Source organism: Microlunatus sagamiharensis (genome assembly GCF_900105785.1).
GTDB classification, from domain to species: domain Bacteria; phylum Actinomycetota; class Actinomycetes; order Propionibacteriales; family Propionibacteriaceae; genus Microlunatus; species Microlunatus sagamiharensis.
Window position 1 is genome coordinate 3,940,769 of record NZ_LT629799.1, and the last position, 55,705, is coordinate 3,996,473.

A 55,705-nucleotide genomic window follows, 5' to 3' on the forward strand; every position below is an offset into this window, starting at 1 on the left:
CCAGCAATGGGTCCATGTCATGGTCGATTCTCGTTGTTTGTGACGATTCACTGCAGGCGCTCTTCGGGGTGGTTGTGGTTGTCGATATTTTTCAACGGAGAGTTTGATCCTGGCTCAGGACGAACGCTGGCGGCGTGCTTAACACATGCAAGTCGAACGGTAAGGCTCCTTCGGGAGTACACGAGTGGCGAACGGGTGAGTAACACGTGAGCAACCTGCCCTTGACTTTGGGATACCAGCTGGAAACAGCTGCTAATACCGGATACGACCCCTTGACGCATGTTCGGGGGTGGAAAGCTCCGGCGGTCAGGGATGGGCTCGCGGCCTATCAGCTTGTTGGTGAGGTAATGGCTCACCAAGGCTTCGACGGGTAGCCGGCCTGAGAGGGCGACCGGCCACACTGGGACTGAGATACGGCCCAGACTCCTACGGGAGGCAGCAGTGGGGAATATTGCACAATGGGCGCAAGCCTGATGCAGCAACGCCGCGTGCGGGATGACGGCCTTCGGGTTGTAAACCGCTTTCAGTAGGGACGAAGCTAACGTGACGGTACCTACAGAAGAAGGACCGGCTAACTACGTGCCAGCAGCCGCGGTGATACGTAGGGTCCGAGCGTTGTCCGGAATTATTGGGCGTAAAGGGCTTGTAGGCGGTCCGTCGCGTCAGGAGTGAAAACTCGGGGCTTAACCCCGAGCCTGCTTTTGATACGGGCGGACTAGAGGGATGCAGGGGAGAACGGAATTCCTGGTGGAGCGGTGGAATGCGCAGATATCAGGAGGAACACCGGTGGCGAAGGCGGTTCTCTGGGCATCACCTGACGCTGAGAAGCGAAAGCGTGGGGAGCAAACAGGCTTAGATACCCTGGTAGTCCACGCCGTAAACGGTGGGCACTAGGTGTGGGGGACATTCCACGTTCTCCGTGCCGAAGCTAACGCATTAAGTGCCCCGCCTGGGGAGTACGGCCGCAAGGCTAAAACTCAAAGGAATTGACGGGGGCCCGCACAAGCGGCGGAGCATGCGGATTAATTCGATGCAACGCGAAGAACCTTACCTGGGTTTGACATACACCGGAAAGCTGCAGAGATGTAGCCCCCGCAAGGTCGGTGTACAGGTGGTGCATGGCTGTCGTCAGCTCGTGTCGTGAGATGTTGGGTTAAGTCCCGCAACGAGCGCAACCCTCGTCCTATGTTGCCAGCGGATAATGCCGGGGACTCATAGGAGACTGCCGGGGTCAACTCGGAGGAAGGTGGGGATGACGTCAAGTCATCATGCCCCTTAAGTCCAGGGCTTCACGCATGCTACAATGGCCGGTACAAAGGGCTGCGATACCGCAAGGTGGAGCGAATCCCAAAAAGCCGGTCTCAGTTCGGATTGGGGTCTGCAACTCGACCCCATGAAGTCGGAGTCGCTAGTAATCGCAGATCAGCAACGCTGCGGTGAATACGTTCCCGGGCCTTGTACACACCGCCCGTCAAGTCATGAAAGTCGGTAACACCCGAAGCCGGTGGCCCAACCCTTGTGGAGGGAGCCGTCTAAGGTGGGACTGGCGATTAGGACTAAGTCGTAACAAGGTAGCCGTACCGGAAGGTGCGGCTGGATCACCTCCTTTCTAAGGAGCTCTATGGCGCAGACCTTTCGGGGTGTGCGTCCATCGCTGGTTGGTGAAGCATGTGTCTTCACGCTGGCGGCTCTGGAATGTGGAACATTGACCATTAAGCCGATGCGCGATCGCGTTCGTCAGTACAGCTCATGCTTCTTCGGAAGGGTGGGAGTGGAACCTCGAGCGGGTGAGTGGGTCGGCCCGGGCACGCTGTTGGGTCCTGAAATTTCGGTCGCCTAACCTCTTCGGGGGTTGTCGCCGGGTTTCAGTGCGGACCAGTGCCGGCCACATGCGTGTGGTCGGGCTGCGCTACCGCCCGTGTGTTGAGAACTTCACAGTGGACGCGAGCATCTTTGTAGTAACAACAAGCTACTAAGGGCAATCGGTGGATGCCTAGGCACCAAGAGCCGATGAAGGACGTCGTAACCTGCGATAAGCCCCGGGGAGCTGGTAAACGAGCTTCGATCCGGGGATCTCCGAATAGGGAAACCTCGAAAGAAACCGGAGTAATGTCCGGCGACCTCCGCCTGAACACATAGGGCGGTTGGAGGGAACGTGGGGAAGTGAAACATCTCAGTACCCACAGGAACAGAAAACAACAGTGATTCCGTCAGTAGTGGCGAGCGAACGCGGAAGAGGCCAAACCGTATGTGTGTGATAGCTGACAGGCGTTGCATGTGCGGTGTTGTGGGGCCATTCTGATCGGGCTGTCATCCGGTCGAGCAGTCAAAAATGACACATGAAGTCGAAGCGGTCTGGGAAGACGCGGCACAGAAGGTAACACCCCTGTAGACGTAAGTGTGTCACTGCTGAGTGTCACCCCAAGTAGCAGCCAACCCCTGAAATTGGCTGTGAATCCGGCGGGACCACCCGCTAAGCCTAAATACTCCTTGGTGACCGATAGCGGACAAGTACCGTGAGGGAAAGGTGAAAAGTACCCCGGGAGGGGAGTGAAATAGTACCTGAAACCGATTGCCTACAATCCGTCGGAGCTGAGCCGCAAGGCGAGGTGACGGCGTGCCTTTTGAAGAATGAGCCTGCGAGTTAGTGGTATGTGGCGAGGTTAACCCGTGTGGGGAAGCCGTAGCGAAAGCAAGTCCGAATAGGGCGCCGAGTCGCATGCTCTAGACCCGAAGCGGAGTGATCTATCCATGGCCAGGGTGAAGCGACGGTAAGACGTCGTGGAGGCCCGAACCCACCAGGGTTGAAAACCTGGGGGATGAGCTGTGGATAGGGGTGAAAGGCCAATCAAACTCCGTGATAGCTGGTTCTCCCCGAAATGCATATAGGTGCAGCGTCGCGTGTTTCTTGCCGGAGGTAGAGCACTGGATAGTCTAGGGGGCCCACAAGCTTACCGAAATTAGCCAAACTCCGAATGCCGGTAAGTGAGAGCGCGGCAGTGAGACTGCGGGCGATAAGGTTCGTAGTCGAGAGGGAAACAGCCCAGAACACCAGCTAAGGCCCCTAAGCGGTTGCTAAGTGGAAAAGGATGTGGAGTTGCGGAGACAACCAGGAGGTTGGCTTGGAAGCAGCCACCCTTGAAAGAGTGCGTAATAGCTCACTGGTCAAGTGATTCTGCGCCGACAATTTAGCGGGGCTCAAGCAATCCGCCGAAGCTGTGTCATTCACATATCACCCTCGATTCGTCGCAGGGGTGTGGATGGGTAGGGGAGCGTCGTGTGCGCGATGAAGCGGCAGGGTGACCTAGCCGTGGAGAGCACACGAGTGAGAATGCAGGCATGAGTAGCGAATGAGGAGTGAGAAACTCCTCCACCGAAAGACCAAGGGTTCCAGGGTCAAGCTAATCTGCCCTGGGTAAGTCGGGACCTAAGGCGAGGCCGACAGGCGTAGTCGATGGACAACGGGTTGATATTCCCGTACCGGCGCTAGCACGATCATGCCGAGGCGAGCGATGCTAAGCACGCAAGTCGCATGGATCCTTCGGGTGATGTGTCGATGAGTCTGCGAACCAGACTTGTATTAGGCAAGCTGCGGAGGGACGCAGGAAGGTAGCTCATCCCGGGCGATGGTATCCGCAAGGTGATCCCGGGCTAAGTGTGTAGGGCGAGGTGTAGGTAAATCCGCATCTCATATGGCCTGAGACATGACGGCTGGTCGGCCTACGGGCCGGCGAGTGAGTGATCCTATGCTGCCTAGAAAATCTTCGTGAGCGAGTTCTAGAGCCGCCCGTACCCTAAACCGACTCAGGTGGTCAGGTAGAGAATACCAAGGTGATCGAGATAACCGTGGTTAAGGAACTCGGCAAAATGCCCCCGTAACTTCGGGATAAGGGGGCCGGACGCGTTTGCCAGACTTGCTCTGGAGAGCGTGAAAGGCCGCAGAGACCAGGCCCAAGCGACTGTTTACTAAAAACACAGGTCCGTGCCAAGTCGTAAGACGATGTATACGGACTGACGCCTGCCCGGTGCTGGAACGTTAAGGGGAACTGTTAGCTGTGAGGCGAAGCGGTGAACTTAAGCGCCAGTAAACGGCGGTGGTAACTATAACCATCCTAAGGTAGCGAAATTCCTTGTCGGGTAAGTTCCGACCTGCACGAATGGCGTAACGACTTGGGCGCTGTCTCGACCACGGACTCGGCGAAATTGCACTACGAGTAAAGATGCTCGTTACGCGCAGCAGGACGGAAAGACCCCGGGACCTTCACTATAGTTTGGTATTGGTGTTCGGTACAGCTTGTGTAGGATAGGTGGGAGACTGTGAAGCGGCGACGCCAGTTGTCGTGGAGTCAACGTTGAAATACCACTCTGGTTGTTCTGGATATCTAACCTAGGTCCATCATCTGGATCAGGAACAGTGCCTGATGGGTAGTTTGACTGGGGCGGTCGCCTCCCAAAAGGTAACGGAGGCGCCCAAAGGTTCCCTCAGCCTGGTTGGCAATCAGGTTTCGAGTGTAAGTGCACAAGGGAGCTTGACTGTGAGAGGGACACCTCGAGCAGGGACGAAAGTCGGGACTAGTGATCTGACGGTGGCATGTGGAAGCGCCGTCACTCAACGGATAAAAGGTACCCCGGGGATAACAGGCTGATCTTGCCCGAGCGTCCATAGCGACGGCATGGTTTGGCACCTCGATGTCGGCTCGTCGCATCCTGGGGCTGGAGTCGGTCCCAAGGGTTGGGCTGTTCGCCCATTAAAGCGGCACGCGAGCTGGGTTTAGAACGTCGTGAGACAGTTCGGTCCCTATCCGCTGCGCGCGTAGGAGTCTTGAGGAGGGCTGTCCTTAGTACGAGAGGACCGGGACGGACGAACCTCTGGTGTGCCAGTTGTTCTGCCAAGAGCACGGCTGGTTGGCTACGTTCGGAAGTGATAACCGCTGAAAGCATCTAAGCGGGAAGCACGCTCCAAGATGAAGGCTCCCACAGGATAGCCTGGTAAGGCCCCCAGCAGAACACTGGGTGATAGGTCGGATGTGGAAGCACAGCAATGTGTGGAGCTGACCGATACTAATAGGCCGAGGGCTTGTTTACTACAAAGATGCTACGCGTCCACTGTGAGGTCTCTCGAGACACGGTCGAAAGACCAGTCTCGATCGAGATCTAATCTTTGATCGGTGATTGGTTTCGCACCTACATCTCCATAGAGTTTCGGTGATCACAGCGACAGGGAAACACCCGGATCCATTCCGAACCCGGAAGTTAAGCCTTTCAGCGCCGATGGTACTGCACGGTGGACCGTGTGGGAGACTAGGACGTCGCCGGACAACACACACACCTCAGGGTCAACCATTCGTGGTTGACCCTGAGGTATTTGTGCGTTCAGACGCATTCAGGTGATGTGAAAGAAGAGGTGCGGAGGACGCTCGCTGAGCCTGCCGAAGGACGCTCGAGGTCAGCATTCTTCGTCCGCCGAGGACGACCTATAGGCCCGCGCTCTTGTTATCGCGCGGTACCCCTCGTGACAGGGGCCCGGGGTAATAGCGAGCTGGTTCGATTGCTATCGATAGCGTGGAGAAAGAAAGAGCGCTGGCAGACCTTCGTGGTCTGACAGCGCTCTTCTGCGTTCTCCGTCGAATCAGCGACGCCTCGTCAGGCGGCTCGACGGGCGGTGGCGCTTCCCGACACGACCGCGGCGGTCACCTGCAGGACCTGGACGGGCATCGGCCGCGTCACCGTCCGGCGGACCGTGGGCTCCTGACGTTCGCGACGCAGGTGGCGCTTGACCGTGGAGAGGGAGCAGCCGAGGCGGTGGGCGAGCTGTTCGAGCGTCTCGTCCGGGTTGGCCCGGCGGAGCCGCAGGACCTCGTCGTGGTCGATCTGCCGGGTTCCGCCGATGACTCCCGCCAGGGTGTCCAGGTCCTCGTTCTCGACGACGATGCCGAGACGGCGGCGGATCTCGTTGCGCTGCCGCACCGTGGTCCCGGCGACGAAGCCCGCGACGTCGTGGCGGACGACGGCGTCGTAGAGGCAGGCCGTCCGCAGCGGACAGGCCTCGCAGATCGCCCGCGCCTGCCCGACGAGGCGGGTCTGCCGGTCGCGGTCCGCGCGGGTCATGGCGCCGCGGGGCGGGTCCTCGACCAGCACGTCCTGGAAGACCTCCGGGCTGGACGCGCACGCCGGCCCGCGTCGCTGCGAGTGGGCGGCGCGAGCCGCGGTGAGGCCGGTGGTGCGGGACATGATCGAGGTGGACATGCATCCTCCGAGAGGTCGTCGTGGGACAACTGCTCGGATGGGACGCAACGCGACCGGTATCGGTTCCCTGCCGCGCGAGAAATGTTCGAGGAGATGCGCCGCGCCCTCCCCCAGGGCGGACTGTGCCCGACGCGCAACCGGGGCGCCGGGTGAGGCGTCCGGGGTGATGAGGGCCAGAGCTCCACTAAGCGAGACCCCGCGGCGCGTAGGAGCCGGAGGGGGCCGGGCTCGGTTCAGCGAACCTGAGATGCCTGAATCCCGGGTGGTTGTGGATCAGCGTGAGGCAGAGTGACGAGGGGCAGGTTCGAGGAACCGAGCCCGGCCCCCTCCGGCGGACCCGACCACCTAGCCCAGGAAAGAGCTAGAGGTACATCCCCCCAGGACCTCCACCCGGCTGCCCACCAGGCTGCGGCATCTGCGGTCCGCTTTGGGGGAGGGCGCGGCGCATCTGCTCGAGCTGCGCCCGTGCGGCCATCTGCTGCGCGAACAGCGCCGTCTGGATCCCGTGGAACAACCCCTCGAGCCAGCCGACGAGCTGCGCCTGCGCGATCCGGAGCTCGGCGTCGCTCGGGGTGCTCTCCGCCGAGAAGGGCAACGAGAGCCGCTCGAGCTCGTCGACGAGGTCGGGCGAGAGGCCCTGCTTGAGCTCGCCGATCGAGGTCGTGTAGATCGAGCCCATCCGTTGGCGGCTCGCCTCGTCGAGCGGTGCGGCCTTCACCTCGTCGAGCAGCTGGCGGATCATCGTGGCGATGCGCATGACCTTGGCCGGCTCCGACACCTGGTCGGTCACCGAGCTCGCGGTCGCGGGCTGGGCGCCCTCCTCCTGCGGAGCGGGAGGGCCCTCGACGGCCATGGCCTGCGGGGTCACGACGTACACCCGCCCGTCCTCGGTCGCCCCGGCCACACCTCCCGGCTGCTGCTCCTGCTCGGTCCCGCTCGCGTCGCTCGACATGCGCCGATCCTAGGCAGCGGCCCTGACAGGGGACGGCGGCGAGCCCTGGCCGGCTAGAAGTCCAGCCGCTCCGGACGGAACCCCGACCCGACGAACCGCCCGACCAGCGGCGGCGTCAGCCGCAGGGGACCGGCGGCGGCGAGGTGGAGGAGCGGCCTCGGCGGCAGGGCGGGCAGCCCGCCGCGGCGACCGATGACGGCGTGCACCACGCGCTGCATCTGCTGCATGCCGCGGACGGGGAGGTAGCGCCGGCGCTGGACCGCGGCCAGGACGCACTCGTCGGCGTACGCCGGCCCGCCAGCGGCGAGCACCGCCCGGGCAGTGGCGACGGCGTCCTGCACCGCGTAGTTGATGCCGACGCCGAAGACCGGCGACATCGGGTGGGCGGCGTCCCCGATCAGCAGGACCCCCGGCCGGTGCCACCGCGGTGCCCACCCGATGCGGACGTCCAGCAGGGAGACGTCGTCGAAGGTGACGCGGCCGATGCCGGGTGCGAGGAAGGGCGCCACCGCGACCACCCGGTCCCGGAACCGCTCCACGCCCTCGGCACGCACCTGGTCGAAGCCGCCCTTGGGGATGAGCAGGGCCGTCTGGTGGTAGCCGATGCGCGGGATGGTGACGACGAGGTCGCGCCCGACGTTGCCGAGGGTGTCCGGCAGGCCCTCGTCGTCGCGGTCCACCCGGAACCAGAGCACGTCGACCGGCACGCCGTCCTCGGCGAGCTCGAGCCCGGCGGCGTCGCGCACCGACGAACGTCGACCGTCCGCACCGACGACGAGGTCGGCCAGGACCCGTCCGGGTCCGTCGGGTCCCTCCACCTCCACCCCGACCACCCGCTCGCCGTCGCGGACGAGCCCGGTCGCCCGGGTACCCATGTGGAGGGTGAAGGAGGGGTATGCGCGGCCCGCCTCGGCGAGCACGTCCAGCAGGTCCCACTGCGGCATCAGCCAGATCTCGTGCGACCGCCCGGACCAGCGCAGGTCGGCGGCCCGGAGGCGTACGCCGTCCACCACGACCTCGAGGGTGCGCAGGCTCGTGTGCGGCACGGCCTCGATCCGCTCGCCGAGCCCGAGGTCGCGCAGCAGGTCGAGCGTCGGCGGGTGGATCGTGTCGCCGCGGAAGTCGCGCAGGAAGTCGTCGTGGGACTCCAGCACCGTGACCTCGACGCCGGCCCGGGCGAGCAGCAGACCGAGCACCATCCCGGCGGGGCCCCCGCCGGCGACGCAGACCGAACCCTCCACGTCCCCAGGATGGCCCCGGGACCCGCACCGGGCGACGGCGGGGCGACGGCGGGGTGTCGGTACGGTGGCCGGAGGGCGACGGCGGCTAAACCACTTCGTGGAACGCTCCCACCTCACTAGCCTGGGTGACCTCATGCACGACTTCCCCCCGCTGGTCCACGCCTACAGCGACGGCGCCGCGGGTGCCCCGGAGCGTGGCGAGCTCTTCCGCCACCCCGACCTGCGGGGGCCCAAGCGCTTCCTGGTGTGGCTGCTGCGCCAGCAGTGGCAGGTCCTGGCCGTCGCCTGCCTCGTGAGCATGCTCGAGTGGCTGCCCGGCTCCGTCGGCCCGTACGTCATCGGGCGCGTCATCGACGACGGGATCCGGGCGGGGGACAGCCAGACGACGGTGCGCCTGCTCCTGGTCCTCCTCGGGCTGGTCCTGCTGGGCGTCGGTGCCGGCGTCGTTTACCACACGCTCGTCGTGCGCTCCTGGCTCATCGGCATGTACGGGCCGATGAAGCTCGTGACCCGTAAGTCGACGCAGCTCGGCTCCGTGCTCTCCCGCCGCAGCCCGACCGGAGAGGTGCTGAGCGTCTCCGCCTCCGACAGCGACGAGTTCGGCGGGCTCTCTCAGATCGTGTCCGAGGCGGTCGGCGCCTTCATCGCGACGCTGGTCATCGCCGGCCTGGTGCTCACCACGTCGGTGCCGCTCGGGCTGCTGGTCCTCGTCGCCGCGCCGATGATCGTGCTGCTCGTCGTGCCGCTCTTCCGTCCCCTGCAGCGCCGGGAGGAGACCGAGCGGACCCGGTCCTCGGAGCTGACCGGGCTGGCCACCGACATCGTCGCCGGCCTGCGGATCCTCCGCGGCATCGGCGGGGAGCGGACGTTCGGGCGCAACTACGCCGCCCAGTCCGACCGCACCCGCCAGGCCGGGGTGTCGGCCGGCGTCTGGCAGGCGGTCGTCGACTCGGCCGGCGTGCTGCTGTCCGGGCTGTTCCTGGTGCTGCTCGTCTGGCTCGGCACCCGCTCCGTGCTGACCGGCGGGCTGAGCGTGGGCGAGCTGGTGAGCTTCGCCGGCTACGCGGTGTTCATGGTCTGGCCCGTCCAGTCCTTCTTCAACTTCGCCCAGCGCTGGATCCGCGCCATCGTCTCGGCGCGCAAGGCCGTCACGCTGCTGAGCGAGGACCCGCCCTGGCAGGCCGGCGACCCGTCGCTGGTGCTGCCGGGCGACGGGGCCCTCGTCGACGAGCGGTCCGGCTTCGTCGCCGAGCCCGGACGGCTCACGGCCCTGGTGTCGGCCGTCCCCGAGGACTCGGCGGCCCTGGCGGACCGGCTCGGGCGCTACCTCCCGGCGAGCCGCGGCGCGGTCGGGCTCGACGTCGACGCCGCCCTCCACGGCCGGGCGCTGCGCCGGGCCCGCGAGGAGCAGCGCGAGCGACGCCGGGCGGTCGACCGCGAGGACCAGGCCGTCGCCAACGGCCGGCTCGGCGTGAGCCTGGGTGGCGTCGACCTCGGCGAGGTGCCCGTCCGCGCCGTCCGGGAGCGGGTGCTGGTCAGCGACGCGAGCAGCTCGACCTTCGCCGGGACGCTGCAGTCGGTGCTGGACCCGCACGGCCGGCTGTCGCGCGAGCAGGCCGAGGCCGCCGTGCACGCCGCCGTCGCCGAGGACGTCTACGAGGCGCTGCCCGGCGGCTGGCAGGGCGTCGTCGAGGAGCGCGGCCGCGGGCTGTCCGGCGGCCAGCGCCAGCGGCTCGTGCTCGCCCGCGCGCTCGCCCTCGAGCCGGACGTGCTCGTGCTGGTCGAGCCCACCTCGGCCGTCGACGCGCACACCGAGGCCGAGATCGGCGTCCGGCTGCGGCGCGCCCGCCGGGGACGGACGACCGTCGTCGTCACCGCCTCGCCGCTGCTGCTGCACCAGGCCGATGCCGTCGCGCTGCTCCACCACGGCCGGGTCGTCGAGACCGGGACGCACGAGGAGCTCCTGCACGGCTCGGCGGCCTACCGGCGCGTCGTGACCCGGTCCGCGGTCGACCAGTGGGAGGCGAGCGATGTCTGACCTGGCCCTCACCACGACGCCGGGCCGCGAGCAGCCGGGCGCGCCGGGCGTACGGCCGCTGCCCGCGTCGGCGGAGACCTGGAGCGACGCGCGGACGCCGGCCCGCGTCCCGACGGAGCTGCACGTCCCGCGCACGCGGTCGCCCCGACGCCGCCTCGCGGCCTGGCGCGCGCGGCACCGGCTGCGGCAGCAGCGCGCGCAGGCGTACTACGACGGTTCGCTGCACCCCGACCGCGCGCTGCCGGTGGCCACGCGCGGCGTCGTGGGCCGCTTCGCGCTCGCGCTCGTGCGCACGCGGCGGCGTACGGTCACCGCGCTCCTCGTCCTGCACGCGCTCGCCGCCCTGGCCGGGCTGGTCGTGCCGCGGGTGGTCGGGCGGCTCGTCGACGGCACGGCCGCCGGCGGGACGACCGCCGACCAGGTGGACGCGCTCGCGCTCGCGGTCGCGGCGGTCGTCGTCGTCCAGGCCGTCCTGACCTTCCTGGCCCTGCGGGTCTCGGTCGTCTTCGGCCAGGACCTGCTGGCCTCGGCGCGCGAGCACGTCGTCGACACGGTGCTCGGGCTGCCGCTGGGCCGCGTCGAGTCGGCGAGCTCGGGCGACCTCGTCACCCGCGTCACGCGCGACGTCTCGGAGATGAGCCGGAGCGTGCGCTACGGGCTGCCCGAGGCCGCCGTCGCGCTCGCGACGACGCTGCTGACCATCGGCGCGATGCTGCTCAACTCGGTCTTCCTCGCGCTGCCGCTGGTGCTGAGCCTGCCGGTGCTCGTGGTCGCGGTGCGGCGTTACCTGCGCCGTGCGGCGCAGGGCTACGTGACCGAGGGCGGCACCTACTCGCTGATCAACACCTCGCTCACGGAGACGGTCGAGGGCGCCCGGACGGTCGAGGCGCTGGGGCTGCAGGACCGCCGCAACACGGTGAACGACGACGACATCGCCGAGTCCTCGCAGGCCGAGCGCTACACGATGGCCCTGCGGAACCTGCTCTTCGGGGCGCTCGGGATCGCCTTCGACACCCCGCTGGTCCTCGTGCTGGCGCTCGGGGCGTACGGCTACGCCCGCGGCTGGGTCAGCCTCGGCCAGCTCACGGCGGCGACGCTCTACCTCCAGGCGCTCAAGGAGCCGCTGCAGCGGCTGATCCGCAACCTCGACCAGCTCCAGGTCGGCATCGCCTCCACCGCCCGGCTCCTCGGGGTCGCCGAGGTGCCGCAGGACCGGGAGGCCGGCGACGCCCGTCCGGAGGGGAGCCGGCTGCTCGGCACCGACCTGCGCTTCGCGTACCGGCCCGGTCGCGACGTCCTGCACGGCGTCGACCTGACGCTGCGGCCCGGCGAGCGGCTGGCGGTCGTCGGCCCGAGCGGGTCGGGCAAGTCGACGCTGGGCCGGCTACTGGCCGGGATCAACGGCCCGCGGACCGGTTCGGTGACGGTGGGCGGGGTCGAGCTGCTGAGCCTGCCGCTCCCGGTGCTGCGCACCGAGGTGGCGCTGGTGACGCAGGAGCACCACGTCTTCGCGGGCTCCGTCCGTGACAACGTCGTGCTGGCCCGCGAGGACGCCGGCGACGACGTCGTGCGCGAGGCGCTGCGGACGGTCGAGGCGTTGGAGTGGGTCGAGCGGCTGCCGCAGGGCCTGGGCACCCGACTGGGCTCCGGCCACCTCGAGCCGACGCCGGCCCAGGCGCAGCAGATCGCGCTCGCCCGGCTCGTGGTCGCCGACCCGCACACCCTCGTGCTCGACGAGGCGACCTCGCTGATCGACCCGACGACCGCGCGGCACCTCGAGGGGTCGATGGCCGCGCTGCTGCAGGACCGCACCGTGGTGGCCATCGCGCACCGCCTGCACACCGCGCACGACGCCGACCGGATCGCCGTCGTGATGGACGGGCGCATCGTCGAGCTGGGCAGCCACCACGAGCTGGTGGCGGCCGACGGCGAGTACGCCCGGCTCTGGCGGGCCTGGACCAGCTGAACCCGGCCCGCTCCGCGGCGTCCCGACCTAGCCTGGGCGGGTGGACGACGCGGTGACGACCGAGGGCCCCCGCGCCCCGCGGCGCCGGGCGGTCCTGCTGGCCGTCGTGTCCGCGCTCGCGGCCGTCGCGCTCCTCGTCGCCGCCGCCGGTGCCCTCGAGCCCCCGCGGGTCCCCGCCTCGTACGCCGGCGGCGGCACTGCGCTGCCCCCGTGGCCCGCGCCCGTGACGCCGGCCGAGGGCGTACGGGCTGCCGGGCTCGACGCCGCCCCGTCGGAGGGGATGGTGCAGCACTTCCACGTGCACCTCGACGTGCTCGTCGACGGCCGCCCGGTGCCGGTCCCGGCGAACATCGGCATCGACGTGCAGCAGCAGCTCTACTCCGAGATCCACACCCACGCCGACACCGGCGTGGTGCACGCCGAGGCGGCCGACGCCGGCACGACCTTCACCCTCGGCCAGCTCTTCGTCGAGTGGGGCGTCCGCCTCGACGCACGCCACCTCGGCGGGCTCGAGGCGGGCGACGACCGGCGGCTGTGGGCCTTCGTCGACGGTCGCCCGCTCGAGGGCGACCCGGCCGACCTGCGCCTGGTTGACCACCAGGAGATCGTGCTGGCCTTCGGGACCGAGCCGCCGTCGCCGGTGCCGTCGACGTTCGACTTCGTCGCCAACCCCACCTGAGGCCGACCCGCCCCCGGCCTAGCCCGCGGGCGTCCAGATGCGCATCGCGCCCGGCGCTCGGTTGCCCCAGACGTAGTAGGGCACCGCGGTCAGCGTGACCGCCTCGCCGTCGCCCGGCTCGGGGGAGCGCGCGTCGGCGTACGGCCACCAGCCCTCGGTCGGGCGCGGGCGTACGCGGCCCTGCGCGGCGAGGGTGACCACGTCGTCGGGCAGCGCCGCGTCGGTGGACGCGGTGGCCACCGGGCCGGCCACGTCGACGACCACGTCGTCGAGGCGGTGGCCCGGGTTGTCGACGGCCTCGAAGCAGTAGACGAGCGGACCCCGCTCGAGGGCGACGCTGGCGCGGTCGGCGTCGACGCGGCTGTCGGCCCGGGTGAGGCGCGGCTCCAGCGGCAGGTCGAGCACCAGCGTGTCGCCGGGCTCCCAGGCGCGGGTGACGCTGGCCCAGCCGTCGGCGACATCGGCGGTGACCGGCTCGCCGTTCACCGTGAGGGTCGCGCCGCCGGCCCAGTGCGGCACGCGCACGGTCAGGCCCCAGGTGCCCGGGGAGGCGTCCACGGTCACGGCGACCCGGCCGGCCCAGGGGTAGTCGGTGACGACGCTGACCGACGCCTCGGCGTCGCCGACCGGCGCGGTCCAGGAGCCGGGGACGAACTGGTGCACGCGCAGGCCGTCGGCGCCGCCGAGGACGACGTAGTGCTCCAGCGAGGCGAGGGTGCGCATGACGTTGGGCGGGCAGCACGCGCACTTGAACCACGGCTTGCGGGCGTAGTCGCGGTCGTTGCCGCCGGCCATGTGGCCCTCGCGCACCTGCAGCGGGTTGGCGTAGATGTAGCGCTGCCCGTCGAGCGACAGCCCGGCCAGGAAGCCGTTGTAGAGCGTCCGCTCGACCAGGTCGGCGTAGCGCGCCTCGCCGGTGATCATGAGCATCCGCCAGCTGAACATCACCGAGCCGATCGCCGCGCAGGTCTCGCAGTAGCTGCGCTCGTTGGTCAGCTCGTACGGGTCCCCGAACGCCTCGTCGGTGTGGTGGGTCCCGATCCCGCCGGTCACGTAGGTCTTGGTGGCGACCATCTCGTGCCACAGCCGGTCGGCCGCCTCGCGCAGCGTGTCGTCGCCGTCCTCCACGTAGAGGTCGGCGACCCCGGCGAGGAGGTAGACCTGCCGCACCGAGTGGCCCTCGACCGAGGTCGCCTCCCGCACCGGCGTGTGGTCCTGGAAGTAGTGCGCGCCGAAGCCGTGGCCGCCGAGCAGCTGGTGGCCGCGGCGGTCGACGAAGTAGCGCGCGGCGTCGAGGTAGGACTGCTCGCCGGTCTCGCGGTAGAGCTCGACGAGCGCCGTCTCGACCTCGGGGTGGCCGCAGATCCCGTCGACGCGGCCCTCCTCGCTCCCGAACGAGCGCACGACGAGGTCGGCGACCCGGCGGGCGACGTCGAGGAGGCGGGCGTCGCCGCGGGTGCGGTTCAGGGCCACCGCGGCCTGGATCAGGTGGCCGGCGCAGTAGAGCTCGTGGCCCCAGGCGAGCTGGACGAAGCGCTCGCCGGGGAAGTTCACCTGGAAGTAGGAGTCGAGGTAGCCGTCGTCGGCCTGCGCCGCCTCGAGCAGCCGGGCGGAGGTGGTGAGGAACTCCTCGAGGCGGGCCTCGCCCGCCTCGTCGAGGTCGGGGTCGGCGAACGTCCACGCCACCGCCTCCAGCCACTTGTAGAGGTCGCTGTCGAGGAACGGCAGCGAACCGACGTACGCCTGGCCGGGCTGCTGCCCGGCAGCCAGCTCGAGGTTCAGGAAGTTGCCGGCCTCGTGCAGCCGGTCCCAGCCGGTCGTGACGCTGACCTCGCGGTTGACCCGGCGGCGCTCGGCCCACAGCCCGCCGGTGATGCGGCCGCCGGTGGCGGGCACGAGGGTCGTGCGTGCGGTGTCGAGGAGGCGTACGGGACCGGTGCGGCCGGTCGAGGAGGAGGTGCCGGGGGCGGGCCGGGTGGCGGTGTCGGTCATGGGTGGTCCTTCCGCGGGCGCGGGGCGTGGTGTGGGCGAGCTCGGGTCGTGAGGTGGTGCGCTTGGTGCAGGGGTGCAGGTGGTGCGGGCCGGTCGGTCACTTGAGGGCGCCGTTGAGCATCCCGCTGACGTAGTAGCGCTGGAGGAGGACGTAGATCACGATGCACGGCAGGACGGTCAGCGCGACGCCGGCCTCGAGGGCGCCCCAGTTGACGGTGCCGAACTGGCCGGAGGTCACCAGGGTCAGGGTCACCGGGAGCGTGAACTTGTCCTGGTCGGTGAGCAGGATCAGCGCGGCGAAGAACTCGTTCCAGCTGGCGAAGAAGGTCAGCAGGGCCGTGGTGATCACCCCCGGCATGACGATCGGCAGCATGATGTGGCGCAGCGCGGTGAGGATCCCGCAGCCGTCGACGAGCGCGGCCTCCTCCAGCGTGCCGGGCACCGCCGCGAACGAGTTGCGCATGATGAACAGCCCGAACGGCAGGTTGAACGTCACGTAGACGATCGTCAGCCCGACCAGCGAGTTGTTGAGCCCGAGCGTCTTCAGCACCATGAACAGCGGCGTGATGATCGCCTGGAACGGGATCATGAACGTGGCCAGCGCGACGAAGAAGACGACGTTGCTCCCGGGGAAGCGGGCCCGCGCGAGCGCGTAGCCGGCCAGGGTCGCCACGACGACGGTCAGCACGGTCGCCGCCAGCGTGACCATCACGCTGTTCAGCAGGTTGCCGAAGACGTTGAGCCCCTGGACGCTCGACAGGCGCGTGAAGTTGCCGAGCGTCGGTGCGTGCGGGAAGAGCGTCGGGGGCACCTGGCTCTGCTCGACCGGGCCCTTGAGCGCCATCGAGAGCATCACCCACAGCGGGTAGAGGAAGGCGACGGCCAGGCAGAGGCACACCACCCACCACGCCAGCGCGGGCATCGAGCCCCGCACCTCGCGCAGGAAGCCGGTCCGCGCACGGTCCTCGCCCCGCGCGTGTGTCGAGCGGCGGTGAGCCGTACGGGCGGTGGTCGCCGTCGCGGTGTCAGCCATGGTCGGTGTTCCTCAGCAGCAGCATCTGCACGGCGCTGACCACGGCGAGCACGACCATCAAGAAGACGGACAGCGCGGCGCCGTAGCCGAGCTTGAAGGAGATGAACGAGGTGCGGTAGATCGCGTACACGGCGGTGATCGTCGAGTTCGCGGGGCCGCCCGCGGTCATGATGAAGAACTGGTCGAAGGCCAGCAGCGAGCCCGCCACGGAGAAGACCAGCACCAGGGCCAGCGTCGGCCGCAGCAGCGGCAGCGTGATGAACCGGAACCCCTGCCAGCGGCTCGCGCCGTCGATGCGGGCCGCCTCGGTGACGTCGTCGGGGATGGAGTTCAGCCCGGACAGGAGCAGCAGCATCTGCAGCCCGACGACCTTCCAGGTGACCATCCCGATCACCATCAGCAGCGCGCCCCAGGTGCCGGCGAAGATGTTGCCGTCGGCCGGCACCAGCCCGGCCCGGCGCAGCAGGTCGAAGAGCGGCCCGATCTGCGACTGGCCGAGGTAGAGCCACAGGAACGACCCCGACGCCAGGCCGATGCAGACCGGCATGAACCAGATCGACTGGAAGACCCGGGCCGCCCGGACCTTGCGGCGCACGAGCAGCGCCATGCCGAGCCCGATCAGGAACAGCACCGGCGTGATGACCACCGTGTAGAGCAGCGTGAACCGCATCGCCGAGCGGAAGCCGGGGTCGGCGACCGCACGGACGTAGTTGTCCAGCCCGATGAACCGGTGCCGCCCGAGCAGCGGCCAGTTGTGCAGCGAGATCCAGAAGGTCATCACCAGCGGCACCAGGAAGAACGCGACGATCAGGACGATCGCCGGGCTCGCCATGGCCAGCCCCACGAGGGCCCGGCGGCGGCCGACCCGCATCCCCCGGCGCGCCGCGGCGAGCGGCGCGCCAGGGGTGCCGGGGGCACCGCGGGACCCGGAGGTCTCCTCGACGGTGGCGGTCACGAGACCGGTCTAGCCCGCGTCGATCAGGGACTGGGCCGACTTCTGGCCCGTCGCCTGCGCCGTGGCCAGGTCCGGACCGAACACCGCGTCGTTGATCATCTTGGCCCAGGGGCCGTTGTTGTCGTTGAAGACGGCGTTCTCGACCGTGCTGTACGGGGTCCTGCCGCTCGCCATCAGCTCGCCGAAGACCTTGTACGGCTCGCCCTGGCTGGCGTAGATGCTCGGCACCAGGTCGGTGCGCACCGGGACGCTGCCGTTCTTGGCCAGGAAGGTCTGGGCCTCGGTGTCGGTCGCCCACTTCACGAACTCCCGCGCGCCGGCCTCGTTCTTGGTGCCGCTGATCACCGAGATGACGTCGCCGCCGGCGAAGGAGGAGGTGCCGCCGTCCTTGCCCGGGATCGGCGTCACGCCGAAGTCGACCTTGGCCTTCTCGATCGAGGGGATCGCGAAGGCGCCGAGGGTGATCATGCCGACCTTGCCGGAGGTGAACAGCGGGATCTGCTGGGTGCCCGCGTCGTTCTTCGAGGCGCTCGAGACCGAGCCGTCCTCCCACATCCCGCGGTAGAGCCCGAGCGCGTCGGTCACGGCCGGGGAGTCCAGCAGCGCCTGCTTGCCGTCCTCGCTGAGGACGTCGCCGCCGCTCGCCCACACGTGCGGCGCGAACTCGAAGACGTTGCAGCCGCCGCACGCGCCGGCGAAGGTGAAGCCGTAGTAGTCGCTGCCCAGGGCGCGGATCTTCTTCGCGTCGTCGCGCATCTCCGCGTAGGTGGTCGGCGGGTTCGCGATCCCGGCCTTCTTGAAGAGGTCCTTGTTGTAGTACACGGCCGAGGCCTCCGCGGTGAAGGGCAGCGCGTACGTGCGGTCCTCGTAGGTGCTGAGGCGCCGGTGCGAGGGGCTCAGCGAGTCCTTGTACGGCAGCGAGTCGGCCAGGTCGGTGATGTCCTCCAGGGCGCCCGCCGAGGCGAAGTACGGCGCGTAGACGAGGTCGATCGAGGAGACGTCCGGGCCCGAGCCCGCGGCGGCCGCCGTGCCGAGCTTCTGCACGAAGCTCGCGTTCGGGATGATCGTCACCTTGGCCTTGACCTGGTGGCTGGCGTTGAAGAGGTCGACCAGCTGGCTCATGAAGCCCTGCTGGGAGTCGCGGGCCCAGATCGTGATCTCGCCAGAGGCCGGGCCGCTGCTCGCGCCGCCGCCGTCGGAACCACCGCCCCCGCCGTCGTCCCCGCCGCCGCACGCGGTGGCCAGGAGCGTGACGGCGGCCAGGGTGGCCGCCAGACGGAGGGCTCGTTGCCGAGCTCGGGTGCGGATGGTCATCGGGTCTCCTGCGTCGTCGGTGTCGCGCCCGGGGCCGGGCTCGGAAACTACGGAAAGCGGTTTCCGCGGACGCTAGCCGGTCGTGGCGGGAGCGGTCAAGGGTGTGGTACTCATGGCTTCCGCGGCGTGTCGCCGACGGTGGACGGAGGACCGGTGGCGAGCACCCGCAACGACTCGGCGGTGACCGTCCGCGACGTGGCCCAGCTCGCGGGCGTGTCGCCCGGCACCGTGTCCAAGGCGCTCAACGGCCAGGGCCAGCTCCGCGAGGAGACCCGCCAGCGCGTCCAGGAGGCGGCCGAGAAACTTCGTTTCCGACCGAACCAGGTGGCCCGCAGCCTCGCCGAGGGCCGCACGTACACGGTCGGCATGCTGACCTCGGACAGCTTCGGGCGGTTCACGCTGCCCCTGATGGAGGGGATCGAGGACAGCCTCGGCGCCGGCAAGGTCTCCACGCTGCTCTGCGACGGCCGGGGCGACCCGCTGCGAGAGCGGCACTACCTCGCCGAGCTGCTGAACCGGCGCGTCGACGGCATCGTCGTGACCGGTCGGCGACCCGACGAGCGGCGCAGCGTCGGGCAGCTGCCGATCCCGGTGGTCTACGTCCTCGGGCGCTCCGACGACCCCGAGGACCTCACCGTCACCAACGACGACGAGCAGGGCGCGCGGCTCGCCGTGGAGCACCTCGTCGCCCACGGCCGTACGCGGCTGGCCTACGTCAGCGGGCCGGCGCACCACCTGTCGACGCAGCTGCGCCGCCAGGGGTTCGAGGCCGCCGCAGCCGCTGCCGGAATGACCGTCTCCGACCTGCTCACGGGCCACTGGAGCGAGGCGTGGGGGCGCACGGCCGCGGGCCTGCTGGCCCGGCGCACGAGCGGGCTCGTCGACGGCGTGGTGTGCGGCAGCGACCAGATCGCGCGCGGGCTGACCGACGGGCTGCGCGAGGCCGGCGTCCGGGTGCCGCAGGACGTCTCGGTGGTCGGCTTCGACAACTGGGACGTCATGGTCCAGGCCGCACGGCCGCCGCTGACCACGGTCGACCCCAAGCTCGTCCGGCTCGGGCGGCTGTCGGCGAGCCGGTTGCTGGCCGCGATCGACGGCGCCGAGCTCGGCCGGGGCGTCGTGGCGCAGCCCTGCGAGCTCGTCATCCGGGAGTCGTCGGTCCCCACCTGAGCCCGCCCCCCGTAGGGTCCGTCGGGTGGACCGCACCGACGACCGCCCCTCGCCCACCGTCCTCGTGGTCATGGGGGTCTCGGGCACGGGCAAGTCGACCGTCGCCGGTCTGCTGGCCGAGCGCCTGGGCTGGCCGATGGAGGAGGGCGACGACCTCCACCCGCCCGCGAACGTCGAGAAGATGGAGCGCGGAGTCCCGCTGACCGACGAGGACCGCTGGCCCTGGCTGGACCGGGTGCGGGCGTGGATCGACGGCCAGCTCGACCGGGGCGAGGACGGGATCATCACCTGCTCGGCGCTGCGCCACGCCTACCGCGACCGGCTCCGCCGCCCCGAGGTCGTCTTCGTGCACCTCGACGGGACGCACGAGGTGATCGCGGCCCGGCTGGCCACCCGCTCCGGCCACTTCATGCCGCCGAGCCTGCTGCAGTCCCAGCTCGACACCCTCGAGCCGCCCGGCGCCGACGAGCGCGTGATCACCGTCCACCTGGGCGGCAGCCCGGACGATGAGGTCAGCCAGGTGCTCGCGGCTCTCCCTCCGAGCATCGGGTAGCCGGAGCCCGGCTCGGTCTGGACGACCAAGTGAGCCAGCTGAGGAGCAGCGGCAGCGGCAGGCGGTGCTGCTGGCGAGCGCGGGAGGAAGACCGAAGCGTCAGGGCGTAGGCGGGTGCGAGGAGGAGACGCGCAAGACGATCTTGCCGACGTTGTCGCCGGACTCCAGGCGGCGGTGGGCCTCGACGACGTCGTCGAGGGCGTACGTGGTCAGCGGCGTCGGCCTGATCGTGCCGTCGCCCAGCAGCGGCCAGACCTCCTCGGCGACGTGGCGGCAGATGTCGGCCTTCTGGTCGAGCGGGCGACCCCGCAGCGAGATCGCCGCGACCGAGAGGCGCTTGGGCAGCAGCGCGCCGAGGTCGAGCGTGGCGCGCCGGCCGCCCTGGAAGCCGATGACGACGAGCCGGCCGTCGGGGGCGAGCAGGTCGACGTGGGTCTCCAGGTACTTCGCGCCCATGTTGTCCAGCACCACGTCGACGCCGCCGACGGCGTCCTTGGTCTGCGCCGCCCAGTCCTCGCGGTAGGAGAAGGCGTGGTCGGCCCCGAGGTCGCGGCAGTGCTGCAACTTGTCCTCGCTCCCGGCGGTGGCGACCACCGTCGCGCCCAGGGCACGCGCGTACTGGATCGCGAAGGACCCGATCCCTCCGGCGCCGCCGTGCACGAGGAACGTCTCGCCCGACGACAGGTGCGCGTGGGCGAGCGTCGACCAGACCGTCGCGGCCACCTCGAGGACCCCGGCGGCGTCGACCAGGTCGTAGCCGGGCGGGGGAGGCAGGACCTGACCGGCCGGGACGACGACCCGCTCGGCGTAGCCGCCACCGGCCAGCAGGGCGACGCACGGCTGCCCGACCTCGAGGCCGTCGGTGCCGTCGACGCCCTCCCCGAGCGCCGCGACGTGCCCGGAGACCTCCAGCCCGATGGTCTCGCTGGCGCCGGGCGGCGGCGGGTAGTGGCCCTGGCGCTGCATCAGGTCGGCGCGGTTGACCCCCGCGGCCACGACCTCGACGAGCACCTCGCCGGGACCGGGCTCGACCTCCGGCACCTCCTCGACCCGGAGGACCTCCGGCTCGCCCGGCTCCGTCACCACGACTGCACGCACCCGGCCAGCGTGCCACGGGGCGTACGGACGCCCTCGGCTAGGCTCGGGCCCGCTCCGACGGCGTGCACGCAGACGCCGCCGACCGGGCGGGGTCGCATAGTGGACTAGTGCAGACGCCTTGAAAGCGTCCGAGCGGGAGACCGTTCCGTGGGTTCGAATCCCACCCTCGCCGCCCGGGCGCCCGCCGCCGGGCCACCTCCGCGGACGGCGCCCGGTTGACCTCTCACCGCCCTACCGTGAGGACATGGCGAGCCCTCCGAGCCTGTCGCCGGCGGCCCAGAGCCGGCAGAAGCACGCGACGCTGACGATCGGGATCCTGCTCGTCGCGCTGTGGGTGGTCCCCGTGGTCGTCCTCCTTGCCCTCGACCCGACGGAGGGCGCCCGCGGCCTGGCCCTCAGCGGCCTGCTCTACCTCGTCCCCGGTGTGGTGATGACCTCGGTCGGGGTCCGGGCCGAGCAGCGGGCCCGACGCTTCAACCGCCTCGACTGGGCCTTCGCCGAGGGCCTCGCCGACGAGCTGCAGGCGCTGTGCGGCGCGGACCCCCTCGAGGCGTACCGCACCGCCCCGGACCTGGTCGAGGTCCCTGACGCCCGGCTCGTCGAGGTCGAGCGGCACTTCGACCAGCGGACGGTCGGCACCGTCGCCGGTCGGCTCTCGCACCAGCTGTCGATGTTCGGCGGCGCCCTCGGCACGACGTACGGGTGGCCGGCGGTCGGCGGCATGGCCGGCGTCGTCGACGGCATGAGCGGCGTCCGCCTGGACGCCGAGCAGCGGACCTGGGACAACCTCATGGGCGACGCCCTGTTCGTCGTGCTCGAGGCGCCCGGACCCGCCGGACCCGAGGACACCTACCGCGTGGTCACCGTGTCCGCCGCGGCGGCGGCCGGGTGGGTGCAGGCGCTCGTCTTCGCCACGGTCGACCACCTCGAGGGCCCGCGCACCTTCGCCGGCTCGACCGTGGCCGACTTCTCGGGCCGGGTCGTCGGCCACTTCGCCCCACAGGACGTCTCGTACGCCGCCGACCGGCTGCGGGCCCAGGCCGGCCGGGCGCCGGAGCGACGCGACCCGCTCAGCGTCCGCGGCCTGGCCGTCGGACGGAACGCCCTCCTCGGCGTCGACGTGCAGATCGCGCGGCAGGGGCCGCTGATGCTGTTCCCCGTGCAGTTCCCGGCCCTGTTCGGCCAGGCGGTCGCCCGGGCAGCCCGGCGTGCCGATGCTGTCGTGGGCAGGCCAGGGGTCCCCGAGCTCCGCTGACCCGCCCTCGGGACCTGGAGGCGGGTGCGGTCCTGCGTGACACGTCGGCCCGGCACCCGGGGTGCCGGGCCGACGTCCCGGCTCAGCGCGAGGGGTCGTCCTCGGCGGGGAGCTCCTCGACGGTCTGGACCACGCGCTCGGTGACCACGTAGCGGCGCAGCCGCGTGGTGCGCTCGCCCGGCTTCACCGCTTCCTCGGCGCCGTGCTCGTCGCGCTCGCCGGGCCCGGTCTGCTCGCCGTGCCCGGTCTGCTCGACGTGCTCGGGGCCGTTCTCCGCGGCGATGCTGCGGTCGTCGGTGCTGCGGTCGTCGGTCGCGGCGTGCCGCGGCGTCCCGGTCACGTCGTCCTCGCTCCGGTCACGGCCGACGCCGTCCCCGAGCGCCCCGCCGGCGACGCCACCCGCCCCGGCTGCTGCTGCGGCATCCCGGCTCGAGTCGTCCCCGAGCTGGTCGTCCCCCGGCCGGTCGTCCCCGAGCCGGTCGTCGCGGTCGCCGTCGTGGTCGCCGTCCGGCCGGCGGTCCGCGACGCCGGGCCGGGCGTCGCCCTGGTCGGGGTTGTGGAGGCCGTAGTGGCGGTAGAGGTCGTCCTCCTCCTCGGGGCTGAGGTGCCCGTCGGTGTCGACCCGCGGGGCGTCGTGGACGGCCTGCTTGGTGACCCCGACGCGGATGTCGTCCCCGTCGAAGGAGGAGTCCGACAGCGGGACGAACGACTCCTGCGTGCCGAACAGGCCGGTCTTCACCGTCACCCAGGCCGGGTCGCCCGTGGTGTCGGAGGTGTAGACCTGGTGGACCGAACCCAGCTTGTCCCCGTCGCTGCTGACGACGTCGGTCTGCTGGGTGATGCGCCCGAGGTCGTCGGTGCTGATGCTCACGGCCGGACCGCCGAGCGTCAGGCCGGGGGCTGCTGGTCGCCGCCGGCGAGGCGGTCGCGCACCGCGTCCTGGGCCTTGTCGACCTGGCTCGCGTGCTGGCCGCCGGTCTTCGCGTCGACGGCGTCGCCGGCCTTGTCGATCCCCTGGTCGACCTTGTCGGGGTGGTCCGCGGCCAGGTCCTTGGCCTTGTTCACGATGTCTCCGAGACCCATGGTTGATCCTCTCGTCGGGACGTCCCACGGCCCCGGCGGGGTGCCGGCGCGGGACGTCCGCCTGACGGCACCGGTCTACCACCCCGGGCCGTGGCCCCGCTGCCCAGCAGCGTCCGCCTCACCCGCGGGCCTCGGCGAGGACGACCTCGACGCCGGTGGCCCGGATGCGCTCGACCTCGTCGGGGTCCGCGGCGTCGTCGGTGATCAGGGTCGAGACCCGGTCGAGCCCGGCCATCTGCGCGAGCGCGACCCGGCCGACCTTGGAGGAGTCCGCGACGACGACCGTGCGCTGGGACGCCGAGACCATCGCACGGTTCGTGCGGGCCTCGGTCTCGTCGTGGGTGGTCACCCCGGCGGCGGCGCTGACGCCGTCGGCCCCGAGGACCGCGGTGCCGACGTTGACCGCGGTGAACGTGCTCTCCGCCAGCGCCCCGACCAGCTCCCACGACTCCGGCCGGACGAAGCCGCCCGTCATGACCACCCGTACGCGGCCCCGCTCGGTGAGCAGGGTCGCGATGGAGAGGGAGTTCGTGACCACGGTGAGGTCCTGGCGCCACTCGAGCGCGCGGGCGACCTCGGCCGTCGTCGAGCCGCCGCTCAGCGCGACGACGTGGCGTCCGGACGGCAGCCGGGCGGCCATGGCCCGCGCGATCGCCCGCTTGGCCGCGGCGTACTGGGTGCCCCGCAGCGCCACGGGCAGCTCGGTGCGGCCCTTGGCGAGGGTCGCGCCGCCGTGCGTCCGCGTGACGAGGCGCTGGTCGGCCAGCTCGGTCAGGTCGCGGCGGGCGGTGGCAGGTGAGACCCCGAGGCGTTCGGTCAGGCGGGCCAGGGAGACGGTGTGCTCCTCGGCCAGCAGGTCGAGGATCGCGGTGAGCCGGCGGGCGCGCTGCGTGGACGAGGCGCGGAGCCGGGACTCGACGCTGGAGGCGGACATCGGGCTCCTCGTCCTTCACAGCGGGTGGGTCCGCGGGTGGGCTCGGCGGACGGACGGACGGACGGGCGTGTGCGGTGCCGGTTCGCTCGCTCGGGGTGATCACTTTAACCAGGTCTCGCTCAGCTCGTTGCGCGATCCGCTCGCTCCGCCAGAGGATCGACGGCATGAAGCCCACCGTGGTGTTCCTCGGGGCGGGGAGCGTCGTCTTCACCCGCCAGCTGCTCGCCGACCTCTTCGGCTACGACGACCTGCCCGAGCTGCGGGTCGTCCTCCACGACGTCGACCGCGGCCGGCTCGACGTCGCCCGCGGCACCGCCGAGCAGGTCGCCGAGCGCTTCGGGCGCCACCCGGAGCTCGTCGCGACGCTCGACCGGCGCGAGGCGCTCGACGGGGCGGCCTTCGTGGTGAACATGGTCCAGATCGGCGGCATCGACGCCACCCGCGTCGACCTGCTGCTGCCCGCGGAGGTCGGGCTGCGCCAGACCATCGGCGACACCACCGGCGTCGGGGGCGTGTTCCGTGGCCTGCGGACCTTCCCCTTCCTCAGCGGCGTGGCCCGCGACATGGCCGAGCTGTGCCCGGACGCGCTGTTCCTGAACTACACGAACCCGATGGCCATGAACGTCTGGTGGATGTCGGTGGTCGCGCCGCAGATCCGCACGGTCGGGCTGTGCCACAGCGTCCACTGGACCGTGCACGGGCTGTGCGAGCTGGTCGGCGTGCCGATGGAGGGCACCCACTTCCGCGCCGCCGGGGTCAACCACCAGGCCTGGCTCACCGAGTGGAGCCGCGACGGGGAGGACCTCTACCCGCGGCTGCGCGAGGTGATCGCGGCCGACCCGGAGATGGAGCGGCGCGTGCGCGTCGAGATCTTCCGCCGGATCGGCTACTACCCGACCGAGACCAGCGAGCACTCCGCGGAGTACCTGGGCTGGTTCCTGCGCTCGGACGCGGCCGTGGAGCGCTACCGCCTCGAGCCCCTGGAGTACCTCGGCATCTCCGAGGCCAACGTCGCCGAGTTCGAGAGCGCCCGTGCGGCCCTCGCCGAGGGCCGGCCGCTCGAGCTGGAGGGCGGGGCGGCCGAGTACGCGCCGCAGGTCATCCACTCGGTCCTCACCGGCACCGAGCGCGAGATCCACGCGAACGTCGTCAACCCGGTCGGCGCGCCGCTGATCGACAACCTGCCCGAGGGCGCGGTCGTCGAGGTGCCGGCGCGGGTCGACGCCGACGGCGTGCACCCCGTCGCGTACGGGTCGGTGCCGGCGGCGGGCGCGGCGCTCAACCGCACCTACCTGTCCGTCGCCGGACTCACGGTCGAGGCGGCCCGCACCGGCGACCCCGAGCTGGTCCGCCGGGCGGTGCTGGTCGACGCCAACGCCAGCTCGACGCTGAGCCCGGAGCAGATCTGGGCGCTGTGCGACCGGATGACCGAGGCCCACGCCGACCTGCTGCCCCGCGCCCTCGGCGGACGTCTGGACGTCGACCTGTCGGTGTGAGCCGGCAGGCGCGGCGCTCAGGGCGCCTGGTCGAGCCCGAGGAAGCGCCGCGCGTTGTCGCGGTAGAGCGCGGGGAGCAGCGCCGGGTCGAGGTCGAGCCCGCTGACGCTCCAGCGGCCCTGGCTCGGCACGCCGCCGGCGGGGTCGTACGCGAACGCCTCGTCGGCGGTCTCGAGGAAGCGCACGTGCAGCAGGAAGGCCGCCGCGCTGGTCGGGAAGATGTCGGTGCCGAAGAGCACCTGGTCCGGGTGCTCGGCGACGAACCGCGCCGCGCGCCGGGGCTGGCGGCCGAGCTCGGCCATGCGCCCGGCGATGTCGACGGCGTAGTGCGGGGCCGCGTCGAGCAGCCGGCCGACGCGGTCCAGGTCCTCGGCCGCGCCCCCGACGTGGGCGCCGACGAAGCGCGTCTGCGGGCACGCCAGCACCAGCGCGGCGTGCGCGTCGAGCAGGGCGTCGAAGGTCGGGAACCGCTCGGGGTCGCCGAACCACCAGTCCCGGTGCTGCGCGAGCTCCTCGAGGCGCTCGTTGTGCTCGTCGACGGGGTCGAAGAAGGCGAGCGGGTCGCCGGTGTGGATGAGCACCGGCAGGCCGAGGTCGCCGGCGTGGCGCACCACCTCGACGACGCGCGGGTCGTCGGGGGAGACCAGGGCGTCGCCGTCGCGCACCCCGAGGCCGAGGTTCTTCCAGACCTTGACCCCGCGGGCGCCGCGGGCGCGGCTGTCCTCGAGCGAGCGCTTCAGCGAACCGACACCGCCGGGCTCGACCACCCGGTCCCAGTCGAGCTGGCAGAAGGTCGCGAACCGCCCCTCGTACGCGGCGTCGTAGCGCTCGACGTTGGCGGTGACCTCCTCGCCCCACATCCCGTCGAGGTTGACCACCGTGGTGATGCCGCAGGCGTCCATGGCCGCGACGAGCGCCCCGGGGTCGGTGACCATCCAGGGGCTGTCGGGCCAGTCGCCGTCGGTGAGCCAGCGCCCGAGGTGGTTGTGCACGTCGATCGCGTCCACCGCGGTCCGCGCCACGGGCGTCTCGGGCACCCGCACCCGCGCCCGCGGGTGCCAGTCGACGAGCGGCATCCGGCGCAGCGCGTCCCAGTCCGGTTCCACGGCACTCCTCCTCGGACCCGTCGCTCACCGGCGGTGAGCGATCTGAGCGGTGGCGGTGGTGACCGCTCACGACGGCTCGATGATGTCGCCATGACCGACGGACGTGGCACCGGGGTGGGGGAGCGGTCCGTCCGGCGCGTGGTAGGTCTTCGCCCGTGATCCACGCGCTCGGGCTGGCCCCGTCCCTCGACGTCGTCCACACCGTCGACGCCGTCGTCCCCGGCGCCATCCACCGCCCGACGCGGGTCGTCCGGCTGGCCGGCGGCAAGTCGCTGAACGTCGCCCGCGCCCTCGTCCGGCTCGGCCACCCGGTCCGCGCGCTCGCCCCCCTCGGCGGTCCCTTGGGCGACCTCGTGGCCGAGCTCCTCGAGCCCTCCGGCGTCGAGCTGGCCCGGCTGGCCACCACCGCCCCGACGCGGCTCTGCCTGACCGTCGCCGACGAGGGGGCGGGTTCGCTCACCGAGTTCTACGAGCTCGCGCCGGCGGCGGACGGCGGCGAGCTCGACGCGCTGGAGCAGGCGCTCGACGCGGTGGGCACGGGGGACTGGTTCGTGCTGTCGGGCAGCGTGCCGCACGGCACCGACCTCGACCGGCTCGCGGGCCTGCTGGCCGGGCTGCGCGAGCGCGGCACGCACCTCGCCGTCGACACGCACGGGGCGGTGCTCCCGCTGCTCGTCGAGCGGGCCACCCCGGACCTGGTCAAGATCAACCGGGCCGAGGCCGCCGAGCTGGTGGACCGCGACCCCGCCGACCTGGTCGAGCTCGGCGGTGCCGTGCGCGACCTCGGCGTGGCGGTGCTGGTGCTCACCGACGGGGCGGACGGAGCGGTCGGCTGGGACGCGACCGGGGCCTGGCGGGTGCGGACGGACGCCACCCCCGGCGGCTACCCGGTCGGCAGCGGCGACTCCTTCCTCGCCGGGCTCGTCGGGGACCTCAGCGTCGGGGCGGCGCTGCCCGACGCCCTCGTGACAGCTGCCGCCGTGGGGGCCGCGAACGCCGCCGTGCCCGGGGGCGCGCTGTTCGACGACGACACCCTCGCCGGGCTCCGGGCACTCACCCGCGCCAGGCCGCTCTAGGGCTGCCGGGACCCGCGTGCGGCGGGCCTGCGGTCGGGCGGCAGCGGTGTCGGTCCGGCCCACTAGGGTCGTGCCCGTGACGTGCTCCTGGGGGACCGACGTGGCGGCGACCGGCTCGTGAGCGACCCGGTGCCCGCGCGCCAGGCGCGCTTCGTCCTCTCGGCCCCGCCACCCGTGCGCGCGCTGGCCATCTCGGCCGCGCTCGTGGTCGTCGGCGTCGGGCTGCTCGTGCTCGCCAGCGCGTACGGCTGGCCGGTCGGCGTCCTCGTGCTCGCGGTGGTCCTCGCCGTCCTCGGCGTCGCGCTCGGGCTGGTCGCGCTGGTGGTGACCCGGCGCATCCGCAGCACCGTCGTCACCGACGCCGAGCAGATCGTCGTGGAGCACGCCGGGTCCCGGCAGAGCCTGCGCTGGTCCGAGATCGGGACGGCGCGCGTGCTGGGCCAGCGGCTCGTGATCAGCCGCAAGGAGGGCGAGGGTGGCGTCAGCGTGCTCAACCCGCGGCGCCGGGCCAACCCGACCTTCCTCGCGCTGATGGCCGAGGTCCAGCAGCGCCTCGACGCCGACCGCGGCTACTCGCCGTTCTCCTGACCGGCGTACGCGGGAGGGTCGCCAAGAACGCTCCTGTGCCGAACTGAGGACGCTCCCTGAGCCTGTCGAAGGGCCTCGAAGAGGTCGGCGTTCTTCACTGAGTGGCTGAGGCACGCCAACCCGTTCCGAGCCCCTCGACAGGCTCAGGGGGCGTCGGTCGCCCTCAGGGAGCGTGCCGGCTAGCCGGTGTAGGGCCTCGCGGTGGCCGCGACCTTGGGGTCGTACTTGCAGCTGCTGTCGACGTCCTCGCTCGTGGGCGCCGAGCCGGAGCCCGAGCCCGAGCTGCCCGAGGACGCCGTCTTCTTGGGCGTGCTGTCGTCCTTGGCCTCGCCGATCGCCTTCTTGACCCGCGAGCGCATCTGCGAGAAGTCCGGGTTGGCCGAGATGAAGCCGCTCACGCCGTTCTTGAACACGACGCTGCGCACGTTGCCGTCCTTGACCCGCAGGCTGAGGTCGACCATGGCCGGCAGCACCTCCTGGGGCAGGTCGGTCCGCACGAGGGTCTTGCTGGCGTTGGCGATGTCCTCGTAGCGGGTGAGGACGTTGGCCGGGTTGGCCTGCTTGATCATCGCGTTGATGACGCAGCGCTGCCGGTCCATGCGGGCGAAGTCGTCGGAGCCGTAGCGGCCGCGGGCGTACCAGAGGGCGCTGCGGCCGTCCATCTTCTGGTTGGGGCCCGGCTTGATGAACTCCTTCGGCGGGATGTGCAGGTCGGTGTTCCCGCCGATCGGGATATAGGTGTTGACGTTGAGGCGGATGCCGCCGAGAGCGTCGATCATCGTCGAGAAGCCCTGCAGGTTGATCAGGACGTAGTAGTCGACCTTGAGCCCGAGCGCCTGGCCGACGCTGAGCTTCATGACGTCGGCGCCCAGGTTGTCGGTGTCGCCGATGACGTCCTTCGGCACCGTCGCCGGCACGTCGCGGTACATCGCGTTGAGGAAGAACTCGGCGTTCTCGCCGTTGCCGTCGGTGAAGCCGTTCGGGTAGTACTTCTTGAGCGGCGAGTCCGACGGGAAGGGCATCCGCGCGGTGTTGCGCGGCAGGCTGAAGAGGGTCGTGTCGCCGGTCTTGGTGTCGATGCTGGCCAGGATCACGGTGTCGGTGCGGGTGCCCACGCGGCCCTTGCCGTCGTCGCCACCGAGCAGGAGGACGTTGACCCGCGGCTTGTCGGCCCAGGGGTCGTCCTGCTGCTCCTGGTCACCGGCGTGGGTCGGCTCGAAAGTCGGGCGGGTCGCGCTCTTCGTCTCGTCGGAGCTCTTGAACAGCGAGCCCACGAGCCCTGCGGAGACGTAGGCGGTCCGCGAGGCGACGGCGAAGGGCGCCGCGACCGCAAAGGCGAGGACGCCCACGAGGATGCCGCCGACGATGCGCTGGCGACCCGAGGGCCGGTGGCGCAGCGAGAGGTGCGTCGCGATGACGACGAGGACCCAGAGGGCGGCCACGACGGCGAGCACGACGGCCAGCCGGCGCAGCGATGTCGGGTCGAGGCCCACCTGCATCAGGGCCTCGCGGTCGACGAGCGCGGCGACGCCGATCGCGGCCAGGGTGAGGACGAAGACGCCCAGCACCACCGACCCGAGGACCTTGCGGCCGGCGGCGAGGAGGCCGACGCCGGGGACGACGGTGCCGAGCACCGTGAAGCCGACCGTGCGGCGGAAGTCCTCGTTGCGGGGCAGCGCGCGGCGTGCGCCCGAGTCGTCACCGCCGCCAGGCCTCGACCACGACCAGCTCGAGGAGCTGCCGCGGGGGTCGGCGGGAGGCTGGTCCTCCGGCATGCACACGTCCTTCGGGGCTGGGCAGGGGCGCCCGTCACGTTTCAGGTGGTGCTCAGGGTACGTGGCAACCGGCCACCATGCCATTTCACCGGTTGTTCACCGAGGCGCCGCGCCGCCGCCGCCCCGAGGTCGAACGCGCTTCGCCTCACCGATCCGGCATGGTTGGAGTGGTCCGGACGAGCGACGACGAAGGGTGGGCAGATGGAGATCTCCGACGTCCTCGGCCTCCTCGAGGCGGTCCGCCGCCTCGAGGACCCGGAGCGGGTCGCCGCGTACGCCGTCGACCACCTGCGTGAGCGGACGGGCGCCCGCTTCGCCGAGGTGGTGGTGAGCGGGCCGGGTCGCGGCCTCACCGTGCTCGCCACGGCGGACGCCGGCACGACGGAGGAGCTGATGCGCATCCGGGCCTAGGTCGAGGCCCCACCCCGCCCGGACCTGGTGACGGCGGGCTCGGTCGTCGTCGTCGACGACCTGGCGGTCGCCTCGCCCTGGGACGAGTTCGCGGCGCTCGCCGTCCGGCGGACGGCGGTGCGCTCGGCCGTCCTGCCGTACCTCGCGGCCGGGACGAGGACGGGCGTGGTCGTGCCGGTCTCCGACGACCGCCCGGGCTGGTTCACCCCGGAGCGCCAGGCGTACGTGCGCCTGGTCGGGGGCCTCACCGCCCAGGCCCTCGGGGCCCTCGCCGACGCCGAGTCGATGCTCCACCTCACCGAGGGTCTCGAGGGCCGGGCCCGGGTGGGCACGGCCGTCGGGGTGCTCGTCGGCCGACGGGGACTCGAGCCGGACGAGGCCTTCGCGCTGCTGCGCACCCGCAGCCAGCACACCGGCGTGCGGCTGCGGGACCTGGCCGAACAGGTCCTCGTGGACGGCGACCTCGAGGACCCCGCACCGGGGTCGGGCCGCGGTCCTCAGGCCTGACGGCTGCGCAGCAGCTCCTCGCGCAACCGTGCCGGCGCCCGGTCCAGCCACGCGTCGGTGATGACCTCGGTCAGCTCGTCGAGACCGATCGCCTCGAGCCGGACCAGGACGGCCGGCCAGCCGTCGAAGTGGGGGACGGTGAAGAACACGTCCGGCTCGGCGGCGAGGAGCGCCTCCTTCTCGCCCTCGTCGGCCACCCGGACGCCGAGGACCTCCCCGGTCGGCGCGGCGTCGCCGAGGGCGGCGAGGTCGGCCCTGCGCAGCGGCCGCTCCCACGCGAAGCCCCGGTCGCGGACCCGCCAGTGGAGCGAGCCCCACGAGACCTTCTCGCTCGTCGCGGGCAGCGCGAGCGCGATGCGCCGGGCGTCCTCCAGCGTGGCCACGCTCCGAGCGTCCCACGCCCGGCCATCGACTTGGACGCGGACCGACGGCATGGGTAGGGTGACCGGGCGCTTCGAGAGGCCAGGGCGGCGACGCCGTGGTCACGAGCTGCGCTTGGAGGTGTCGCCTAGTCCGGTCTATGGCGCCCGCCTGCTAAGCGGGTTTGGGGCAAAAACCCCATCGCGAGTTCAAATCTCGCCACCTCCGCCGTTCCTCCAGCGGCGACGGCCCGACCCCGAGGGGTCGGGCCTCTTCCGTGTCCGGCCCGTGCGTCAGGCCGTGTGCACGTAGGGCCGCTTGGAGCGGTCCGGCTCGGCCCGGCGCAGCACCTCACGCGTGGTCGGGGCGACCTCGCCGACGCCGAGGATGAGGAACCGGGCCAGGTTGGCCACCGGGTTGCCCTCGGTCCACTCCACGTAGAGGTGCGGGCGACGCTTGGTCTCGTCGCGCACGTGCAGCAGCAGCGCGCCCAGGGCGTTGGGCACGTTGGTGCCCTCCATGGTGAGCACCCGGTAGTGGCCGTGCATGACGTGGCCCTGCACGTCGAGACGGCTCGCGAAGCCGGACGGGTCGGTCACCGTGATCTCGACGAAGATGATGTCGTCGTCCTCGTCGAGGCCGTAGTCGCGGAGCGAGTCGCGCCGCTTCTCCTGGTACTCCGCGGCGTCGCGGGCGTTCGGCTCGTTCGCGACGAGCCGGATCGTGCGCCGGGCGGCGTCGCGCAGGAAGAGCTGCGCGGTCCGGTCGAGCACGACCTCGGTGGCCCGCAGCTCGAAGGAGCGCCGGACGCGCGAGACGACCGAGACCGCGACGATGCCGAGGATGAAGAGCCCCGAGATCACGATGCCGTCGGGCTTCTCGACGACGTTGGCCACCAGGGCGTAGAGCAGCACGACGGTGAGGACGGCGAAGCCGACGGTCGCACGACGAGCCCCGCGGCGGCGGGCGCTGATCGTCACCGCGAAGGCGCCCGAGAACATCATCACGAGGATGCCGGTCGCGTACGCCCCGGCCTGCGCGTTGACGTCGGCGCGGAAGGCGAGGGTGACGACGATCGAGAGGACCGTGTAGACGACGACCACCGGCCGCACGGCCTTGCCCCAGTCCGGCGCCATCCCGTACGCGGGCAGGTAGCGCGGCACGATGTTGATCAGCCCGGCCATGGCCGAGGCGCCGGCGAACCACAGGATGAGCACGCTGCTGAGGTCGTAGACGGTGCCGAACGCCTCGCCCATCAGCCCGTGCGCCAGGTAGGCGATCGCGCGGCCGTTGGCGGGTCCGCCGTCGACGAAGGCGGCCGGCGGGATGAGCAGCGTCGTGATCAGGCTGGTGGCGACCAGGTAGACCGACATGATGGCCGCGGCCGTGGTGAGCAGGAAGCGCGTGTTGCGCACCCGGCTGCGCATCCGCTGCTCCGGGGTCGCGCCGTCGGCCTTGATCAGCGGCATCATGCTGACGCCGGTCTCGAAGCCCGACAGGCCGAGCACGAGCAGCGGGAAGGCGATGACCGCGGTGGTGATCAGCCCGCCCGGGCCCGAGGTCTGGGCCTCGAGCGCGGCGGTCCAGCCGTTGATCACCTCGGGCTGCCGCACGATCTGGACGATGCCCGCGACCACAACGGCCGCGTTCAGGGCCAGGAAGGCCCCGACCAGCGGGATCGCGACGACCACGGCCTCGTTGAAGCCGAGCAGGAAGACGAAGCCGAGGATGAGCAGCAGCACGACCGTGATCAGCACGTTCTTGCCGTGGAACGCCTCGGGCGTGTACGGGTTCTCGATGAGGTGCACCGACGCGTCGGCCGCGGACAGCGTGATGGTGACCAGCCACGACGTCACGACGAAGCCGAGCAGCACGAGCACGAAGACCTTGCCGCGCCAGAAGGGCAGCAGCCGCTCGAGCATGGCCACCGAGCCCTGGCCGTGCGGGCTCTCCTTCGCGACCCGGCGGTACATCGGCAGCATGCCGAGCAGGGTCAGCGCGACGATCAGCAGCGTCGCCACGGGGGACAGCGCCCCGGCGGCGAGGGCGGCGATGCCGGGCAGGTAGGACAGCGTCGAGAAGTAGTCGACGCCGGTCAGGCACATGACCTTCCACCACGACTGGGTGGAGTGCTGCTGGGCCTCGGCGGATCCCGGCCCGGCGGGCTGGACCTGGTTGGCCAGCATCCAGCGCTGGAGCCCGCTGCGGACCAGCGGCCCCAGGGGAGGCTGGTCGTCGTCGACGGCTCCCGGGCCGGAGGGCGTACGCGTCTGGCTCAACGGGTGGTTCTCATCTGGGGGGCGCCTCCGCGCTCTCAACGCAACGGGGACGACGGTGGTCGGCCCCGGCGCAGCATACGAGCCCCTCGGTCACCGGCGGCGTGCGTCACGGGTGTGGGCCCGGGAGGAGCTCAGTGGAACTGGGGGACGATCAGCCAGATCCCGAAGAGCACGAGCAGCCCAGCCAGGCCGAGCAGCGAGTAGCCGCCGGCCAGCACGGCGCCCGAGCCCCCGCCGCGCTGCTGGCGCAGGCGGGCGGCCGACACCGCGCGGATGCCGGAGGCGAGCAGCACGGTGAACAGCACCGACATCACGATCGAGACGACGGCGACGGTGCCGAGGGCGGCCCAGTCGATCTTCATGGCGCTCCTCAGACCCCGCTCTTGATCTTCTTCGGCTTCTTCTTGGCCTTGCCGCCCGCGCGGCCGGACCCCTTGGCCGGGGCCAGCCGCGGGTCCTCCGGGTAGGTGCTCGGCGTCGCGCTGGCCAGCACCATCACCTCGCGGCTGTCGGTGACGTTGTGGCTGGTCACCTGGTTGCGGCGGGAGACGACCCAGATGACGACGCACACCGCGGCGAGCAGCACGAGCAGGACGACCGGTCCGACGGCGCCCCTCTCGGCGAGCAGCGCGGCGAGGCCGCCGATGATCGCCGCACCGGGCAGGGTCAGCAGCCAGGCGACGACGAGCTTGCGGGCCATGCCCCAGCGGACCTCGCCGCCGTCACGGCCGACCCCGGATCCGAGGATCGCGCCGGTGGCGACGTGGGTGGTCGAGAGGCCGAAGCCGAGGTGGGAGGACGCCAGGATCGTGGCGGTGGTGGCGGCCCCGGAGGTCGCGCCCTGCGGCGTGTCGATGTCGACGATGCCCTTGCCCAGGGTGCGCATGATGCGCCAGCCGCCGGAGTAGGTGCCGAGGCCGATGGCGACGCCCGCGGCCAGGATGACCCACCAGTGGGGCCCGGTGCCGACGGCCTGGAAGCCGCCCGCGATCAGCACGAGGGTGATGACGCCCATCGTCTTCTGGCCGTCCGAGGTGCCGTGGGCCAGGGCGACCAGGGAGGCGGTGAAGGCCTGCGCGTACTTGAAGCCGGTGTTGGTCCGCCCGCTCGGCGTACGCCGGGTGATGCGGTAGGCGATCTTGGTCGACACCGCCGCCGCGAGGCCCGCGACCAGCGGCGCCATGACCGCGGGGAGCAGCACCTTGGACACCACGACCCAGCCGTGCACCGAGCTGAGCCCGGCGCCCACGACGACCGCGCCGATCAGGCCCCCGAAGAGCGCGTGCGACGAGCTCGAGGGGATGCCGAAGAGCCAGGTGAGCAGGTTCCACACGATGGCCCCGACGAGGCCGGCGAGCACCATCGAGGGGTTCACGAGCCGCTCGTCGAAGAAGCCGCCGGAGATCGTCTTGGCCACCTCGGTGGAGAGGCAGGCCCCGACGACGTTCAGGACGGCGGCGATGATCACGGCCTTGCGCGCGGTGAGGGCGCCGGTGGCGATCGGGCCGGCCATGGCGTTGGCGCTGTCGTGGAAGCCGTTGGTGAAGTCGAAGATCAACGCCACGAGGACGACGGCGATCACGATGAACAGCAGCGACACGTCGCTCCTCGTCCGCAGGGCCATGGCGAGGTGCGGTGTGACCACCCCGTGACGACGCCCGTCACAGAGTGCGACCGTCAGGTGAACGATAGGTGAATCGGAGGGGTTGTCAAAGAGGCCCCGGACGAGGAGGACCGGGTGTCCCGGGGTCCATGATCATCTCCAGACCTGGCGGAAGGCCCGGTAGCTGACGTCCGGCAGGGTCGCGTCGAAGAGCAGCGTGCCGTCCTCCGCGAACTCCGAGATCCGCTGCGCCGTGCCCCACCCGACGAACAGGTTGCCGTTGTCCAGCCGCTGGGCGTTGCCCATCGCGAGCGCGCTGATCTTGGCCGGGTGGACGAGCCGGCGGACCAGCCGGGCCTCGCGACCGGCCTCGTCCAGGGAGAACCAGAGCACCTGGCTCTCGTCGGTCACCTCCTGCTCGCCGTCGCTGCCGTTGTCGAAGAGCCGCAGCGTCGTCGGGTCCTCGAACTGCGCGTCGTGCTGCCAGGCGAACCTGGCCGACCCGGGCAGGTCGAAGTCGCTCCGCTTGCCGCCGAGGCGCCACCGGACGGCACCGGTCGCGAGGTCGACCTTGTAGACCGCCCAGGTGTGCCGGGCGGAGATGATCACGTTCCCGTCGGGCGTCGGGGCGACCGAGTTGATGTGGAAGTAGTCGTACGGCTCGGTCGGGTCCTTCGGCACCCCGGCGTGGCTCTCGGTGACCGGCACGTGGTCGAGCGACTCCCAGTGGTGGAGCACCTCCCCGGTCGCGAGGTCCACCTCCTCGAAGACACCGTTCATGATCAGACCGTCCTTCGGACCCTTGACGGCGCGGAGGTCCGTCCGCGTCCGGACGTAGCTGACGATGTACGCGGTCCCGCGCGGGGTGATCACGAACTCGTGCTCGTCGGGGCTCACGTCGCCGTGCTTCTGCACCCGCGCGACGACGTTGTGGGCCACGTCCTCGATGACCGTCTGCCCGTCGGCGTACGCCGCGAGGCCCGTCGAGTGCGACTCCCACCAGGTGATGACCGGGCGGCCCTGGTAGGTCTGCAGCCGCATGTTGGCGTACGACCTCGCCCCGGCCGAGGTCCACAGGGCGGTGCCCCGGTTGTCGGCGATCAGGGTGGCGGCGGTCTCGCCCATGTCGGTGAGGAAGACGTCGCCGGCCGCCTGGCCCGGCTCGTCGACGAGGACGGTGAAGACCGCAGGGGCGGCCGACGTGGCCTGCGCCGCGGCGGCCACGGCCTGCACGCGGCGGCGCTCGTGGGTGCGCCCGACCGCGTAGCCCGCGACGCTGCTCCCGCCCGCGACACCCAGGGCGCCGGCCCCGGCCAGCGCGAGGACCCGGCGGCGCGAGACCCGCCGCCCGTGCTCCGGCGGCCGGCCGGTCGGCTCGTCCGTGGTGCGCTCCTGGGCGGTCTGCTCCTGCTCCGGCTGACCGGTCTGCTGCTCGTCCATCTCGTCCACCCTGGGCCGCGCCCCTGTGGCACGGCTGTGTCCTCGCCGTGCGTACCTTCTCCGTGTGACCACGTCCTACCCGCAACCGTCCGTCGGCACCGTGACCGTCCGGGCCGTGGTCTACGACGTGGTCGGCGGGCCCCTGGAGGTGCGGGACGTGGCGGCGCCGGTCTGCCCGGCCGACGGCGTGGTGGTGGACGTGGCGGCCACCGGCGTGTGCCGCTCCGACTGGCACGCCTGGCGCGGGCACGACCCCGTGCCCCTGCCGCACACGCCGGGCCACGAGTGGGCTGGCGTGGTCGCCGAGGTCGGGGCGGAGGTGACGGGCTTCGCCGTGGGGGACCGCGTCACCGCGCCCTTCGTCCTCGGGTGCGGGCGCTGCGACTGGTGCCGCGCGGGTGCGGCCAACGTGTGCCCGGACCAGCAGCAGCCGGGCTTCACCTACGCCGGGTCCTTCGCCGAGCAGGTGGTCGTCCATGCGGCGACCACCAACCTCGTACGCCTCCCCGACTCCGTCGACCTGGTCGCCGCGGCCGCGCTGGGCTGCCGCTTCGCCACCGCGTTCCGCGCGCTGACCGGTGTGGCCGACGTCCAGCCGGGGGAGTGGGTGGCGGTCTTCGGGTGCGGCGGCGTCGGGCTGTCCGCGGTGATGATCGCGAGCGCCCTGGGCGCCCGGGTGGTCGCGGTCGACGTCTCCCCCGTCGCGCGGCAGCGCGCGCTCGAGCTGGGCGCGTCCGCCGCCGTGGAGGCCGAGGGTGCGGCGGAGGCCGTGCAGGAGGTGACCGGGGGCGGCGCGCACGTCGGCGTCGACGCCCTCGGGGCGCCGGCGACGATGGCGGCCTCGGTCGCGAGCCTGCGCCGCCACGGGCGCCACGTCCAGGTCGGCCTGCTGCTCGCCGAGGCCGCCGGTGCCCCCGTGCCGTGGGACCTCGTGGTCGGGCGCGAGCTCCGCCTGCTCGGCTCGCACGGCATGGCCGCGGTCGACTACCCGCCGATGCTGGCGATGGTGGCCGACGGCCGGCTCGACGTGGCCCGGCTGGTCGGGAGCCGCATCGACCTGGACGAGGCCGGGCCGGCGCTGGCCGCCATGGACGACCCCACGATCGCGGGCGGTGGGATGACGATCGTCGAGCCGTGACCGACGTCGCGCTGTCCACGACGGAACGCGGTTCGCGTCCAGGGCCGTAGACCGCTAGACTCAACCCTCGTTGTCGGCGTGATCCGACAGGCACCCGTAGCTCAACGGATAGAGCATCTGACTACGGATCAGAAGGTTGGGAGTTCGAGTCTCTCCGGGTGCGCACCAGCTCGACGAAGCCCCTCCCGCCCTCGGCGGGCGGGGCTTCTTCCGTCTCGGGGCCCGCGTCCGGCCTCTGTGCTCGGCGACGTGACGTGGTCCTGCCCCCGCGCCCTGGCGCCTCTCGCGGTCGTGCGCACCGCTCCCTCCGCGCTACCTCAGGACCTGCTCCTGAGCCGTTCTTGAGGCGACATGGTTGAGCAGTCAATCTTTTGATGCTCTTGAGGAAACGTTGTCAGTCGGGCTGAGGGCGCGTGGAGGTCGGCTGGGCAGAGTTCTTCTCACCAGCCCAGAGGGCCGGGGAGCAAGCGGGGGCTGGCTCGAAGGACACCACGACGACACCTCGCCAGGAGCCCCCCATGAACACCACCGCCGCCCGCCGCCCGTCGCGCAAGGTCGCCACGATCGTCAGCCTCGTCGCCGTCCCGGTCGCCCTCGCCGCCTCCGGCCTCGTCGTGGCCCAGTCCTCCTACTCCGCGTACTCGGCCACCACCGCGAACCCGACGAGCAACTGGGCCACCGGCACCGTCGCCCTCAGCGACGACGACAACAACACCGCCGCCTTCACGGCCTCCAACCTCAAGCCCGGCTCCACCGGCAGCCGCTGCATCGTGGTGTCCTCCACCGGCTCGCTGCCCTCGGCGGTCAAGCTCTACGGCACCGGCGCGGCCACCACCAAGGCCCTCGCGAGCGACATCAACCTGACGATCACGCAGGGCACCGGCGGCTCGTTCGGCGACTGCACCGGCTACACCCCGCTCACGAACGGCTCGGCCGTCTACAGCGGCACCCTCGCCGCCTTCGGCTCCAGCGCCACGAGCTTCTCCAACGGCGTCGGCTCCTGGACCCCGGCCAGCGCGAGCGTGACCAAGCCGGAGACCCGCACCTTCCAGCTCACCTACACCGTGAACCCGAACACCACGAACGACACCCAGGGCGGCACCGCCGCGATCGGCTTCACCTGGGAGGCCCAGAACAGCTGAGCCCGGCCCGGTCCGAGCCAGAGACGTCCCGTCGGGGGAAGCGTCCCGCTCGGACGGCTGAGAGGAAGGGCGCGCGCTGGTCGGGGGAACGCGCGCCGAGGGGGACCGCAGGTCGTCGGGGGACGACCGTCGCGAACGAGGGCCCACGCCAGCGCCACCGCGCGGCGTGGGCCCTCGTGCGTCACCCCGGTCCTGCCGGTCCGGCCCTGGGCGCGGTGGCGCCGCTCGCGTCGGACACCATGGGGCCAGGCGACGGCGCCCCGGCCGCCGCCCAGCCGGAGGAGTGCCCGTGTCGCAGCGTGACCTGATCGACCCCGAGTCCCGTGGCGTGCTCGAGGAGCTCCTCGAGCGCGTGCCCGGCGGCTTCAACGCCATCCCCGACATCGCGGAGCGGCGCGCGGTCTCGGCGTCGATGCGCGTACAGCCCGAGGTGGCCGCCGACGCGCGGGTGACCAAGGAGGACCGGACGGTCGCCGGGCCCGCGGGTCAGCCGGACATCGGCGTCCGCGTCTACCGCCCGAGCGCGGTCGACGGGACCCTGCCCGGGATCTACGTCATCCACGGCGGCGGGATGATCATGGGCGACGTCGAGGGCGAGGACCCGACCGCGACCGTGCTCTGCGACGAGCTCCAGGCCGTGGTCGTCTCGGTCGAGTACCGGCTGGCCCCCGAGCACCCCTACCCGGCCGGTCCGGAGGACTGCTACGCCGGGCTGCTCTGGACGGCGGCCCACGCCGAGGAGCTCGGCCTCGACCTCGACCGGCTCGCGGTCTACGGCGGGAGCGCGGGCGGCGGGCTCGCGCTGGCCACCGCGCTGCTGGCGCGGGACCGGCAGGGCCCGGCGATCCGCTTCCTGATGCCGCTCTACCCGATGGTCGACGACCGCAACGAGACCCCGTCGAGCCACGCGGTCACCGAGGTCGGCGTCTGGGACCGCGCGGGCAACGTCGAGGCGTGGGCCTGGTACCTCGGCGGGCGGGAGGCCGACCAGTACGCCGCACCCGCGCGGGCCGCCGACCTCTCGGGGCTGCCCCCGACCTACATCGACGTCGGCACCGTCGACCTCTTCCTCGACGAGGACCTCGAGCTCGCTTCTCGTCTCCTCCAGGCCGGGGTGCCCACCGAGCTCCACGTCTTCCCGGGCAGCTACCACGCCTCCGAGAAGATGGCGCCCGACGCCGCCCTCAGCCGGCGGATCTGGGCGACGCGCCTCGACGCCCTCCGCCGCGCCCTGGCCTGACCGTCCCGGGTCGTCCCGCCGCCGGCAGCGGCAGGGTGACCCGCGTGCGCAGGTGCTCGTAGACGACCGAGGTGCGGACGTCGGCGACCTCGGGCCGCTCGGTCAGGCGGTCGATCACGAACGCGTACAGCGCCTGGTTGTCGGGCACGGCCAGGTGCAGCAGGAAGTCCTCCGCACCGCTGGTGACGAAGACCCCGACGACCTCGGGGAGCCCGGCGGCCCAGGTGCGGAACCCCTCGATCCGCTCGCGCGACGGCGGGCGCACGCGGACGGCGACGAGCGCCTGCACCGTTCGGCCGAGGGCGTCGAGGTCGACGTCCAGCGTCGCGCCGCGGATCACCCCGCGGTCGCGGAGCGCGCGGGTGCGGTCGAGCGCGGTCGTCGGTGCGACGCCCACCGCGGCCGCCACGTCGCGGTTGGTCCTCCGTGCGTCGACCTGCAGCTCGCGCAGGATGGCCGTGTCAAGTTCGTCGAACTGCGGCATCCGTGCACCCTAGCCGTACGAACGACGGCGCCGGTGGTGCCGAACCGCTCACTCGTTCAGACTCGGAGCATGAGCGACGTACGGACGACGGACCCGGCAGACGAGCGGGCGGAGGGGGTCGGGTTCGCCCCGGAGGAGGTCCGGATCGAGGAGCCGACGCGGTCGGCGCGCCTGAAGTGGGTCGTGCTGGTGGACGCCGGGCTGCCGGCCGGCCTGGCGGTCAACGCCGCGGTGTGCGTCGCGGGGGCCACGACGGCCGGGGTGACCGGCCTGCTCGGGCCCGACGCCGTGGACGCCGCCGGCTCCGCCCACCCGGGCCTGCCGTGGGCGGGCTGCTCGGTCCTGGCGGCCACGCCCGAGCAGCTCGTGACGGTCCGGGCCAAGGCTGCGGCGGCGGAGGGCGTGTTCGTCGCAGACATGCCCGAGGCGGCGCAGAGCACCCGGGTCTACCGCGAGTACCTCGACCAGGTGGGGGAGACCGACGACCTCCGCTACCTCGCCGTCAGCGTGGTCGGGCCGCGCAACCGCGTCGACAAGCTCGTCGGTCGGCTGCCGCTGCTCGGCTAGGACCCGGCGCACGAGGCACCCGTGATGCCGCGAGGCACCCCCCGCAGGAGGTGCCTCGTCGTGCTCGGGGTGCCCGGCCGGGCCGGACCGGGTGGGATCGTGCCTAGACCTCGTCGTCGAACGTCGCCCGGTCGACGCGGCGGTGGTAGCGCATGCCGGCGAGCCCGCCGAGGATCGCGCCGACGAGCGCGACCACGGCGACCGCGACGATGCTGATGACCGCACCCGTGGTCGCCGTGGTGCCGCTGACCGGGAGGCTCGGCAGCCCGCTGAGGCGGCTGAGCGCGTTGAACTGGTCGCCGATCACGAAGCCCAGGATGCCGAGCACGACGGCCACGATGACGGCCCACAGCCAGACGCCGACGCCCTGCTTGACCCCGCTGAAACGCGCCATGCGCCCGGCGACGTAGCCCCCGGCGAGGTAGGCGACGAGGACGACGACGAGCAGCACGATCGCGGCGGTCACGCCGAGGGTGGTCGGCGTCGCGCCGGCCTGCTGCGGCGTGAGGCCGGTGTTGAACCCGATGCCGACGCCGACGGCCGCGATCAGGCCGGTGAGGATGACGGCGGTGCCGGTCGCGGTGAGCCAGCCGAAGAAGCAGGCGCCGAACTTCATGGAGCCGAAGCGCTCGCGCTGCTGCCGCAGCAGCTCGCGGTCCGGCGAGCCGCCCGGGGCTGTGGCCGCGGGCGTCGGGGAGCCGGCGGGGCGGCCGGTCGGACGGGGGTCGTCGTAGGAGGGGCCGCGGTCGTCACGCGGCGGCACTGCACTGCTCATGGTCGCTCCGATGGTCGATGGTGCACCGCGACCGAACGTATCGCGGGAGCCGGGGACGGACCGGCCACCACGCCCGTACGGGTCGCGGTGGCCGGTCCGGCTGGCTTCTCCCCAGCAGGGGTGCTGCTCTAGGAGCGGGACTCCTGCACGGCGTCCTTGGACGACGCGGCCTGGCCCTGCACGGCGTCCTTCGACGACGCGGCCTGGTCCTTGACGTCACCGGCGGCCGACTGGCCCTCCGACCTGACGTTCTCGACACCCTCCTGCGCGGTGTCCTTGACCGAGGCGACGGCCTCCTGCGCCGGCTGCTTGAGGTTCTCCGCAGCCTCCTTGGCGACGTCGGTCAGCTGCTGCTTGGCCGGCTCGGCCTTCTCCTTGAGCGCGGACACGGCGTCCTGCTCGCGCTCGGAGGAGGGGATGAGCGCGGAGATCAGCATCCCGGCGCCGAAGGCGATGACGCCGGCGGCGAGGGGGTTGCCCCGCGTCCGGGCCTTGACGTTGCCGGGGGCGCCGGCCACGGCGTCGCGCGCCGAGCCGGTGGCCCCGGCCACCGCGTCGCGGGCGGAGCCCGCGTTGTCGTGCGCCGAGCCGCGCACGTCGTCGGCAGTTCCCATGATCTTGTCCTTCAGGCCGGAGGCGGACCCACGGACGGAGTCCTTGACGTCGTCCACCTTGCGGCGGGCGATGTTCTTGGGGTTGGCCTCGTCGGCCAGCGTGTCCACGTCAGCGCTCAGGCGCGCACGGGTGGCCTCGATGTCGGCGCGAATCTGCTCCGGGTCGTTGGTGCTCATCGGTTTCGCTCCTCCTGGCCCTTCAGGGCGTTGGGTATCTTGCCGACGGTGTCGGCGGTCTGCGGCAGGCCCTTGACCCGGGCCAGCTCCTTCTTGCCGACGAGTGCGAGCACGACGGCGACGATCAGCCAGATCACGGCCACGATCAGCGCGGACCACTGAAGGCCGATGAACTGGCCCAGGCCCCACATGATCGACAGCGACAGGAAGACCAGCAGCAGCAGACCGGCGACGGCAGCACCGGCGAACATGCCGACGCCCTTGCCGGCGTTGGTCGCCGACTGGCTGACCTCGGCCTTGGCGAGCGCCAGCTCCTGGCGCACGAGCGTCGAGAGGTCGCTGCTGACGTCACCGAGCACCTGGCCCAGGGAGCGACGCTCCTCGGCGGGCGGCTGCGGTTCGTAGGAGCTGCTCACCGGACGTCGCCGGGATTCGTGCCGTAGGTCGCGCCGCGGCTGCCGTACGGGTCGGCCAGGCCGCCGCCCTCGACGTAGCCCTGGTCGCCGTAGCCCGGCTGGCCGGCGGCCGGTTGGTCGCCGTAGCCCAGGCCGGGCTCGGTGCCGTAGCCGGTGGTCGTCGGCTGGCCCTGGTAGGCCGGGGCCGCGGCGTAGCCGGGCTGCGCGGCGGTGTACGCGGGCTGGGCGGGCTGGGCGGGAACGGTGTCGGGGTAGGCGACGCCACGCGCGAGCTCCGGCGTCGGGGCCGGGGCTCCCTCGGCGCGGTGCTCGTCGACGGCGCCGCGGGTCAGGCGACCCACGACCACGCCGGCGGCCAGCGCGCTCAGCAGGAAGGCGCCCGGACGGCGGCGCGCGAAGCGGCGCACCTCGTCGAGGACGTCGGCCGGCTCGTGGTTCTCGAGCCAGTGGCCCGCACCGCCGAGGCGGCGGGACAGGTCCTGCACGAGATCGGTCACGGGGCCGGACTCGGGGTTGCCCGAGGCCATGCCACCGAGCTCCTTCGCGTACGAGTGGGCCATCGAGGCCAGGCGGTCCTTCTGCGTGCCGACCTGCGCGCCGGCCTCGCCACGGACCTGGTCGATGAGGTTCGCGGCCTGCGCCTTGGCCTCGCCGACGACGTTGCTCGCCTCGTCCTTGGCGGTGCCGGCGACCTGCTGCGCGGCACCGGCCGCGGTGTCCTTGACCGCGCCGGCCTCGGACTTGGCGGTGTCCGCGGTCGAGCTGGTGCCCGAGCCGCCGACGCCGGTCGCCGTGGCGCCGGTGTCGGCGCCGTAGGTGGGCGTGGGGTCGCCGATGCCGTAGCCCGGCGCGACCGGGGACTGCCCGCCCGGTCCGAACGTCGCGGACCCTGCGTCGCCGTAGGGGTCTGTCGTCATGGGTGTTCCTCCTTGGTTGTGCGGGCGCCGCCGTCTGGTGCGCCCGTCTGCTCCTGCTGCGCGTCGCCCCACGCGCTCCCTGCTGTCGTCGCGGCGCCCGGAGCGTGCTGCTCGACGCCCACCCGCTCGCGCAGGAGGTCGGCCGAGACCACGACGTCCGTCGACACCACCCGGGTGCCTACCCGGATCCGCTCGACCGGAACAACAACGGTCGTCGGCACCAGCTGCTCGGCGTGCAGCACCACCTCGAACAGCTCCTCGTCCTGCTCGGGCAGCGTGCTGTCCCAGGACGGCTCGACGCCGGGCTCGTCACCCGGCAGCTCCTCGACCACCAGCTCCTCGCGCCGCAGCGTGAAGGTGCGGGTGACCTCCTCGGTCACCACCCTCTTCGTCAGGCGGACACGGCCGCGCACCCGGACCGGGAAGGCCACGCGGGCACGCTCCTCGGAGCGCACCACCCAGGGGTCGGTGCGCTCCGAGGACTCGTCGGGGCCGGTCACCGGAGGCGTCAGCGGCGGTCGGCGTCCGTGCCGCGGGTCGTGGTGCCGTCGTCCTCGAGCTCGATGTGCTCCTTGCGGACGTCGGCGGAGACCTGCGTCTCGTCGGTCACCGTCTCGGTGCCGAGCTTGACGCGTTCGACCGCGACGGCCTCCTTCTCGACCACGGGGACCTCCTCGTGGAGGACGACCTCGTGCTCCTCCTCGCTGATGGCCGGACCGTCGTACGCGTCCCCCGCGTTGGCGTCGGTGATCGGTTCGCGCTCGAGGGTGACCTCCTGGTGGCTGACCGGCACCGACTGGGTGACGGTCTCGGTGGTGACGTACTTGCGCAGCCGCGCGCGGCCGGCCTCCCGGGTCTGCGTGCCGACGTCGACGCGCTCCTCGGAGCGCGTCATGGCGTCGTCGGTCGTCGGGCCCGACGTGTCGCGGCCCACGGTGCCGTGCTCGTTCTCCGTGCGGCTGCGGTCGACGTCGTCGGTGCCCGTCACGCCGGCGAGGCCGGTGGTGCCGGTCGTCGTGGCGTCGGTGGTGCCCGTGGTGACGTCGCTGGTGCCGGTCGTGCCGGATCCGAGGCCGTAGTACTCGTAGAGCCGGTCCTCCTCCTCCGGGCTGATCGAGCCGTCGTCGTCGACGCGGGGGGCGCCCTTGATCTGGTCCTCGCCGTAGGAGACGACCAGGTCGTCTCCGCGGACCTCGGCGTCCTGCACCGGCACGAACGACTGCGACGTGCCGAAGAGCCCGGTCTTGACGGTGACCCAGCTCGGCTGGCCGGTGGCGTCGTCGAGGTAGACCTGGCCGATGCCGCCGACCTTCTCCGAGCCCGCGTACACGTGGCCGCGGCCGCTCAGCGCCTGCAGCTGCTCTGTGGTGATGCTCATCTGTGCTCCTCGTCGTCGTGCCCGGCGCCGGCGTCTCCCTGATGGGGACGCTCGTCGTGTCGGGCGCGTCTTGGCTCTGACCGGGTCCGCCACCGGGTCTTGCGGGCCCGATGCGGTCTTACGGTGTAAGCCTCCTCGGAACGTACAGCGTAAGGCGGGTGCCGTGCGGGGCCGGGGGTTGGCGGCGGGGAAGGATGAGGACGTGCCCCCTGAACGCGGTCCCGCCGATGCCCTACCCCAGGGCCGGGGGCTCAACCGCGGGAAGATCGTGGACGCCGCGCTGCGGTTCATCGACGACCGCGGGACGTCGAACCTCTCGATGCGCAACCTCGCGCAGGTGCTCGGCGTGGAGGCGATGTCGCTCTACCGCTACGTCAAGGGGCGCGAGGACCTTCTCGAGGGCGTGGTCGCGCAGCTGCTGTCGGGGGTCACCGCCTCGTTGGACGACCAGCTGAGCGAGCACTGGCAGGGCTTCCTGCAGACGCTCGCCCACGAGATCCGCCGGATCGCCCTCGACCACCCCAACGCGTTCCCGCTCGTGGCCACGCGCCACCCCGCCGCACCGTGGCTGCGGCCGCCCCTGCGCAGCATCGAGCTGGTCGAGACGTTCCTGCGGACCCTGCGCGAGCACGGCATGGACGACGAGCAGGCGGTCGGCGCCTACCGCGCCTTCTCCAGCTTTCTCCTCGGTCAGCTGCTGCTCGAGGCGGCGGCGCGCGGTGCGGCGACGTCGCCGGCGGAGGAGCCGGTCGACGAGGGCGGGGCGTCCATCCCCCGCGAGGACGGGAGCCTCGACCTCAGCGGCAGCCCGGAGGTGCTGCGGCTGCGCCCGCTGCTGAGCGAGGACCACAGCGAGGAGGAGTTCGAGATCTCGCTCGAGACGCTGCTGGACCGTCTCGACACCGAGCTGTCGCAGTAGGGGCGGTCGCCGCGAGAGGTGCGGCCCCGCGGGTCAGCGCCTCCGGGCGGTGATGCGGCGCAGGCCCTGCCGGGCGACGGCGAGCGCGCGGCGTCGTCTCGACAGGCGCAGTGCCCCGGCTGCGCGAGCAGCGGCGGCAGCGCGGCCTTGAAGAGCTGTGGACCGCGGAGCGCGCGGAGGGCCAGCGGCACGGAGGCGATCTCGACGCGGCGGCTGCTCGTCGCGGGCACCTGCCACCAGGGGGCACGGACGCCGTGGCCGAGGCGGAGCAGCGTGCCGGAGGGTCCGGTCAGGCGCACGGTCAGGCCGTGCTCGTCGAGGGAGTCGGCTAGCGGACGGACCAGGGGTCGGGTGCCCGAACCCGCCAGGGACGGGGTGTCGGAGAACTCGACCACGACCTCCGACCCGTCGGCCCGCACCCGCCCCGTCACCGGGGTCGGGTGCGGGTCGCGTGCGGAGCCCGGGACGACCTCGAAGGCGAGGTCGGCGACGATCTTCACGAGACTGTCTTCACCGGGCCCGCGGCTCAGTGCTGGTCGTCGCTGGTGGTGATCTGCAGCGTGCCGTCGAACTTCCACACGGCGCGCGGCGCGTCGGCGCCGGTGTCGCGGGGGACCTCGACGGTCATGTCGATCAGCTTGTAGTTGATCGCGGCGCCGCGCCCGGTCAGGTAGGTCCACATCTCCTTGCCCAGCTGGGTCCAGGACTGCGGCTCGCTCGCCTGGCTCTCGGGGGCCTGGCTCTCGGGGGCCTGCTCGCTCATGGGTTCCTCCTCGTGTCGGGCACGGCAAGGTGCAGTGCTCGGGCTTGTCCACCGTGCTTCGGACGCTGGCGGTCCCCACGGTTGCACCCGCCCGGCAGGTGGGACGGGGCGTCCCGGGCGGGGCGACCGGAGGCGTTGGGTGCGTCTTCCTGCGCGGGACCCTCCGGACCCCTAGCGTGGTGCCGTGTCCAGCGCGTACCCGCCCCAGCCGGAGGGCCAGCAGCCCCAGCAGCCGTACGGCCAGCAGCCCGACCAGCCCTACGGCCAGCAGCCGTACGGCGAGCAGCAGCAGCCGTACGGCCAGCAGCCCTACGGCCAGCCCGCTCCGTACGGGCAGCCGCAGCAGCCCTACGGCCAGGTCGGGGGAGACGTGCCGCTGTCGCAGCCGCTCTACGGCGCGAACATCGGGCAGGCCGTCAAGCGCTTCTGGAAGAAGTACGCGACGTTCAGCGGCCGGGCCAGCCGGAGCGAGTTCTGGTGGTGGATCCTCGTCTACGCCCTCGTCGGCTTCGTGCTGGGAACCATCAACCAGGTCATCGCCGGACCCCAGCCGCAGCCGCCGGTCGGCGCGACCACCGAGGCCGAGTTCACCCAGTACGCCTCCGCGGTCTTCGGCTGGGTCGGTAAGGCCTCGATCGCCGGCTTCGTGTGGCTGCTGGTCAACCTGGTGGGTCTGGTCGCCCTCTCGGCGCGCCGTCTGCACGACACGAACCGGTCCGGCTGGTGGACCTTGTTCTACCTGGTGCCGCTCGTCGGACCGATCGTCCTCATCGTCTTCTGGGCCTCGGCCCCCGTGCCGGAGGGGCAGCGGTACGACGTCGCGGCGTGAGTGTGAGGATCGAGCCGTGAACGACGACGAGATCCTCGCCAAGATCCACGACCTGGTCGCGCAGGAGCGGGACGCCACCAACCACGGCGACCCCGAGCGGCGCCGCCGCGTGGAGGTCGCGCTCGACCAGGCGTGGGACCTCCTGCGCCAGCGCGAGGGGCTGCGCGAGGCCGGGAAGAACCCCGACGACGCGCACGAACGCCCGGCCGGTGAGGTCGAGGGCTACCTCCAGTAGGGACGAGGTCCTCCCCGTGACGCTCGACCCCGTGACCCTCGACGTCGCGCAGCTGCGCGCTGCCTTCCCCGCCCTCGACGGACCGACCGCCTACTTCGACGGGCCGGGCGGCACCCAGACCCCGGCCGTCGTCGGCGAGGCGATCGCCCGTGCCATGACCGGGCCGATGTCCAACCGCGGCTCCGGCTCGGTCTCCCAGCGCAACGCCGACGCCACCGTGCAGGCGTTCCGGGCCGCGTACGCCGACCTGCTCGCCACCCCGGTGGACGGCATCGTCCACGGGCGGAGCGCGACGCAGCTGACGTACGACTTCTCGCGTGCGCTGGCCAAGACCTGGTCCGTCGGCGACAACGTCGTGGTCAGCCGCCTCGACCACGACGCGAACGTGCGCCCCTGGGTCCAGGCCGCGGAGGCCCGCGGAGTCGAGGTCCGCTGGCTCGGGCTCGACCCCGAGACCGCCGAGCTCGACCTCGCCTCGCTCGCCGTGGTCGACGAGCGCACGCGGCTCGTCGCCCTGGCCGGCGCGTCCAACCTGCTCGGCACCATCCCGCCGGTGCGCACGGTCGCCGACCGGGCGCACGAGGTCGGTGCCCTCCTCCACGTGGACGGCGTCCACCTGACCGCGCACCGGCTGCCCGACCCGGGCGCGCTCGGCGCGGACCTCTACGTGTGCTCGCCGTACAAGTTCTTCGGGCCGCACTGCGGCGTGCTCGCCGCCGACCCGGCCCTGCTCGAGACGATCCGGCCCGACAAGCTGGCGCCCTCGACCGATCGGGTCCCCGAACGCTTCGAGCTCGGCACGCTGCCGTACGAGCAGCTCGCCGGGGCGACGGCGGCGGTGGACTTCCTGGCCGACCTGCCCGGCGTCCCGACCTCGACGGGCAGCCGCCGCGAGCGGCTGGCGGTCGGCGCGGAGGCGGTCCACGCCCACGAGACCGGGCTGCGCGAACGGCTCGAGACCGGGCTGGCGGGGTTCGGCGACCGGGTCGTCCTGCACTCCCAGGCGGTCGACCGGACGCCGACGCTCTTCCTGACCTTCCCCGGACGGCGCAGCGCCGACGTGAGCGAGGGTCTCCTCGCCCACGACGTGCTGGCGCCGGCCGGGTCGTTCTACGCGGTCGAGCCCTTCCGGGCCCTCGGCCTCTCCGAGGACGACGGCGGCGTCCGGGTCGGGCTCGCGGCCTACACCGACGCCGAGGAGGTCGACCGGCTGCTCGCCGGACTCGGGGCGCTGCTCGCCTGAGCCGTGCCGGCGCGCTCTGCGGGGGCGAGCCGGCGGGCGACGACGACGCTGTCGTCCATCGTCCCGTGCTCGTCGCCGTGGCTGACCGCGCGCGGCGTGGTCCCCAGGCGGACGAGCTCCCAGTCGCCCTCGCCGAGCCCGAGCGACTCCCAGACCTCCTCGGCCGTGGGGAGGTCCCGCGCATTCTCGTCGAGGTCGCGCCAGGCCCACGGCGGCAGCGTCGCGTGGCCGACGACCAGCAGCGTGCCGCCCGGTGCCACCGCCCGCGTCGCGCGACGCAGCACCTCCGTGCGCGGCAGGCCGCGGGTCGAGTGCAGGTAGTGCGTCGTGACGAGGTCGAACTCGCCGGCCGGGAACGAGCCGGCCAGGTCGTGCTGCTCCACGCGGACGCGGTCGGCGAGACCCTCCTGCGCCGCGGCGTCCTGGGCCTGGGCGACCGCGACGCCGGACGCGTCGACGCCGAGCACGCGCCAGCCCTCACGGGCGAGCCAGAGCACGTCCTCCCCGCGTCCGCAGCCCAGGTCGAGCGCGGTGCCGGGCTCGAGCGCACCGGCGGTGTCGACGAGGGTCGGGTTCGGGGTGCCCCCGTGCCCGTGGTGGTGGGCGTAGCGCTCGTCCCACAGCGCCGCCGTCGCGCGGCGCTCCTCGACCGCGTACGCCGTCTCCTCCTCGATGAGCTGGCCGTTGACGAAGGCACCGGTCATGAGCCCGTTCGCGGCCGAGGTCGAGACCTGGGCCTGCGGCGCCGCGACGTTGCCGGCGGCGTAGAGCCCGGGGACCGAGGTGGCGCCGGTGGGTTCGGTGACGGCGTACGCGCCGAGGACCTGCTCGCCCATGGTGAGGTCGGCGACCTCGACGCCGAGGTCGGCCAGCAGGCCCGAGCGCGCGACGGCCGGCGCCGCGATGGCGAGGTTCTGCAGGGCGACGACCTCGCCGGAGGCGAGCCGCACGCCCGACAACGCGTCGTCGGTCACGAGCACCTCGACGACCTCGCCCTCGACGATGCGGACGCCGCGGGCCTCGAGGCGTTCACGCGTCTCGTCCGGCAGGGCCGGGCCGGTGTGGGTCAGGACGGTGACGTCCTCGCTCAGCTGCCGGAACATCAGCGCCTGGTGGGCGGTCATCGTCGTCGACGACAGGATGCCGATGGCCGTCCCGCGCGCCTCGTAGCCGTGGCAGTAGGGGCAGTGCAGGACGTCGCGGCCCCAGCGCTCGCGCAGGCCCGGGAGGTCCGGCAGCTCGTCGACCAGGCCGGTGGTCACGACGACCCGGCGCGCCTCGACCTGACGGCCGTCGGCCAGGGTGGCGCGGAACCAGGGGCGCAGCGGGTCGGTGCCCAGGCGCTCCAGGGAGGTGACCTCGCCGGAGGTGAAGGCGCCGCCGTACGACTCGAGCGTGCGCCGACCGTCGGCGTAGAGCTGGGTCGGGGAGACGCCCTCCCGGCCGAGGTAGTTGTGCACCCCGGCGGCGGGGGCGTTGCGCGGCCGGCCGGAGTCCACGACGAGGACGGAGCGCAGCGAGCGGGACAGGGCGACCGCGGCGGCGAGGCCGGCGGCGCCGCCGCCGACGACGAGGACGTCGGGCACGTCGGGGCTGGTGGTGGGTGCGTTCGTGCTCATGCGTCGATGGTGCTCGCTCGTTCGCCGTATTGACAACTGCTGTTGCCAGGACGGCAAACTAGGGGCATGGCCCACGAGCACCCTCCGCACCCCTTCACGCTGGAGGCCCGGGACGGCGCCGACGCCCGGGACACGCCCGACGACCTGGACTCCGTGCTGGACGCCGTCGGGCCCAGGCTGCGCGAGCTGCGGCTGGAGCGGGGGACGACGCTGGCGCAGCTGTCGGAGACGACCGGCATCTCGGTGAGCACGCTGTCGCGGCTCGAGTCGGGCGGGCGCAAACCGACCCTCGAGCTGCTGCTGCCCCTCGCCCGGGCCCACCAGGTGGCGCTCGACGAGCTCGTCGACGCGCCCGAGACCGGCGACCCGCGGGTCCGGCCACGGCCCCAGCGGCGGTGGGGGATGACCGTGCTGCCGCTGTCCCGGCGTCCCGACGGGATGCAGGCGTACAAGATGATCATGCCGCCGGGCACGCCGGAGCGGCAGCCCGAGCAGCGCACCCACGAGGGCTACGAGTGGCTCTACGTGCTCTCCGGCCGGATCCGGCTCCTGCTCGGCCCGCACGACCTGCTGCTCGAGGGGGGCGAGGTCGTGGAGTTCGACACGCGCACCCCGCACTGGTTCGGCAACCCGGGTCCGGACGAGGCCGAGCTGTTGTCGCTGCTCGGCCCGCAGGGCGAGCGCATGCACGTCCGCGCGCGGCCCAAGCAGGCCTGAACCCTCACCTGCGCACCCTCGCTCCCGACCCCTCCAGCACCGCCGAGCGGTAGGTTGCCGCGCCCGACACGCCGGAGCGGGCCGCGGCAACCTACCGCTCGGCGGAGGTCGGGTGGCTGGGGTCGCAGGAGGGCGCTGGGCAGCGGGCGGATCAGCCGCGGAAGGCGCGCTCCGCGCCGTCGAGGAACTCCTCGCCGGTGAGCCAGCCGAAGAGCGCGGTGTTCGCGAACCAGCCCTGCACCATCGCCAGGCACACCTCGGCGCTGCGGCGGGCCAGGGCCTCGGCGCCGCCGTCGGCCGCCTCGGGCTGGGCCTCGGCCCACGGGCGCAGGGCGCGCGCGATGGCGTCGCGGAACTCCGCCGCTCGCTCCTCCATGATCTGGTGCAGGCCGTCGTCGACGGTGGACTCGCCCCAGAACTGCAGCAGCACCGACAGGTCGCTGGGCTGGCGCCGCAGCGACATGAACAGCCGCAGCACGTCGGCGGGGGAGCGTACGGCGCCGTCGCTCACCGCCTCGTCGAGCGTGCCGATCTTGCGGTGCAGCAGCCGGCCGGCGATGTAGCGCGCGATGTCGGCCTTGTTCTCGAAGTTGCCGTAGATCGCGCCGGCCGAGAGCCCGCACTCGGCGACGATCTCGGCGATCGAGGCGTCGGAGCCCTTGCGGGCGAGCACCTGCAGCGCCGCCTCGGCGATCTGCTCGCGCCGGGCGGCGCGATGAGCGTCACTGACTCGGGGCATGGCAAAAAGAATAAGCGTTCGCTATTGTTCCGAAGGTTTCGCGTCCTATAGGAGTGCTGTGTCCCTCGGTCTCACCCGTACGCGTCCTCACGCGCGGGTCCTCCGTCCTCTCGCCGTCCTCGCCGGGACGGTCGCCCTGACCGCCACCCTGGCCTCGTGCTCGGGCGGCCAGCCCGCCGCCCCCGCGTTCGACTTGGTCTCACGCGCCACCGTCGCCAACGGCGTCACGGCCAGCGGTGCGCTGGCCGCCAAGACCAGCGAGCAGCTCGGCTTCGCGCAGGGCGGCAAGCTCACCAAGGTCGCGGTCAAGGTCGGCCAGAAGGTCGAGGAGGGCGACGTCCTCGCGACGATCGACGCCAAGACCGCCAAGGAGGCCCTCAAGCAGGCCGAGGCGAACGTCGACGCGCAGGCGGCCGGGCTCGCCGGTGCCGCCGCCGACCCGTCCGTGCAGAGCGCCGCCGCCTCGCTGGCCCAGGCCCGCACGGTCGTCGACCGCACCAACCGCCAAGCCGACGCCACCCTCGCCGCCGACTCGACCGCGATCAGCCGGGCCAAGAAGCAGCGCTCCGTGGACCGTGACGCCAAGGACGACGCGGAGGACGCGGTCGACCAGGCCAAGGACGCCTGCAGCGACGCCCGGGCCGCCGTCAAGACGGCCACGGATGCGGCTGAGCAGGCCGCCGCCACCCCCAGCACTCCGGCGGCGACCGTCGCGGCTGCCGCACTGACGTCGGCCAGCCAGGCCGCCGCCACCGCCTGCGGTGCCGTCGGGTCCGCCCAGGCCGGGGTGACCGCGGCCAAGCAGCGCCTCGCCGCCGACGACACGGCCGTCACCACCGCCGAGGAGCGCAAGCGCGTCGACCAGGCCGCCGGCCGCCTCGCCTGCGCCAACGCCGAGCAGGGCGTCGTCAGCGCGCGGAACGCGTACAACGCCGCCGTGGCCGCCCGGCCGCACACGCTCGACGCGCAGCAGGCGGGGGTCGACGCGGCGCAGGCCCAGGTCGAGACCGCGCAGAAGGCGGTCGACGACACCGTGCTCCGCGCCCCGAGCGCGGGCACCGTCTCGGCGGTGAACGGCGCGAAGGGCGAGTACGTCAGCGCGAGCACCGGGACGAGCGCGCTCGCGCCGGGCAGCAGCGCGGCCATCCCCGGCGCCTCGGGCGCCGGCGGTGCGGCCGCCGGCGCGGCGAGCCCGACCCGGCCCGGCGGAAGCCAGCTGATCGTGCTGTCCGGCCTCGACACGCTGCAGGTCGTGCTGCCCTTCGAGGAGTCCGACGCGGCGACGATCAAGGCCGGCGACGGCGTGGACGTGCAGCTCGACGCCCTCCCCGACCTCACCTCGCACGGCAAGGTCGTGTCGGTGTCGCCCTCGGCCACGCCGATCTCCGGCGTCGTCAGCTACTACGTGACCGTCGCCCTCGACGACCGCGATCCGCGCGAGCGCGACGGCCAGACGGCGCGGGCGACGGTGCTCACCGAGGAGCACACCGGCGTCCTCACGGTGCCGAACACCGCCGTGCGCCAGCAGGGCGGAGCGAGCACCGTCGTGGTGTACGAGCCGAGCGGCGAGCAGCGCACGGTGACCTTCGAGGCGGGCCTGGTCGGGCCCGACCGCACCGAGGTCCTCTCCGGGCTGAACGAGGGGGACCGCGTCGTGGTCCCGAGCCACCCGTGAACCCGGCTCGGAAGCATAGGACGCCTACAGTGATCGAGCAGCTGGACCACCAGCGGGACGGGCAGGACGCACATGTCTGACACGGCGACGACGAGGGACGAGACCGTCGGCGCGCCCGGCGCCGAGCCCGGCGCCCCCGGCGAGGAGCCCGGCACCGCCACGACGGAGGAGGCGGCGCCCAAGAAGGGCATGTCGCGCAAGGCGCGGGTGCGCCTGCTGGTGATCGTCGGGCTGGCGCTGCTGGTGGCGATCGCCTTCGGCGTGCGCTACCTCGTCGACACCTCCAACTACGTGACCACCGACAACGCGCAGGTCGACGGCAACCAGATCTCGATCAACGCGCCCGCGTCGGGCACGCTGCAGGACTGGAAGGGCCAGGTCGGGGCGCAGCTGCGGGAGAACGGCCAGGTCGGCCGGATCCAGATGCAGGGCGCCTACGTGCAGCCGCAGATGCCGGTCCGCGCCCCCGCGGCCGGGACCGTGGCGGTCGACAACGGCGTGCCCGGCACCTTCGTCACCGCGGGCACGCAGCTCGCGGTCGCGTACGACGCGCAGGGCGTGTTCGTCACCGCGCGGGTCGACGAGACCGAGGTGGACGAGGTCCGGGTCGGGGCGCCGGTCAAGCTCGACGTCGACGCCTTCCCCGACGCCGACCTCACCGGGCACGTGTCGGAGATCCAGACGGGCTCCGCCGGGGTCTTCTCGGCCTTCCCGCAGTCGAACTCCTCGGGCAACTTCCAGAAGGTCACGCAGGTCATCCCGGTGCGGGTCACCTTCGACGACACGCAGGGCCTGGCGCTCGCGCCCGGCATGAACGTCACGGTCAAGATCCACCGCCCGTGAGCACCGATGCGGCACCGGCCGCCGCGGTCGACCTCGAGCGCCCGCCGTCCTCCGCGCCGGCCGCGCGCCGGCCCGTGCCGGAACCCGCCCGTACGCCCCCGGCCGCTCCCGCCACCCCGGCACCG

At 72.1% G+C, this 55,705-nt stretch carries 51 protein-coding genes, 3 tRNA genes and 3 rRNA genes (1 of these 57 only partly in view); 29 read left to right on the forward strand and 28 right to left on the reverse strand.

The genetic code is table 11. The features are described from left to right. Positions 1-91: 91 nt before the first annotated feature. From BLU42_RS18160 to rrf, 3 genes are all read left to right on the forward strand, one after another. A 16S ribosomal RNA gene (locus BLU42_RS18160) occupies positions 92-1,609 on the forward strand. Positions 1,610-1,962: 353 nt separating this feature from the next. Then, positions 1,963-5,085, forward strand: a 23S ribosomal RNA gene (locus BLU42_RS18165). A gap of 116 nt (positions 5,086-5,201) precedes the next feature. Next, positions 5,202-5,318: ribosomal RNA gene (gene rrf, locus BLU42_RS18170) — 5S ribosomal RNA — on the forward strand. The 16S, 23S and 5S rRNA genes sit together here, the layout of an rRNA operon. Before the next feature lie 325 nt (positions 5,319-5,643). Here rrf and BLU42_RS18175 read toward each other — a convergent pair. The 3 genes from BLU42_RS18175 to BLU42_RS18185 all read right to left on the reverse strand — a co-directional run bounded on the left by BLU42_RS18175 (position 5,644) and on the right by BLU42_RS18185 (position 8,439). Then, complete coding sequence (locus BLU42_RS18175; protein ID WP_091077743.1) at positions 5,644-6,246, reverse strand: WhiB family transcriptional regulator; 603 nt, start codon at positions 6,244-6,246, stop codon at positions 5,644-5,646. A gap of 361 nt (positions 6,247-6,607) precedes the next feature. Beyond that, complete coding sequence (locus BLU42_RS18180; protein ID WP_269457998.1) at positions 6,608-7,198, reverse strand: bacterial proteasome activator family protein; 591 nt, start codon at positions 7,196-7,198, stop codon at positions 6,608-6,610. Between the two features lie 53 nt (positions 7,199-7,251). Further along, positions 7,252-8,439 carry an FAD-dependent oxidoreductase gene (locus tag BLU42_RS18185; RefSeq protein ID WP_197680502.1) on the reverse strand — a complete coding sequence of 396 codons (1,188 nt, stop codon included), beginning with the start codon at positions 8,437-8,439 and terminating at the stop codon, positions 7,252-7,254. A 133-nt stretch (positions 8,440-8,572) separates the two neighbouring features. Between BLU42_RS18185 and BLU42_RS18190 the strand changes: the two genes are divergently transcribed. From BLU42_RS18190 to BLU42_RS18200, 3 genes are read left to right on the forward strand one after another with little or no spacing between them, the layout of a single operon-like run. Continuing rightward, the gene (locus tag BLU42_RS18190) at positions 8,573-10,477 is read left to right on the forward strand and encodes an ABC transporter transmembrane domain-containing protein (protein ID WP_091077752.1); all 1,905 of its coding nucleotides are present in this window, start codon (positions 8,573-8,575) and stop codon (positions 10,475-10,477) included. After that, on the forward strand, positions 10,470-12,443 hold the full coding sequence (locus BLU42_RS18195) for an ABC transporter ATP-binding protein (protein WP_091077755.1): 1,974 nt from the start codon (positions 10,470-10,472) through the stop codon (positions 12,441-12,443). Before BLU42_RS18190 ends, BLU42_RS18195 begins: the two co-directional genes overlap by 8 nt. A 40-nt stretch (positions 12,444-12,483) precedes the next feature. Beyond that, positions 12,484-13,122, forward strand: a complete 639-nt coding sequence (locus BLU42_RS18200; RefSeq protein WP_197680503.1) for a hypothetical protein — start codon at positions 12,484-12,486, stop codon at positions 13,120-13,122. Between the two features lie 18 nt (positions 13,123-13,140). Here the strand turns inward: BLU42_RS18200 and BLU42_RS18205 are convergent, their stop codons facing one another. The 4 genes from BLU42_RS18205 to BLU42_RS18220 all read right to left on the reverse strand — a co-directional run bounded on the left by BLU42_RS18205 (position 13,141) and on the right by BLU42_RS18220 (position 18,416). Further along, the gene (locus BLU42_RS18205; protein ID WP_091077758.1) at positions 13,141-15,114 is read right to left on the reverse strand and encodes a glycoside hydrolase family 127 protein; all 1,974 of its coding nucleotides are present in this window, start codon (positions 15,112-15,114) and stop codon (positions 13,141-13,143) included. A 97-nt stretch (positions 15,115-15,211) separates the two neighbouring features. Beyond that, positions 15,212-16,147, reverse strand: coding sequence for a carbohydrate ABC transporter permease (locus tag BLU42_RS18210; protein ID WP_091077761.1), 936 nt, complete (start codon positions 16,145-16,147; stop codon positions 15,212-15,214). Next, complete coding sequence (locus tag BLU42_RS18215) at positions 16,140-17,102, reverse strand: carbohydrate ABC transporter permease (protein ID WP_197680504.1); 963 nt, start codon at positions 17,100-17,102, stop codon at positions 16,140-16,142. Before BLU42_RS18215 ends, BLU42_RS18210 begins: the two co-directional genes overlap by 8 nt. Positions 17,103-17,111: 9 nt before the next feature. Beyond that, positions 17,112-18,416, reverse strand: a complete 1,305-nt coding sequence (locus BLU42_RS18220) for an ABC transporter substrate-binding protein (protein WP_091077766.1) — start codon at positions 18,414-18,416, stop codon at positions 17,112-17,114. A gap of 153 nt (positions 18,417-18,569) precedes the next feature. On the opposite strand from BLU42_RS18220, the gene BLU42_RS18225 reads away from it, so the two are divergent. Both BLU42_RS18225 and BLU42_RS18230 read left to right on the forward strand, forming a co-directional pair. Then, on the forward strand, positions 18,570-19,586 hold the full coding sequence (locus tag BLU42_RS18225) for a LacI family DNA-binding transcriptional regulator (protein ID WP_172825823.1): 1,017 nt from the start codon (positions 18,570-18,572) through the stop codon (positions 19,584-19,586). A 25-nt stretch (positions 19,587-19,611) separates the two neighbouring features. Next, entirely contained in the window at positions 19,612-20,139 is a 528-nt protein-coding gene (locus tag BLU42_RS18230; RefSeq protein WP_231918281.1) for a gluconokinase, read from the forward strand. A 99-nt stretch (positions 20,140-20,238) separates the two neighbouring features. On the opposite strand, the gene BLU42_RS18235 is transcribed toward BLU42_RS18230, so the two are convergent. Continuing rightward, positions 20,239-21,237, reverse strand: coding sequence for an NAD(P)H-quinone oxidoreductase (locus BLU42_RS18235; RefSeq protein WP_091077770.1), 999 nt, complete (start codon positions 21,235-21,237; stop codon positions 20,239-20,241). 85 nt (positions 21,238-21,322) lie between these two features. Here BLU42_RS18235 and BLU42_RS18240 point away from each other — a divergent pair. Continuing rightward, positions 21,323-21,409, forward strand: a tRNA-Ser gene (locus BLU42_RS18240). Positions 21,410-21,481: 72 nt separating this feature from the next. Then, entirely contained in the window at positions 21,482-22,492 is a 1,011-nt protein-coding gene (locus BLU42_RS18245) for a hypothetical protein (protein ID WP_091077773.1), read from the forward strand. A gap of 82 nt (positions 22,493-22,574) precedes the next feature. Here the strand turns inward: BLU42_RS18245 and BLU42_RS18250 are convergent, their stop codons facing one another. The 3 genes from BLU42_RS18250 to BLU42_RS18255 form a co-directional block, all read right to left on the reverse strand. After that, positions 22,575-23,363, reverse strand: coding sequence for a PRC-barrel domain-containing protein (locus BLU42_RS18250; protein ID WP_172825824.1), 789 nt, complete (start codon positions 23,361-23,363; stop codon positions 22,575-22,577). Between the two features lie 17 nt (positions 23,364-23,380). Next, positions 23,381-23,575: an antitoxin gene (locus tag BLU42_RS20935; RefSeq protein WP_172825825.1), complete on the reverse strand. Its 195-nt coding sequence runs from the start codon at positions 23,573-23,575 to the stop codon at positions 23,381-23,383. Between the two features lie 118 nt (positions 23,576-23,693). Then, positions 23,694-24,509 (reverse strand): DeoR/GlpR family DNA-binding transcription regulator, encoded by an 816-nt coding sequence (locus BLU42_RS18255; RefSeq protein ID WP_091077781.1) that lies wholly within the window; start codon positions 24,507-24,509, stop codon positions 23,694-23,696. 164 nt (positions 24,510-24,673) lie between these two features. Between BLU42_RS18255 and melA the strand changes: the two genes are divergently transcribed. Beyond that, positions 24,674-26,005: an alpha-galactosidase gene (melA, locus tag BLU42_RS18260; protein ID WP_091077786.1), complete on the forward strand. Its 1,332-nt coding sequence runs from the start codon at positions 24,674-24,676 to the stop codon at positions 26,003-26,005. A 17-nt stretch (positions 26,006-26,022) separates the two neighbouring features. Here the strand turns inward: melA and BLU42_RS18265 are convergent, their stop codons facing one another. Next, positions 26,023-27,111 carry an amidohydrolase family protein gene (locus BLU42_RS18265; RefSeq protein WP_197680505.1) on the reverse strand — a complete coding sequence of 363 codons (1,089 nt, stop codon included), beginning with the start codon at positions 27,109-27,111 and terminating at the stop codon, positions 26,023-26,025. Between the two features lie 155 nt (positions 27,112-27,266). On the opposite strand from BLU42_RS18265, the gene BLU42_RS18270 reads away from it, so the two are divergent. Then, entirely contained in the window at positions 27,267-28,187 is a 921-nt protein-coding gene (locus BLU42_RS18270) for a 1-phosphofructokinase family hexose kinase (protein ID WP_091077790.1), read from the forward strand. Between the two features lie 81 nt (positions 28,188-28,268). Continuing rightward, positions 28,269-28,775, forward strand: coding sequence for a hypothetical protein (locus tag BLU42_RS18275; protein ID WP_091077793.1), 507 nt, complete (start codon positions 28,269-28,271; stop codon positions 28,773-28,775). Between the two features lie 179 nt (positions 28,776-28,954). On the opposite strand, the gene BLU42_RS18280 is transcribed toward BLU42_RS18275, so the two are convergent. Beyond that, positions 28,955-30,550 carry an LCP family protein gene (locus BLU42_RS18280; protein ID WP_157720083.1) on the reverse strand — a complete coding sequence of 532 codons (1,596 nt, stop codon included), beginning with the start codon at positions 30,548-30,550 and terminating at the stop codon, positions 28,955-28,957. Positions 30,551-30,751: 201 nt separating this feature from the next. Here BLU42_RS18280 and BLU42_RS18285 point away from each other — a divergent pair, with 201 nt between their 5' ends. Both BLU42_RS18285 and BLU42_RS18290 read left to right on the forward strand, forming a co-directional pair. After that, positions 30,752-30,961 (forward strand): hypothetical protein, encoded by a 210-nt coding sequence (locus tag BLU42_RS18285; protein ID WP_091077798.1) that lies wholly within the window; start codon positions 30,752-30,754, stop codon positions 30,959-30,961. Positions 30,962-30,988: 27 nt separating this feature from the next. After that, positions 30,989-31,468: an ANTAR domain-containing protein gene (locus BLU42_RS18290; protein WP_091077802.1), complete on the forward strand. Its 480-nt coding sequence runs from the start codon at positions 30,989-30,991 to the stop codon at positions 31,466-31,468. On the opposite strand, the gene BLU42_RS18295 is transcribed toward BLU42_RS18290, so the two are convergent. Beyond that, positions 31,459-31,851: an MmcQ/YjbR family DNA-binding protein gene (locus BLU42_RS18295; protein ID WP_091077805.1), complete on the reverse strand. Its 393-nt coding sequence runs from the start codon at positions 31,849-31,851 to the stop codon at positions 31,459-31,461. The two genes, BLU42_RS18290 and BLU42_RS18295, sit on opposite strands and share 10 nt — an antisense overlap. Positions 31,852-31,965: 114 nt before the next feature. On the opposite strand from BLU42_RS18295, the gene BLU42_RS18300 reads away from it, so the two are divergent. Continuing rightward, positions 31,966-32,056, forward strand: a tRNA-Ser gene (locus BLU42_RS18300). 65 nt (positions 32,057-32,121) lie between these two features. Here the strand turns inward: BLU42_RS18300 and BLU42_RS18305 are convergent. The 4 genes from BLU42_RS18305 to BLU42_RS18320 all read right to left on the reverse strand — a co-directional run bounded on the left by BLU42_RS18305 (position 32,122) and on the right by BLU42_RS18320 (position 37,150). Then, the gene (locus tag BLU42_RS18305) at positions 32,122-34,107 is read right to left on the reverse strand and encodes an APC family permease (protein WP_091077809.1); all 1,986 of its coding nucleotides are present in this window, start codon (positions 34,105-34,107) and stop codon (positions 32,122-32,124) included. Positions 34,108-34,238: 131 nt separating this feature from the next. After that, entirely contained in the window at positions 34,239-34,469 is a 231-nt protein-coding gene (locus BLU42_RS18310; RefSeq protein ID WP_091077812.1) for a hypothetical protein, read from the reverse strand. A gap of 8 nt (positions 34,470-34,477) precedes the next feature. Continuing rightward, positions 34,478-35,731, reverse strand: a complete 1,254-nt coding sequence (locus tag BLU42_RS18315) for an inorganic phosphate transporter (protein WP_091080958.1) — start codon at positions 35,729-35,731, stop codon at positions 34,478-34,480. A gap of 132 nt (positions 35,732-35,863) precedes the next feature. Beyond that, complete coding sequence (locus BLU42_RS18320; RefSeq protein ID WP_157720084.1) at positions 35,864-37,150, reverse strand: arylsulfotransferase family protein; 1,287 nt, start codon at positions 37,148-37,150, stop codon at positions 35,864-35,866. Between the two features lie 64 nt (positions 37,151-37,214). Here BLU42_RS18320 and BLU42_RS18325 point away from each other — a divergent pair, with 64 nt between their 5' ends. The 4 genes from BLU42_RS18325 to BLU42_RS18340 all read left to right on the forward strand — a co-directional run bounded on the left by BLU42_RS18325 (position 37,215) and on the right by BLU42_RS18340 (position 40,670). After that, a complete protein-coding gene (locus BLU42_RS18325; RefSeq protein ID WP_231918283.1) occupies positions 37,215-38,288 on the forward strand; it encodes a zinc-dependent alcohol dehydrogenase family protein in 1,074 nt (357 codons plus the stop codon). A 90-nt stretch (positions 38,289-38,378) separates the two neighbouring features. Beyond that, positions 38,379-38,451: transfer RNA gene (locus tag BLU42_RS18330), tRNA-Arg, on the forward strand. Between the two features lie 355 nt (positions 38,452-38,806). Beyond that, positions 38,807-39,430 carry a hypothetical protein gene (locus BLU42_RS18335; RefSeq protein ID WP_091077818.1) on the forward strand — a complete coding sequence of 208 codons (624 nt, stop codon included), beginning with the start codon at positions 38,807-38,809 and terminating at the stop codon, positions 39,428-39,430. A 289-nt stretch (positions 39,431-39,719) separates the two neighbouring features. Then, positions 39,720-40,670, forward strand: coding sequence for an alpha/beta hydrolase (locus BLU42_RS18340; RefSeq protein WP_091077822.1), 951 nt, complete (start codon positions 39,720-39,722; stop codon positions 40,668-40,670). Here the strand turns inward: BLU42_RS18340 and BLU42_RS18345 are convergent. Then, positions 40,615-41,154 carry an Lrp/AsnC family transcriptional regulator gene (locus tag BLU42_RS18345; RefSeq protein ID WP_091077826.1) on the reverse strand — a complete coding sequence of 180 codons (540 nt, stop codon included), beginning with the start codon at positions 41,152-41,154 and terminating at the stop codon, positions 40,615-40,617. The two genes, BLU42_RS18340 and BLU42_RS18345, sit on opposite strands and share 56 nt — an antisense overlap. Before the next feature lie 69 nt (positions 41,155-41,223). On the opposite strand from BLU42_RS18345, the gene BLU42_RS18350 reads away from it, so the two are divergent. After that, positions 41,224-41,721 (forward strand): DUF2000 domain-containing protein, encoded by a 498-nt coding sequence (locus tag BLU42_RS18350; RefSeq protein WP_091077829.1) that lies wholly within the window; start codon positions 41,224-41,226, stop codon positions 41,719-41,721. A 103-nt stretch (positions 41,722-41,824) separates the two neighbouring features. On the opposite strand, the gene BLU42_RS18355 is transcribed toward BLU42_RS18350, so the two are convergent. The 6 genes from BLU42_RS18355 to BLU42_RS18380 all read right to left on the reverse strand — a co-directional run bounded on the left by BLU42_RS18355 (position 41,825) and on the right by BLU42_RS18380 (position 45,998). Beyond that, a complete protein-coding gene (locus tag BLU42_RS18355) occupies positions 41,825-42,496 on the reverse strand; it encodes a hypothetical protein (protein WP_197680506.1) in 672 nt (223 codons plus the stop codon). A 128-nt stretch (positions 42,497-42,624) separates the two neighbouring features. Continuing rightward, positions 42,625-43,287, reverse strand: a complete 663-nt coding sequence (locus BLU42_RS18360) for a DUF3618 domain-containing protein (protein ID WP_091077832.1) — start codon at positions 43,285-43,287, stop codon at positions 42,625-42,627. Continuing rightward, complete coding sequence (locus tag BLU42_RS18365) at positions 43,284-43,703, reverse strand: phage holin family protein (protein ID WP_091077836.1); 420 nt, start codon at positions 43,701-43,703, stop codon at positions 43,284-43,286. The genes BLU42_RS18360 and BLU42_RS18365 overlap by 4 nt, the downstream gene beginning before the upstream one ends. Further along, a complete protein-coding gene (locus BLU42_RS18370) occupies positions 43,700-44,620 on the reverse strand; it encodes a hypothetical protein (RefSeq protein WP_091077840.1) in 921 nt (306 codons plus the stop codon). Before BLU42_RS18370 ends, BLU42_RS18365 begins: the two co-directional genes overlap by 4 nt. Continuing rightward, positions 44,617-45,120 (reverse strand): YsnF/AvaK domain-containing protein, encoded by a 504-nt coding sequence (locus BLU42_RS18375; protein WP_157720085.1) that lies wholly within the window; start codon positions 45,118-45,120, stop codon positions 44,617-44,619. The genes BLU42_RS18370 and BLU42_RS18375 overlap by 4 nt, the downstream gene beginning before the upstream one ends. An 8-nt stretch (positions 45,121-45,128) precedes the next feature. Then, positions 45,129-45,998, reverse strand: a complete 870-nt coding sequence (locus BLU42_RS18380) for a YsnF/AvaK domain-containing protein (RefSeq protein ID WP_091077846.1) — start codon at positions 45,996-45,998, stop codon at positions 45,129-45,131. A gap of 202 nt (positions 45,999-46,200) precedes the next feature. Between BLU42_RS18380 and BLU42_RS18385 the strand changes: the two genes are divergently transcribed. Next, the gene (locus BLU42_RS18385; protein WP_197680507.1) at positions 46,201-46,917 is read left to right on the forward strand and encodes a TetR/AcrR family transcriptional regulator C-terminal domain-containing protein; all 717 of its coding nucleotides are present in this window, start codon (positions 46,201-46,203) and stop codon (positions 46,915-46,917) included. Positions 46,918-47,443: 526 nt separating this feature from the next. On the opposite strand, the gene BLU42_RS18395 is transcribed toward BLU42_RS18385, so the two are convergent. After that, complete coding sequence (locus tag BLU42_RS18395) at positions 47,444-47,680, reverse strand: hypothetical protein (RefSeq protein ID WP_091077852.1); 237 nt, start codon at positions 47,678-47,680, stop codon at positions 47,444-47,446. A gap of 184 nt (positions 47,681-47,864) precedes the next feature. Between BLU42_RS18395 and BLU42_RS18400 the strand changes: the two genes are divergently transcribed. The 3 genes from BLU42_RS18400 to BLU42_RS18410 are packed head-to-tail and all read left to right on the forward strand — an operon-like array spanning position 47,865 to position 49,987. Continuing rightward, positions 47,865-48,509, forward strand: coding sequence for a DUF805 domain-containing protein (locus BLU42_RS18400; RefSeq protein WP_231918285.1), 645 nt, complete (start codon positions 47,865-47,867; stop codon positions 48,507-48,509). A 16-nt stretch (positions 48,510-48,525) separates the two neighbouring features. After that, positions 48,526-48,744, forward strand: coding sequence for a DUF2630 family protein (locus BLU42_RS18405; RefSeq protein WP_091077855.1), 219 nt, complete (start codon positions 48,526-48,528; stop codon positions 48,742-48,744). Between the two features lie 16 nt (positions 48,745-48,760). Further along, positions 48,761-49,987 (forward strand): cysteine desulfurase-like protein, encoded by a 1,227-nt coding sequence (locus BLU42_RS18410; RefSeq protein ID WP_231918287.1) that lies wholly within the window; start codon positions 48,761-48,763, stop codon positions 49,985-49,987. Here BLU42_RS18410 and BLU42_RS18415 read toward each other — a convergent pair. After that, positions 49,927-51,606 (reverse strand): FAD-dependent oxidoreductase, encoded by a 1,680-nt coding sequence (locus BLU42_RS18415; RefSeq protein ID WP_091077858.1) that lies wholly within the window; start codon positions 51,604-51,606, stop codon positions 49,927-49,929. The genes BLU42_RS18410 and BLU42_RS18415 overlap by 61 nt on opposite strands. Before the next feature lie 66 nt (positions 51,607-51,672). Between BLU42_RS18415 and BLU42_RS18420 the strand changes: the two genes are divergently transcribed. After that, positions 51,673-52,323, forward strand: coding sequence for a helix-turn-helix domain-containing protein (locus tag BLU42_RS18420; protein WP_091077862.1), 651 nt, complete (start codon positions 51,673-51,675; stop codon positions 52,321-52,323). Between the two features lie 151 nt (positions 52,324-52,474). On the opposite strand, the gene BLU42_RS18425 is transcribed toward BLU42_RS18420, so the two are convergent. Next, positions 52,475-53,062 carry a TetR/AcrR family transcriptional regulator gene (locus BLU42_RS18425; protein WP_091077865.1) on the reverse strand — a complete coding sequence of 196 codons (588 nt, stop codon included), beginning with the start codon at positions 53,060-53,062 and terminating at the stop codon, positions 52,475-52,477. Positions 53,063-53,120: 58 nt separating this feature from the next. Between BLU42_RS18425 and BLU42_RS18430 the strand changes: the two genes are divergently transcribed. The 3 genes from BLU42_RS18430 to BLU42_RS18440 form a co-directional block, all read left to right on the forward strand. Further along, on the forward strand, positions 53,121-54,737 hold the full coding sequence (locus tag BLU42_RS18430) for an HlyD family efflux transporter periplasmic adaptor subunit (RefSeq protein WP_172825827.1): 1,617 nt from the start codon (positions 53,121-53,123) through the stop codon (positions 54,735-54,737). A 72-nt stretch (positions 54,738-54,809) separates the two neighbouring features. After that, positions 54,810-55,580, forward strand: a complete 771-nt coding sequence (locus BLU42_RS18435; RefSeq protein WP_231918289.1) for an HlyD family secretion protein — start codon at positions 54,810-54,812, stop codon at positions 55,578-55,580. Beyond that, positions 55,577-55,705: the start of a DHA2 family efflux MFS transporter permease subunit gene (locus BLU42_RS18440; protein ID WP_091077872.1), read on the forward strand. The gene runs 1,488 nt beyond the window's last position; only the first 129 of its 1,617 coding nucleotides appear in the window; it begins with the start codon at positions 55,577-55,579; the stop codon falls past the right edge of the window. The genes BLU42_RS18435 and BLU42_RS18440 overlap by 4 nt, the downstream gene beginning before the upstream one ends.

What these genes read in the sequence shown, in the direction of transcription:
- BLU42_RS20935 (WP_172825825.1), bottom strand. Translation starts at nt 23,575, where the DNA reads ATGGGTCTCGGAGACATCGTGAACAAGGCCAAGGACCTGGCCGCGGAC.
- BLU42_RS18280 (WP_157720083.1), bottom strand. Translation starts at nt 30,550, where the DNA reads ATGCCGGAGGACCAGCCTCCCGCCGACCCCCGCGGCAGCTCCTCGAGC.
- BLU42_RS18315 (WP_091080958.1), bottom strand. Translation starts at nt 35,731, where the DNA reads ATGGCCCTGCGGACGAGGAGCGACGTGTCGCTGCTGTTCATCGTGATC.
- BLU42_RS18435 (WP_231918289.1), top strand. Translation starts at nt 54,810, where the DNA reads ATGTCTGACACGGCGACGACGAGGGACGAGACCGTCGGCGCGCCCGGC.
- BLU42_RS18220 (WP_091077766.1), bottom strand. Translation starts at nt 18,416, where the DNA reads ATGACCATCCGCACCCGAGCTCGGCAACGAGCCCTCCGTCTGGCGGCC.
- BLU42_RS18190 (WP_091077752.1), top strand. Translation starts at nt 8,573, where the DNA reads ATGCACGACTTCCCCCCGCTGGTCCACGCCTACAGCGACGGCGCCGCG.
- BLU42_RS18350 (WP_091077829.1), top strand. Translation starts at nt 41,224, where the DNA reads ATGAGCGACGTACGGACGACGGACCCGGCAGACGAGCGGGCGGAGGGG.
- BLU42_RS18310 (WP_091077812.1), bottom strand. Translation starts at nt 34,469, where the DNA reads ATGAAGATCGACTGGGCCGCCCTCGGCACCGTCGCCGTCGTCTCGATC.
- BLU42_RS18345 (WP_091077826.1), bottom strand. Translation starts at nt 41,154, where the DNA reads ATGCCGCAGTTCGACGAACTTGACACGGCCATCCTGCGCGAGCTGCAG.
- BLU42_RS18370 (WP_091077840.1), bottom strand. Translation starts at nt 44,620, where the DNA reads ATGACGACAGACCCCTACGGCGACGCAGGGTCCGCGACGTTCGGACCG.
- BLU42_RS18210 (WP_091077761.1), bottom strand. Translation starts at nt 16,147, where the DNA reads ATGGCTGACACCGCGACGGCGACCACCGCCCGTACGGCTCACCGCCGC.
- BLU42_RS18415 (WP_091077858.1), bottom strand. Translation starts at nt 51,606, where the DNA reads ATGAGCACGAACGCACCCACCACCAGCCCCGACGTGCCCGACGTCCTC.
- BLU42_RS18320 (WP_157720084.1), bottom strand. Translation starts at nt 37,150, where the DNA reads ATGGACGAGCAGCAGACCGGTCAGCCGGAGCAGGAGCAGACCGCCCAG.
- BLU42_RS18205 (WP_091077758.1), bottom strand. Translation starts at nt 15,114, where the DNA reads ATGACCGACACCGCCACCCGGCCCGCCCCCGGCACCTCCTCCTCGACC.
- BLU42_RS18335 (WP_091077818.1), top strand. Translation starts at nt 38,807, where the DNA reads ATGAACACCACCGCCGCCCGCCGCCCGTCGCGCAAGGTCGCCACGATC.
- melA (WP_091077786.1), top strand. Translation starts at nt 24,674, where the DNA reads ATGAAGCCCACCGTGGTGTTCCTCGGGGCGGGGAGCGTCGTCTTCACC.
- BLU42_RS18195 (WP_091077755.1), top strand. Translation starts at nt 10,470, where the DNA reads ATGTCTGACCTGGCCCTCACCACGACGCCGGGCCGCGAGCAGCCGGGC.
- BLU42_RS18355 (WP_197680506.1), bottom strand. Translation starts at nt 42,496, where the DNA reads ATGAGCAGTGCAGTGCCGCCGCGTGACGACCGCGGCCCCTCCTACGAC.
- BLU42_RS18180 (WP_269457998.1), bottom strand. Translation starts at nt 7,198, where the DNA reads ATGTCGAGCGACGCGAGCGGGACCGAGCAGGAGCAGCAGCCGGGAGGT.
- BLU42_RS18420 (WP_091077862.1), top strand. Translation starts at nt 51,673, where the DNA reads ATGGCCCACGAGCACCCTCCGCACCCCTTCACGCTGGAGGCCCGGGAC.
- BLU42_RS18175 (WP_091077743.1), bottom strand. Translation starts at nt 6,246, where the DNA reads ATGTCCACCTCGATCATGTCCCGCACCACCGGCCTCACCGCGGCTCGC.
- BLU42_RS18395 (WP_091077852.1), bottom strand. Translation starts at nt 47,680, where the DNA reads ATGAGCGAGCAGGCCCCCGAGAGCCAGGCCCCCGAGAGCCAGGCGAGC.
- BLU42_RS18425 (WP_091077865.1), bottom strand. Translation starts at nt 53,062, where the DNA reads ATGCCCCGAGTCAGTGACGCTCATCGCGCCGCCCGGCGCGAGCAGATC.
- BLU42_RS18380 (WP_091077846.1), bottom strand. Translation starts at nt 45,998, where the DNA reads ATGAGCATCACCACAGAGCAGCTGCAGGCGCTGAGCGGCCGCGGCCAC.
- BLU42_RS18245 (WP_091077773.1), top strand. Translation starts at nt 21,482, where the DNA reads ATGGCGAGCCCTCCGAGCCTGTCGCCGGCGGCCCAGAGCCGGCAGAAG.
- BLU42_RS18360 (WP_091077832.1), bottom strand. Translation starts at nt 43,287, where the DNA reads ATGAGCACCAACGACCCGGAGCAGATTCGCGCCGACATCGAGGCCACC.
- BLU42_RS18255 (WP_091077781.1), bottom strand. Translation starts at nt 24,509, where the DNA reads ATGTCCGCCTCCAGCGTCGAGTCCCGGCTCCGCGCCTCGTCCACGCAG.
- BLU42_RS18285 (WP_091077798.1), top strand. Translation starts at nt 30,752, where the DNA reads ATGGAGATCTCCGACGTCCTCGGCCTCCTCGAGGCGGTCCGCCGCCTC.